Origin of the sequence: Aromatoleum bremense (assembly GCF_017894365.1) — a bacterium.
In the GTDB taxonomy this organism is placed as follows: domain Bacteria; phylum Pseudomonadota; class Gammaproteobacteria; order Burkholderiales; family Rhodocyclaceae; genus Aromatoleum; species Aromatoleum bremense.
The window spans coordinates 115344-172302 of sequence record NZ_CP059467.1; the positions used below are offsets into that span (position 1 = coordinate 115344).

At 65.8% G+C, this 56959-nt stretch carries 52 protein-coding genes, 3 tRNA genes and 2 pseudogenes (2 of these 57 only partly in view); 36 read left to right on the forward strand and 21 right to left on the reverse strand.

Annotated features, from left to right (window positions below; genetic code table 11):
* The 7 genes in view from pbN1_RS00480 to pbN1_RS00510 are tightly spaced (at most 16 nt apart) and all read left to right on the forward strand, a layout consistent with a single transcriptional unit that may run on beyond the window.
* Window positions 1-672, forward strand: partial view of a TIGR03752 family integrating conjugative element protein gene (locus tag pbN1_RS00480; RefSeq protein ID WP_169202849.1) — the final stretch only. The gene continues 801 nt to the left of window position 1, outside the view; only the last 672 of its 1473 coding nucleotides appear in the window; its start codon lies beyond the left edge, outside the window; it ends in the stop codon at window positions 670-672.
* A complete protein-coding gene (locus pbN1_RS00485) occupies window positions 659-1087 on the forward strand; it encodes a TIGR03751 family conjugal transfer lipoprotein (protein ID WP_244857077.1) in 429 nt (142 codons plus the stop codon). The genes pbN1_RS00480 and pbN1_RS00485 overlap by 14 nt, the downstream gene beginning before the upstream one ends.
* Window positions 1088-1103: 16 nt before the next feature.
* On the forward strand, window positions 1104-3968 hold the full coding sequence (locus tag pbN1_RS00490; RefSeq protein ID WP_169202847.1) for a conjugative transfer ATPase: 2865 nt from the start codon (window positions 1104-1106) through the stop codon (window positions 3966-3968).
* The gene (locus pbN1_RS00495) at window positions 3968-4483 is read left to right on the forward strand and encodes a hypothetical protein (RefSeq protein ID WP_210147612.1); all 516 of its coding nucleotides are present in this window, start codon (window positions 3968-3970) and stop codon (window positions 4481-4483) included. Before pbN1_RS00490 ends, pbN1_RS00495 begins: the two co-directional genes overlap by 1 nt.
* A gap of 2 nt (window positions 4484-4485) precedes the next feature.
* Entirely contained in the window at window positions 4486-5802 is a 1317-nt protein-coding gene (locus pbN1_RS00500) for an integrating conjugative element protein (protein ID WP_169202845.1), read from the forward strand.
* Entirely contained in the window at window positions 5799-6161 is a 363-nt protein-coding gene (locus tag pbN1_RS00505; RefSeq protein WP_169202844.1) for a hypothetical protein, read from the forward strand. The genes pbN1_RS00500 and pbN1_RS00505 overlap by 4 nt, the downstream gene beginning before the upstream one ends.
* Window positions 6162-6174: 13 nt before the next feature.
* The gene (locus tag pbN1_RS00510) at window positions 6175-7752 is read left to right on the forward strand and encodes a conjugal transfer protein TraG N-terminal domain-containing protein (RefSeq protein ID WP_169202843.1); all 1578 of its coding nucleotides are present in this window, start codon (window positions 6175-6177) and stop codon (window positions 7750-7752) included.
* 17 nt (window positions 7753-7769) lie between these two features.
* On the opposite strand, the gene pbN1_RS00515 is transcribed toward pbN1_RS00510, so the two are convergent.
* Window positions 7770-8063 (reverse strand): hypothetical protein, encoded by a 294-nt coding sequence (locus pbN1_RS00515; protein ID WP_169202842.1) that lies wholly within the window; start codon window positions 8061-8063, stop codon window positions 7770-7772.
* An 84-nt stretch (window positions 8064-8147) separates the two neighbouring features.
* Here pbN1_RS00515 and pbN1_RS00520 point away from each other — a divergent pair, with 84 nt between their 5' ends.
* The 12 genes from pbN1_RS00520 (at window position 8148) to pbN1_RS00575 (ending at window position 17366) form a co-directional block, all read left to right on the forward strand.
* Window positions 8148-8915 (forward strand): DsbC family protein, encoded by a 768-nt coding sequence (locus pbN1_RS00520; RefSeq protein WP_169202841.1) that lies wholly within the window; start codon window positions 8148-8150, stop codon window positions 8913-8915.
* Entirely contained in the window at window positions 8912-9334 is a 423-nt protein-coding gene (locus tag pbN1_RS00525) for a TIGR03757 family integrating conjugative element protein (RefSeq protein ID WP_169202840.1), read from the forward strand. The genes pbN1_RS00520 and pbN1_RS00525 overlap by 4 nt, the downstream gene beginning before the upstream one ends.
* Window positions 9335-9352: 18 nt before the next feature.
* Window positions 9353-10360 carry a TIGR03756 family integrating conjugative element protein gene (locus tag pbN1_RS00530; protein ID WP_169202839.1) on the forward strand — a complete coding sequence of 336 codons (1008 nt, stop codon included), beginning with the start codon at window positions 9353-9355 and terminating at the stop codon, window positions 10358-10360.
* A gap of 76 nt (window positions 10361-10436) precedes the next feature.
* Complete coding sequence (locus pbN1_RS00535; RefSeq protein ID WP_210147613.1) at window positions 10437-10898, forward strand: PFL_4695 family integrating conjugative element protein; 462 nt, start codon at window positions 10437-10439, stop codon at window positions 10896-10898.
* Window positions 10899-10909: 11 nt separating this feature from the next.
* A complete protein-coding gene (locus tag pbN1_RS00540; RefSeq protein WP_169202837.1) occupies window positions 10910-11467 on the forward strand; it encodes a hypothetical protein in 558 nt (185 codons plus the stop codon).
* A 9-nt stretch (window positions 11468-11476) separates the two neighbouring features.
* Window positions 11477-12418 carry a DUF3262 family protein gene (locus tag pbN1_RS00545; RefSeq protein ID WP_244857079.1) on the forward strand — a complete coding sequence of 314 codons (942 nt, stop codon included), beginning with the start codon at window positions 11477-11479 and terminating at the stop codon, window positions 12416-12418.
* Window positions 12419-12439: 21 nt separating this feature from the next.
* Window positions 12440-13072 carry a hypothetical protein gene (locus pbN1_RS00550; protein WP_169202836.1) on the forward strand — a complete coding sequence of 211 codons (633 nt, stop codon included), beginning with the start codon at window positions 12440-12442 and terminating at the stop codon, window positions 13070-13072.
* Between the two features lie 462 nt (window positions 13073-13534).
* Window positions 13535-13804 (forward strand): hypothetical protein, encoded by a 270-nt coding sequence (locus pbN1_RS00555; protein WP_169202835.1) that lies wholly within the window; start codon window positions 13535-13537, stop codon window positions 13802-13804.
* A 319-nt stretch (window positions 13805-14123) separates the two neighbouring features.
* Window positions 14124-14711 (forward strand): JAB domain-containing protein, encoded by a 588-nt coding sequence (locus pbN1_RS00560; protein ID WP_244857080.1) that lies wholly within the window; start codon window positions 14124-14126, stop codon window positions 14709-14711.
* A gap of 331 nt (window positions 14712-15042) precedes the next feature.
* Window positions 15043-15627 (forward strand): hypothetical protein, encoded by a 585-nt coding sequence (locus pbN1_RS00565; RefSeq protein WP_169202834.1) that lies wholly within the window; start codon window positions 15043-15045, stop codon window positions 15625-15627.
* Window positions 15628-16006: 379 nt separating this feature from the next.
* The gene (locus tag pbN1_RS00570; RefSeq protein WP_210147615.1) at window positions 16007-16234 is read left to right on the forward strand and encodes a DUF4224 domain-containing protein; all 228 of its coding nucleotides are present in this window, start codon (window positions 16007-16009) and stop codon (window positions 16232-16234) included.
* Window positions 16235-16310: 76 nt separating this feature from the next.
* Window positions 16311-17366 carry a tyrosine-type recombinase/integrase gene (locus pbN1_RS00575; RefSeq protein WP_210147616.1) on the forward strand — a complete coding sequence of 352 codons (1056 nt, stop codon included), beginning with the start codon at window positions 16311-16313 and terminating at the stop codon, window positions 17364-17366.
* A gap of 84 nt (window positions 17367-17450) precedes the next feature.
* On the opposite strand, the gene pbN1_RS00580 is transcribed toward pbN1_RS00575, so the two are convergent.
* From pbN1_RS00580 to pbN1_RS00590, 3 genes are all read right to left on the reverse strand, one after another.
* Window positions 17451-17526: transfer RNA gene (locus pbN1_RS00580), tRNA-His, on the reverse strand.
* A gap of 40 nt (window positions 17527-17566) precedes the next feature.
* Window positions 17567-17643 (reverse strand) — tRNA-Arg (locus pbN1_RS00585).
* A gap of 27 nt (window positions 17644-17670) precedes the next feature.
* Window positions 17671-17747, reverse strand: a tRNA-Pro gene (locus tag pbN1_RS00590).
* A gap of 183 nt (window positions 17748-17930) precedes the next feature.
* Between pbN1_RS00590 and dksA the strand changes: the two genes are divergently transcribed.
* On the forward strand, window positions 17931-18356 hold the full coding sequence (gene dksA / locus pbN1_RS00595) for an RNA polymerase-binding protein DksA (RefSeq protein ID WP_169119060.1): 426 nt from the start codon (window positions 17931-17933) through the stop codon (window positions 18354-18356).
* Between the two features lie 98 nt (window positions 18357-18454).
* Here dksA and pnp read toward each other — a convergent pair whose 3' ends face one another.
* The 7 genes from pnp to rimP all read right to left on the reverse strand — a co-directional run bounded on the left by pnp (window position 18455) and on the right by rimP (window position 27162).
* Complete coding sequence (gene pnp / locus pbN1_RS00600; protein WP_169202832.1) at window positions 18455-20554, reverse strand: polyribonucleotide nucleotidyltransferase; 2100 nt, start codon at window positions 20552-20554, stop codon at window positions 18455-18457.
* A 161-nt stretch (window positions 20555-20715) separates the two neighbouring features.
* Window positions 20716-20985: a 30S ribosomal protein S15 gene (gene rpsO / locus pbN1_RS00605; protein ID WP_011239109.1), complete on the reverse strand. Its 270-nt coding sequence runs from the start codon at window positions 20983-20985 to the stop codon at window positions 20716-20718.
* 78 nt (window positions 20986-21063) lie between these two features.
* On the reverse strand, window positions 21064-21990 hold the full coding sequence (gene truB / locus pbN1_RS00610; protein ID WP_169202831.1) for a tRNA pseudouridine(55) synthase TruB: 927 nt from the start codon (window positions 21988-21990) through the stop codon (window positions 21064-21066).
* Window positions 21991-21996: 6 nt separating this feature from the next.
* Window positions 21997-22380, reverse strand: a complete 384-nt coding sequence (gene rbfA / locus pbN1_RS00615; protein ID WP_169119057.1) for a 30S ribosome-binding factor RbfA — start codon at window positions 22378-22380, stop codon at window positions 21997-21999.
* Between the two features lie 3 nt (window positions 22381-22383).
* Window positions 22384-25218, reverse strand: a complete 2835-nt coding sequence (gene infB / locus pbN1_RS00620) for a translation initiation factor IF-2 (RefSeq protein ID WP_169202830.1) — start codon at window positions 25216-25218, stop codon at window positions 22384-22386.
* Between the two features lie 13 nt (window positions 25219-25231).
* On the reverse strand, window positions 25232-26707 hold the full coding sequence (gene nusA, locus pbN1_RS00625) for a transcription termination factor NusA (RefSeq protein ID WP_169202829.1): 1476 nt from the start codon (window positions 26705-26707) through the stop codon (window positions 25232-25234).
* 26 nt (window positions 26708-26733) lie between these two features.
* Window positions 26734-27162, reverse strand: a complete 429-nt coding sequence (gene rimP, locus pbN1_RS00630; protein ID WP_210147617.1) for a ribosome maturation factor RimP — start codon at window positions 27160-27162, stop codon at window positions 26734-26736.
* Between the two features lie 283 nt (window positions 27163-27445).
* Here rimP and pbN1_RS00635 point away from each other — a divergent pair, with 283 nt between their 5' ends.
* Window positions 27446-29506 (forward strand): NADPH-dependent 2,4-dienoyl-CoA reductase, encoded by a 2061-nt coding sequence (locus tag pbN1_RS00635; RefSeq protein WP_169202828.1) that lies wholly within the window; start codon window positions 27446-27448, stop codon window positions 29504-29506.
* A 94-nt stretch (window positions 29507-29600) separates the two neighbouring features.
* On the opposite strand, the gene pbN1_RS00640 is transcribed toward pbN1_RS00635, so the two are convergent.
* From pbN1_RS00640 to ppsA, 3 genes are all read right to left on the reverse strand, one after another.
* Window positions 29601-30389, reverse strand: coding sequence for a 3-hydroxybutyrate dehydrogenase (locus pbN1_RS00640; protein ID WP_169202827.1), 789 nt, complete (start codon window positions 30387-30389; stop codon window positions 29601-29603).
* 126 nt (window positions 30390-30515) lie between these two features.
* Window positions 30516-30899 (reverse strand): pyridoxamine 5'-phosphate oxidase family protein, encoded by a 384-nt coding sequence (locus tag pbN1_RS00645; RefSeq protein WP_169202826.1) that lies wholly within the window; start codon window positions 30897-30899, stop codon window positions 30516-30518.
* A gap of 81 nt (window positions 30900-30980) precedes the next feature.
* Window positions 30981-33347, reverse strand: a complete 2367-nt coding sequence (gene ppsA / locus pbN1_RS00650; RefSeq protein ID WP_169202825.1) for a phosphoenolpyruvate synthase — start codon at window positions 33345-33347, stop codon at window positions 30981-30983.
* Window positions 33348-33455: 108 nt separating this feature from the next.
* Between ppsA and ppsR the strand changes: the two genes are divergently transcribed.
* From ppsR to pbN1_RS20625, 7 genes and pseudogenes are all read left to right on the forward strand, one after another.
* Window positions 33456-34289, forward strand: a complete 834-nt coding sequence (ppsR, locus tag pbN1_RS00655) for a posphoenolpyruvate synthetase regulatory kinase/phosphorylase PpsR (RefSeq protein ID WP_169202824.1) — start codon at window positions 33456-33458, stop codon at window positions 34287-34289.
* A gap of 119 nt (window positions 34290-34408) precedes the next feature.
* Entirely contained in the window at window positions 34409-35578 is a 1170-nt protein-coding gene (locus tag pbN1_RS00660; protein WP_169202823.1) for a DUF2863 family protein, read from the forward strand.
* A gap of 40 nt (window positions 35579-35618) precedes the next feature.
* Complete coding sequence (gene msrB, locus pbN1_RS00665; RefSeq protein ID WP_169119047.1) at window positions 35619-36059, forward strand: peptide-methionine (R)-S-oxide reductase MsrB; 441 nt, start codon at window positions 35619-35621, stop codon at window positions 36057-36059.
* Window positions 36060-36115: 56 nt separating this feature from the next.
* Window positions 36116-37474 carry an IS1182-like element ISAzo1 family transposase gene (locus pbN1_RS00670; RefSeq protein ID WP_169204312.1) on the forward strand — a complete coding sequence of 453 codons (1359 nt, stop codon included), beginning with the start codon at window positions 36116-36118 and terminating at the stop codon, window positions 37472-37474.
* 208 nt (window positions 37475-37682) lie between these two features.
* Window positions 37683-38783, forward strand: a pseudogene (locus tag pbN1_RS00675) (IS701 family transposase); the annotation flags it as partial.
* A 144-nt stretch (window positions 38784-38927) separates the two neighbouring features.
* Entirely contained in the window at window positions 38928-40046 is a 1119-nt protein-coding gene (locus tag pbN1_RS00680; RefSeq protein ID WP_169204320.1) for an ISAs1 family transposase, read from the forward strand.
* Between the two features lie 17 nt (window positions 40047-40063).
* Window positions 40064-40285, forward strand: a pseudogene (locus pbN1_RS20625) (IS701 family transposase); the annotation flags it as partial.
* A gap of 169 nt (window positions 40286-40454) precedes the next feature.
* Here pbN1_RS20625 and pbN1_RS00685 read toward each other — a convergent pair.
* Genes pbN1_RS00685 through pbN1_RS00695 form a run of 3 tightly spaced genes read right to left on the reverse strand, consistent with a single transcriptional unit; the run spans window position 40455 to window position 44491 of the window.
* Window positions 40455-41156: a DUF599 domain-containing protein gene (locus tag pbN1_RS00685; protein ID WP_169204005.1), complete on the reverse strand. Its 702-nt coding sequence runs from the start codon at window positions 41154-41156 to the stop codon at window positions 40455-40457.
* Window positions 41153-42082 carry an alpha/beta fold hydrolase gene (locus pbN1_RS00690; RefSeq protein ID WP_169204004.1) on the reverse strand — a complete coding sequence of 310 codons (930 nt, stop codon included), beginning with the start codon at window positions 42080-42082 and terminating at the stop codon, window positions 41153-41155. The genes pbN1_RS00685 and pbN1_RS00690 overlap by 4 nt, the downstream gene beginning before the upstream one ends.
* Before the next feature lie 48 nt (window positions 42083-42130).
* Entirely contained in the window at window positions 42131-44491 is a 2361-nt protein-coding gene (locus tag pbN1_RS00695; protein ID WP_169204003.1) for a DNA internalization-related competence protein ComEC/Rec2, read from the reverse strand.
* A gap of 104 nt (window positions 44492-44595) precedes the next feature.
* On the opposite strand from pbN1_RS00695, the gene pbN1_RS00700 reads away from it, so the two are divergent.
* Window positions 44596-45141 carry a DUF2062 domain-containing protein gene (locus pbN1_RS00700; protein ID WP_169204002.1) on the forward strand — a complete coding sequence of 182 codons (546 nt, stop codon included), beginning with the start codon at window positions 44596-44598 and terminating at the stop codon, window positions 45139-45141.
* 12 nt (window positions 45142-45153) lie between these two features.
* Here pbN1_RS00700 and lolD read toward each other — a convergent pair whose 3' ends face one another.
* Together lolD and pbN1_RS00710 are read right to left on the reverse strand one after the other, a co-directional pair.
* A complete protein-coding gene (gene lolD / locus pbN1_RS00705) occupies window positions 45154-45840 on the reverse strand; it encodes a lipoprotein-releasing ABC transporter ATP-binding protein LolD (RefSeq protein WP_169119042.1) in 687 nt (228 codons plus the stop codon).
* Window positions 45833-47086 (reverse strand): lipoprotein-releasing ABC transporter permease subunit, encoded by a 1254-nt coding sequence (locus pbN1_RS00710; protein WP_169204001.1) that lies wholly within the window; start codon window positions 47084-47086, stop codon window positions 45833-45835. The genes lolD and pbN1_RS00710 overlap by 8 nt, the downstream gene beginning before the upstream one ends.
* A gap of 230 nt (window positions 47087-47316) precedes the next feature.
* Here pbN1_RS00710 and pbN1_RS00715 point away from each other — a divergent pair, with 230 nt between their 5' ends.
* The 7 genes from pbN1_RS00715 (at window position 47317) to pbN1_RS00745 (ending at window position 54724) form a co-directional block, all read left to right on the forward strand.
* Entirely contained in the window at window positions 47317-48405 is a 1089-nt protein-coding gene (locus pbN1_RS00715) for a hypothetical protein (RefSeq protein WP_169204000.1), read from the forward strand.
* Window positions 48402-50093 carry a single-stranded-DNA-specific exonuclease RecJ gene (gene recJ, locus pbN1_RS00720; protein WP_169203999.1) on the forward strand — a complete coding sequence of 564 codons (1692 nt, stop codon included), beginning with the start codon at window positions 48402-48404 and terminating at the stop codon, window positions 50091-50093. The genes pbN1_RS00715 and recJ overlap by 4 nt, the downstream gene beginning before the upstream one ends.
* 145 nt (window positions 50094-50238) lie before the next feature.
* Window positions 50239-50907: an OmpW/AlkL family protein gene (locus pbN1_RS00725; RefSeq protein WP_169203998.1), complete on the forward strand. Its 669-nt coding sequence runs from the start codon at window positions 50239-50241 to the stop codon at window positions 50905-50907.
* A 170-nt stretch (window positions 50908-51077) separates the two neighbouring features.
* A protein-coding gene (gene prfB / locus pbN1_RS00730; RefSeq protein ID WP_169119037.1) for a peptide chain release factor 2 occupies window positions 51078-52182 on the forward strand; the annotation gives its coding sequence in 2 pieces (ribosomal slippage) (window positions 51078-51158 and window positions 51160-52182; 1104 coding nt in all).
* Window positions 52183-52526: 344 nt separating this feature from the next.
* Window positions 52527-53144, forward strand: coding sequence for a LemA family protein (locus pbN1_RS00735; protein WP_169203997.1), 618 nt, complete (start codon window positions 52527-52529; stop codon window positions 53142-53144).
* 43 nt (window positions 53145-53187) lie between these two features.
* On the forward strand, window positions 53188-54150 hold the full coding sequence (locus pbN1_RS00740) for a TPM domain-containing protein (RefSeq protein WP_244857082.1): 963 nt from the start codon (window positions 53188-53190) through the stop codon (window positions 54148-54150).
* A 28-nt stretch (window positions 54151-54178) separates the two neighbouring features.
* Window positions 54179-54724 (forward strand): TPM domain-containing protein, encoded by a 546-nt coding sequence (locus pbN1_RS00745; protein ID WP_169204036.1) that lies wholly within the window; start codon window positions 54179-54181, stop codon window positions 54722-54724.
* Window positions 54725-54781: 57 nt separating this feature from the next.
* Here pbN1_RS00745 and pbN1_RS00750 read toward each other — a convergent pair whose 3' ends face one another.
* Both pbN1_RS00750 and pbN1_RS00755 read right to left on the reverse strand, forming a co-directional pair.
* Window positions 54782-55681 (reverse strand): LOG family protein, encoded by a 900-nt coding sequence (locus tag pbN1_RS00750; RefSeq protein ID WP_011239081.1) that lies wholly within the window; start codon window positions 55679-55681, stop codon window positions 54782-54784.
* 199 nt (window positions 55682-55880) lie between these two features.
* Window positions 55881-56959: the 3' portion of a bifunctional diguanylate cyclase/phosphodiesterase gene (locus tag pbN1_RS00755; protein WP_169204037.1), read on the reverse strand. 517 nt of this gene lie beyond the right edge of the window; 1079 of the gene's 1596 nt are visible here — the last part of the coding sequence; the start codon falls outside the window, past its right edge; the stop codon is at window positions 55881-55883.

Here is a 56959-nt window from a genome sequence, read left to right on the forward strand (position 1 = left end):
CTGGCTGCGAATGGACACTATCTTCCACGCAACCTGACTGGCGTGGTGGTATCGGGTATTGCGATCGGCGACATGACGCTCTCGTGCGCAGAGGGGCTCGTCCAGTCGCTGACCTTCGTCTTCAACGACGGCAACATTCACACGGTGAGCCGGCGCAACAACGGCACGACGCCGCTCTTCGGTGCGAGCGGGAGCCCGAGCGGTAACTCTCCCTCGCTGGCGGCCGCGCCGAAGCTGGGCTGGATCTCGGACCGCTATGGCAATCCCTGCATTCCCGGCAGGTTCGTCACCAACGCTCCGGCGTACCTCACGGACGCGGTCGGGCTCAGAACCCTTTCGATCGCAGCGGAGGCTGCCGCGGCAGCCCAAACGACCCAGACCGACAACATCTTCGGCACAACCACCAGCCGGGTAACTGGCGATCGCGGCACCTACATTCTCGGTCGGTCGCTGGGCGGCGGCGTCGATGAAGTCACAAGCTGGATCATGCGCCGCCTCAACAACTCTTTCGACGCCGTCGTGGTGCCCGCCGGCGGCGAAGTTGTCGTCCACATCGACATCGAGATCCCCATCGACAAGTCGTCCGACGGCCGCAAGCTCGACTACGGCCGGCTCGACGACGCCCCGGCAACGCACGCCGACATGCGAGGTAATTACTATGGGCTGGACTGATTCGGCACCCGCCATACGAAGGGCTTCCGCACCGTTGGCCGCCGTGGCGCTCCTCACCGCCTGCAGTGTCGCGGGGCCGCGTAGTTCGCCCCTTCCGAAAGAGGGACCGACGATGGAGCAGATCTACCGCGAGCGGGCCGGCGAGGCCGATCGCGAACGGGCCCGCGAAGCGCTTCCGCTGCGACCGTCGTCGGAAGAGTCACCGGGTCCGGTGCGCGAAGCGGCGATGCGCCAGATCGAGCGCCGCTTCGCCCGCCTCGCGAATCCCGACCTGCTCATGGTCGTGTTTCCCCACCTCGCCCAAGGCAAGTACCCCGTCCCCGGTTACGTGACCGCATTCCCGATGTACGAGCGTGTCGAGTACCTCCTCCCCGGCGAAGAGGACGCGCCGCGGCCGGCGACCGCACGACCCTGAGTATGGATGGACGACCATGTTCGGCTTGATTCGCATGCTCACATTGGCCCCGCCCGAGGAGCCGTCAGCCAGCCGGCGGGACCGCCCGGGCGGCGTGTCCAGTATTAACCCCACGCTGCGCCGGGGGCCGTTCCGCGTCCGAGACCGGCGCCAGCAGGCTTCACGCCCGCCGAGCTTCACCGACCAGTTACCGTGGATGGACTTCGAGCCCGAAACGCAAACCTTCGTCCTCGAGGACGGGATCTCACGCGCGCTCCTGTTCGAACTCGATCCGCTACCGAGCGAGGCCCGCACCGACCATTACCTGCAGGCGCGCTGTGCGGAAATCCAGTCCGCCCTTCAGGCCCTGCCCGAGTACGACGAGGCGCCGTGGGTGGTGCAGTTCTTCTGCAACGACGACACCGATCTCTCATGGGAAATCGGGCGCATGCGCGACTACATTCTCGCCGTGCATGCGAAATCGCCCGACCGCGGTCGGCAGATTCTCGAGAGCGACTTCACGCGACACTTTCTCGCCGAGATGGCCGAGCACCTGGCGGCGGCTTCCAGACCAGAGGGGCTGTTTACGGACGAAGGGGTATCGGGAAATCGTTGGAGGGGCCAACTGCGCCGCATCCGTTGCGCAATCTATCGGCGCTTTCCACCCGGATTCGATTTCTCCCGGGAGATGCTCAATCCCGTCGAGAAGCTGCAGCAAACCGCCCGCGGGCTGATCTCGGGGCTGGCACAGGCAGGCGTCAAGGGGCGGCCAATGAACGCAGCCGACTTCTACGCCTGGCTTCTGCCGTTCTTCAATCCGAAACCCGAATTCGCCGATACGGTCGGGGACCTGCTGCGCTTGTGTACCTATCCGGGTGACGACAACGCGGCAGTCGGCATCGACCTGGGCGAGTTGCTGTTGCTGTCGCCCCCGCGCTCGGATGCAAAGGCCGGCCTGTGGTTCTTCAATGACCGTCCGGTACGCGCATTGGCACTGCAGTCCCTGCGCCAGACGCCCGAGATCGGCCACTTCACGGCCGAGCGCCATCATGCGGACAAGCAGTTCGCCCGCTTCGACCGCCTTCCCGATGGAACGATGCTCTCGGCGACGGTAGTGATCCACCCGCAGGACACGATGCGCCGCCGCGTCGAGGCGATCAAGAGCGCTTCGCGCGCCAACACCATTGATGCGATCCACACCTTCGAGGAAGCGACCCAGGTCCTCGACAACCTGCGCGCCGACAAGCTCTACCCGTTCTATCTGACACTCTTCGTGTGGGGCGAGGACACCAATCAGCTGGGACGTTCGGTCGCCGAGGTCACGGCGGCCATGCACTCGTCCGGCCTCAAGTTCATTCAGCCGATCGACGAACTTCAGGGCTGCGACGTGTTCCTGCGCGCGCTGCCGATGTGCTTCGATCCTCACTTCGACGCGACCCACCTGCGACGCAGCCGGCTCACCTTCGCCTCCCAGATCGCTGCCCTGCTACCGTTTTATGGGCGGGCACGTGGATCCGGGAATCCGGGGTTCTGGCTGTGGAACCGCGGCGGCGAACCGCTTCTTCTCGATCCGCTCAATCCGGCCGACCGGAACAAGAACGCCCATCTCCTGATGTTGGGTCCCACCGGGGCGGGGAAGTCGGCGAAGCTCAATTATCTCGCAATGCTCATGATGGCCATCTACCGGCCCCGCTTGGTCATCGTCGAAGTCGGGAAGTCCTTCGGTTTGCTGGGCGAGCATATGCGTGCGCGCGGGCTGAGTGTGCACCAGGTGGATCTGACGCCCGACGCCGATGTCAGCCTGCCGCCGTTTGCGATGGCGGCCCGCCTCGTCAGTCACGGGGAGCAGGCCATGGCGCGGGCCCTGCAGTCGCCGGATCTCGATCCCGAACCCGGCGCACCTCGCGAAGATATCCATGACACGCACGACGAGGACGGGGACGAAGACGGGGCCGACCCGAACAAGCGCGACATCCTCGGCGAGATGATCATCGCTGCGACCCTCATGATCAGCGGCGGCGAAGAAATCGAGATACGCAAGATGAGTCGGGCGGACCGCTATCTGATTGCCCGCGCGATCCTGGGCGCCGCCGGTCGTGCACGCGACCAGCAGCAGCGTCATCCTCGGGCCGAGGACGTCGCCCGGGCCCTCATGGACATGCGCAATGACGAAAGTCTCGGGGGTGCCCGCCGTGATCGTGCCGAGGAAATGGGCCAGGCGATGATGGTCTTCTGCGACGGATTGCGCGGGAAGCTCTTCAATCGCTATGGCACGACATGGCCCGATGCCGACGTCACGATCGTCGAGATGGGAACCCTGGCGCAGGAGGGCTACGAGGACGCGCTGGCCGTCGCCTACACCTCGCTGGTGAATCACGTTCAGGCACTGGCCGAGGCGACCCAGCACGATCACCGCCCGATCATCTTCCTCACCGATGAGGGACACATCGTAACCACGAACCCGCTGCTCAACCTCTACGTGGTCAAGATCACCAAGATGTGGCGCAAGCTCGGCGCCTGGTTCTGGCTGGCGACCCAGAACATGAAGGACTTTCCCGATACCGCCTCGCGCATGCTCAACATGTGCGAGCACTGGATCCTGCTGACGATGGACCGCGACGAGATCGAGCAGGTCGCACGCTTCCGGACCCTGACGCCCGAGCAGCGCGCGCTGATCGAATCGGCGCGCAAGGAACCGCCCAAATACACTGAGGGCGTGTTCCTCGGCACGAAGCTGCAGGCGCTCTTCCGCAACGTCCCGCCGCCGCTGGCGATCGCACTCGCGATGACCGAGAAGCACGAGAAGGCGTGGCGCCAGGACATCATGGCCAGGACCGGGTGCACCGAGCTGGAGGCCGCCTACGCCGTCGCGCACGAACTTGCCCGAGGGAGGGCAGCGTGATGGCGGCGAACGACTTCGACACGGACGGGCGGACCCTGTGTGCACAGCTCGACCGCCTCGTCGCGCAAGGCCTGGGCGCGCAGGGCCTGGGCGCGCAGGGCCTGCGCCTCATCCTCGTCGAGAAACTCCCCGACGCCGCCTTCGCGCCGTGGGCGCGGGCCAAGGCGGCCCGCGAGCCCGACGAGGTCGCCTGGCTCGACCTCCTGGGCGACGGACCGAACCTCGTCACCGGGTGCATCGTCGGCCTCGATGTCGCGGGCGACGACCTGGACGAGGCGCTCAACGTCGTCCTGACCGGCCGATCCGTGGTCCTCGTGACCGGCCTCGACCGGTCGCGCGCGCCTCTCGGCGAGCGGCTCTTCCGCTGGCTCGACTGGAGCGCGACCCACGTGCCGCTGACCGTCGCCAATACCCGCGACGCCGCCGCGTTTCTCGTGCGCCTGCGCCACCACCACGTCGCCGTCGACCAGATCGTCGCCGGCCGCGTCATCCAGTCATTGCACCGGGACCCGTGACCATGCGCAAGGCTTGTCTGACGCTGCTCCTCGTCGTCGCCTGCGTGGTGCCCGCCTCCCACGCCGGCGACATTCCCAGCTCGCGGTCGAACCTGTACTACCGCCTGGGCGGGGGCGATCCGGTCGCGCGCGCACCGAACCCGGGCGGTGTGCCCTACAAATTGGGCCTGTCCGGCGTGGCCAGGCTCAATTACTCCTGCGGCGCCTACGATTTCGAACTGTCGTTCCAGACGCTCATGAACCAGTTCGCGCAGCTCGGCACCCAGCTAACCCAGGCCGTCCAGGCCGGCATCGCCGCGCTGCCGATGTACCTCTTCCAGCGTGCCTCCCCCGGCTTGTACGAGCTCTTCCAGACCTACGCGAAGAAGGCCGAGATCGCCATCCAGCTCGCGACCAGGACCTGCGAGGAGATGGAGGCGCAGATCAAGCACGGCGAGGATCCCTACGAGGATTTCATTCGCATGGCGCGCGGCGAAGCCTGGAAGCAGGAGGCCACCGCGAACAAGGATGTGGTGCAGGCGAAGGAAAACGTCGGAGTGAAGAACGGCAACGGCGGCGTCACATGGTCTGGAGGAATCAAGGCCGGTGGTGTGGGACAGCGGCCGATCCGGATCGTCTTCGACACCATCTATGGCGGATTCAACATCACCATGGGACAGGCGCCCACTACCGCGGGTTTCGCACACGCACCGGTGAAGCTGACGGAGACCTTCCCGACCGCCGACAAGGCCGCCACCTATGCGACTGACGTACTTGGCGATCTGGAGATCTATACCTGCACGGACAACAATTGCCAGCCGCCCCGGTCGAAGATGGGCCTTGGCCTCGTACAGCAGTTCGAGCTCGAGATCACGACGACGAAGACCCAGCTCGAGACCTTGTTCGCGACCGCCGTGCCGAAGGGCAGCGACCTCAAGGCCGCGTCGGCACCCGGGGTGCTCGTCACACGCGAACTCGTCGATGCTGTCCGCGAACTCCCTCCCGTCGAGCGGCGCATTGCGCAGGACCGGCTCGCGCAGGACATCGCGCTGGCACGCACGGTCGACAAGGCCCTGATCGTGCGCAATCTCCTGCTCACGGGGCGGATGATTCCCGAGGTCTACAAGACCGCCAACACCCAGATCGAATCCAAGCTCGCCGAGCTGAACCGCCATATCGACGACGTACTGTACGAGTCGAACGTTCGTAAGCGCGTCATCCCGGAAACCGCCGCCACCCTCATCGACCATTACCGGGCCACGCGCGCGGCGTCCGCCGCGAACCCGGTCCAGCAGCCGGTCGATCGCAAGCCCGTCATCGACGGCAGGGTGAAGAAATGAGCGTCAGCGAACTGCGTCCGCCACGGCGCACACGCCGTCTCGCGCGCCCGCTCGCGGTCGGCGTGGCATCGGTCGCCGCGCTGGTCGCCCTGGTGGTCGCGGCGCGCTTCGCGTTCGGAACGTATGACGAGTGGGCCACGGTACATCGCAATGTACGGCACCTGAAGCCGTATCTCGTCGCGCTTCAGGGCCTCGCCATCGCCGCCCTGTGGGTCGCGTGGCCGTGGCTCGTCGGGCGGTTGGCGCGTTGGCCGGACGACGCGCGTGCGGCCCTGCTCGCCGCACGCCACCGTATCTGCGCGGGTCTGGTCGTCATCGAACTCGTCGTCGTCCTTGGTTTCCCGTTCAGCCTCTTCTAAAAGGTGCGATGCGATGAGTGTGGATAGCTACCTCGAACTCTTCACCACGATGTACGGATGGGCGTTCGCCGGCGTGATCCGCGACGTGCTCGTCGACACCGGCCTCATCTTCCTGCCCTTCCTCGTGATCCTGATCGGCACCTGGCTGCATGCGCATCAGATGAATGGCGCCGAGGGCGCGGCTGCGGCCTGGATGGTACGCGCGATGGAGGTCGAGTTCTGGAGCGCGGTATTCGTGCTGGCGTTCTGTTTCACCCCGGTCGGCACCAGCCTGCAGAACGTGAATCTCCACTACCGGCCCCCGGCCACGACCCTCAACGCCGCGCCGGTGACGGCCACCGGCGCGAGTTCCGACAGTACGTTCGACGCTGCCTTCAACGGCGTGCCGCAGCAGCTCGCCCTGCCGCCCTGGTGGTTCGCCGTGATGAGTCTGTCGGCGGGCTTCAACGATGCGGTGAAGGGCGGCATCGCGGGTGGCCTGAGCGGCTTCCGCCAGGTCGAGGAGCTCGCGCGCACCGCCGCCATCGAAAACCCGACCATGCGCGCCGAAGTGCAGCGCTTCTACAACGAGTGCTACCTGCCGGCACGCTCCCGGTTTCTCACCGCTGAGGCGTCGCCCCAAGCGGCCGCCGCCCTCGACAGCTACGGAGAAGCCGACCCGGACTGGATCGGCAGCCATGCGTTTCAGGCCGACCCGAACCTCTACGCCGCGCTGTACGCGCGAGCGGGGGTGCCGGGGTTCGCGCTCGACGTTGGCGACGCGGATGCCGACATGGACGCGAACACGGTGCTGCCCGCGCACGGGCGGCCGACCTGCCTCGCATGGTGGACCGACACATCCAGCGGCTTGCGTACGCGCCTCGCCAACAACATCGGCATCGTCGGCACGCCGCCTGAAACGCTGCCGCAGCGCATCGCCGTGCTCTTCAGCGCCGTCGCGGCCGACAAGCGCGAGGACGGCCTCGCGCGTCTCGCGATGGGACGTTCGAATCCCACTATCGCGCCAGAGACGCTGCTCCCCGAAGACAATCGCGGCTGGTTCGAGGCCCTCGGCGGCGCCGCGGCCGATGTCGCCGGGATGGCCGGGATGGTGAACAAGGCGATCCACACCCAGGCATCACGGTTTCCGATCATCCAGTTCGCGCTCTTCGCGCAGCCCCTGATTCTCATGGGGATCTACATGTTCCTGCCGCTGATCCTCGTCTTCGGGCGTTACAGCCTCAACGTGATGTTCCTCGGCGCGCTGGCGATCTTCACGGTCAAGTCGTGGGCCTTGATGTGGTACATCGCGCTGTGGCTCGACGAGCACCTGTGGGTAGCGATGTATCCCGGTGCCGACTCGATGCTGCTGAACATCCTGCACCTGGAGTTCGACACCGCCCTCAAGCGGACAACCCTCAACACCCTGCTCATCGGGCTGTATCTGGGCCTGCCCCTGATATGGAGCGGGATGATGGGGTGGGCAGGCTTGCACGTCGTTCAGACAATCGACGCCATGCAACGAAGCGCGATCGGCCAGGGCGTGGCGGCGGGACAAACGGGCGTAGGCATAGTCGCCGGCCGCATAGGACGCGCGGTACGACGGAGATGAGTGAGATGGAACCCGGCCTAGTAATGGATGATCGGAGCCCCGGAATAGGTGCCAACTGGCTCGCCATTCTTGCCCGCGCCAACCGGTTCGCGGCCATACGCGGTATAGGCATCCCCCATCATTTCCTCACCGGCAAATGCACCGCGAGAGGTACTCGAGGTGTCCGCATCCGATATGGAATCGCGGGCATCGTCCGAATCTCTACGATCCGAACCTCCCGCCACAACGGTCCAGATGATATCCAGCACAGCGCCCAGCAAGGCGAGCCCCCACCCGGAATCCGTGCCGCTCGCGCGCGCATCTCTGTCCATAGTCCCTCCTTTACGAGGAATGATCCTATGCCAACGGCCCATCATGAAACATACGCCGCGGTGCGTGGAACGTCGACCCCACGGATGTTCCATGTTGTAAGCGTCGCCCTCCTCGCTCTCGGCCTGTCGGCAGCGCCCGGTTTCGGCGCCGGACCGGAGACGGCGGCGCAGGCCGTCAAGGCGGCGATCGCCCGTCACACGAACGGCGAGGTCACGCCGGATTCCGTGGCCACGACGCCCGTTCCGGGCATCTTTGAGGTGACGCACGGCATGGACGTGTTCTACGCGGACGTTACGGGTCGCTACGCCTTCATCGATGGCCGCCTGATCGACACGCTCGAGAAGCGCGATCTGACCGAGGCGACGCTCGCCGCGCTCGCGGCGATTCCGTTCAGCGATTTGCCGCTCGATCTGGCGATCAAGACCGTACGCGGCGACGGCTCGCGCAAGCTCGCCGTGTTCGAGGACCCGGCCTGCCCGGTGTGCCGCTCGATGCAGCCGGCGCTCGCGCGCCTCGACAACGTGACGATCCATGTCTTCACCTATCCGGTGATCTCGCCCGATTCGATCCCCGCCGCGGTCGCAACCTGGTGCAGCGCACACGCTGCGCGCGAGTCGCACTGGCAAGCCTATATGGACGGCGCACCGGTGCCGCAACGCATCGAGCCGCACTGCGAAGAGGCGATGCAGGTCGTCCGGCGCATCGTCGATTTCGGTCGCGCGCGCGGAATCCGCAACACGCCGACGCTGGTGCTCGCAGATGGTCGCCGCGTGCTTGGCGCGATGCCCGCCGCGGAACTCGAAGAGGCCCTGTCGCGCGCCGGCGCGCGACCGGCTTCCGCCAGGCCATGAAGCGCGCCGACATCATCGCCACGCGGGCGTTACCGCTGCTGGCCATGCTCGCCGCGGGGCCCGGCCACGCCCAGGAACACGTCGAGGTTTTTCAGCTTTCCACGCAACAGGTTCGCGGCGCCCACGGCGCCACCGTTCATTACGTGGATGGCATCGAACGCGTGACGAAGGCGCTGTCGGCCGGCTTGCCGGCCTCGCCGCAGCAGGCGGCCGCGCTTGCCAGGGAACGCTTCGCGGCGCTGTCCGGCGCAGACCGGCAGGGCATCGAGGCCGGCGCGCGGGCGCTGGATCTCGCCACGCGTTACCGGTTGACGAAGGTGCCGGCGATCGTCTTCGATCAACGCGCGGTGGTCTATGGCGTGCCCGACGTGGAAGCGGCACGAACGACGTACCGCGCGTGGCGTGCGCGCGGTTATTGACGGGCGAGGCGCGTCGAGATGACCTTCCATCGCTGCCCGCCAACCCCTGCCCTGCGGGCCCTCCTGGGCACTGCGGTGCTTGCCCATATGCCGCTGTCCGCCGCCATGGAAGTTACGACCACCGCGGCGCTGCTCGCGCAGGCGATCGCCAGTTACCCCGTGTGCGCGTTCTGGCATATCTCCGGCATCTGCTTCTGGCTCTTCTGTACGCCGTTCGGATGCGACATCAAGGCTTCGACCCGGTTCAGCCACTTCGCCCCCGAACTCGTGGTGAGTACCTACCACGACGTTGCGACCCATCCGTGGCCCGAGATCGGCGTCCCGCTTGCCGCGGCGACGTCGGGCACCCTCGGTGCGCTGCTCGGGAAGACCCTGTCGGACAGTGCCGGAACGCGATCGCGGGCGGACCGCACGGACAAGAACCGGCGCTTTCGCGATGCCGATGCCATCGGCCACCCGGCAACGCACATCGGCCCCTGCCTGACCGCCGTCAGCCCCTTCGTGCCCTACTTCATGTCCACGTTGGACGCGCTGGTGTGGCGCTCCTATCTCCCGGCCGAGTTGCTGTTCCCGGCCTCGTGGATCCCCGGCATGCGCGAGGTTGGCCTGTGGCCGGCCAACACCTGGGGCAACGTGTATCCGCGAATCGGCGAGGTGGTGCAGCAGCACGAGGTGAAGGGTGCGGCGGTCCTGTCGCAGCGCATCGCCGATTTCGTCACCCGGCCCGGACAACCGCACGTCTACGCGTACGTGTCGTCCGGCGCGCTGGCGGTGCGTGGCAACCAGCTCGTCTGGGATCCGCCCCCCGCGACGGAGATGAATCCGATGGGTGGCCTGTGGCAGATGAATGTCGCCATACCCACCAATTGCCTCGTCTTCGGCCTGAACGACACGGCGAGCCCGCTCTCGTACGGCGATGCCATGACGACGAATTCGGGGAGCTACGCCTTCACACTGTGGCGGCCCTATGCCTGCTGCGGAATCAGGGGCGTCTTCATCGGCGACATCCAGTTCGGACTGTGGTGATGACATGAACCCTGCCCTGTTCCTTTCCCTTGCCGTGGGTTTCGCGACCCCCGTCTGGTCGGCGGAGCCCCCCGTCATGCCGGCAACCGTCATCCATGACGGCGGCGGTGTATCGCTGGCCCCCTATCTGGCGGGTGACGAGGGGAGCGCCCGCGAGATGCCCCCCTCACAGCAGCCCGCCGCGCCACCGCAAACGCCCGCCGTACGGGCATTTCCGGTCGCCTCGACAAGGGCCGGACCCGGGCGACTGTTGCACAACCCGATGCCGGCCAGGCTGCCGGGCGGACCGGGCACGCCGTTCTTCGTCGTCGGCGACGACGCGCTGTCCCACGCGTGGTTGCAGCACAACGCCGGGCGACTCCAGGCACTCGGCGCGCGCGGCATCGTCGCCGCCGTGGCAAGCGAGGCCGATTTTGCGCGCCTGCGCGCGCTCGCCGGCGTGCACCTGGTGCCGATGTCCGCCGACGCGCTGCTGGAGGCGGCCGGCATCCGCGTCTGGCCGGTGCTGATCGGTGCCGACGGTTCCATTTCCCAGTGAGGAGACCCCACATGCAGCCGCCGAAACTGCTCCCGTACGCAACCGCGTTCGTCGCGATCCTCCACGCCGGCGTGGTGCACGCTGGCGACGAGAAATCCACGGCGCTTGCCGCCGCGCTCTTCGCGCACGTGCCGGCCGCAAGCCTGCCCGCGCCGGATCGCGTCGCGATCGCCGACCTGACGCCGCTGACGCTCAAGGGCGGCCGGGTCGTCAGCAAGTTGCCCGGCTGCGACCGCGAGCCCATGGATGCGGAGGCGCAGGTCGTGGACCTGAACGGCGACCGGCAGCCCGAAGTGTTCGTTATGGCCGGCAACACCTGCACTTCAGGCATGACCGGCATCAGCGTCCGGCTTTACGCCAGACAGCGCGATGGCACATGGATTCAGCTGCTGGACGTGATCGCGCCGGCGTACCGCGTCCTGCCGTCCACCAGCCACGGCTGGCGCGATCTCGCACTCGCCAGCCGGACCTCGTCGTGCGTGGGGGTGTGGCGGCTGGGTGACGACGGCCGCTATCGCTACACGCGATCTGAAGCCGCCGATGGCGGCCCGTGTCCAGACCGTCACTAGGAAACCGCCATGACGAGATCCCGTCTTCGCCCCGCTACCCGCGCCCTGTCTCTGCTGCTCCTCGTTGCCGGACTGGCATGGGCCGGCCTCACCTACGTCGATTTCCTGCGCGCGTTGGGCGAGCGCGAGAGCGGCATGCGGCCCGACGTCATCAACGGCTCGGGCTACGCCGGGCTGTTCCAGTTCGGCGAAGCCGCGCTGCAGGACGTGGGCCTCTACGCGGGCGATGCCACCCCGCACAAGAACGACTGGACCGGCAGCTTCAGCGGCAAGTACGGCGTGACCTCGCTCGCCGGGTTCCTCGCGAACCCGGATGCGCAGATCCGGGCGGTCACGGCCTACCACGCCCAGGCGTGGAACACCCTCGCCGGTACCTACGGCGCCGCGGGCTACCTCGGCACGACCCTCAACGGCATCGAGATCACCCGCTCCGGGCTCGTCGCCGCGGCCCATCTGCTCGGTGCCGGAACGGTGGGAGAATGGCTCGAATCGGGCGGCACGACGAACCCCGCCGACGGCAACGGCACGCCGCTCACCGCTTACCTTTCGAAGTTCGCCGGCTACGCGTTGGGTGCCACCGCCCCGAGCTATGCCGCACTGCGCGCCGCCGATCCGGCCGGCGCCACCACCGGCGCGGGCTACGTCTACACCGATCCGCCGCTGGGTTCGTCCGGCGGCGGATCCGGCGCCGTCGCGCTGCTCACCCCGCATAACAGCCACGCCTTCACGTCCGCGGCGCAGGGCTTTCATGCCGCCACCGGCTACCCGATGGGCGAGTTGCGCGATCTGCTGGCTGGCCTCGCGGCAACGGCGGCGCTGACGTGGATGGCCTACGTCGTGATCAGCAAGTGGCACGCCTTCAACGGCGGCACGGAAACAATTCGTGAAATGACGTTTGACATTCTTCGCGCTATGGTAGTGACATCGATCGTGCTGCTCCTGATGGTCTAGGACGCGCCTGGAGGATCCCCGATGAAACCCCTGACCTGCCTCGTTGCCGCGTTCGCGGTGTGGGCGTCGCCAGTTCGGGCGGACGTGCTCGATGGCATCATCTTCGGCGTGAAGTGCATCGGGGCGGACGACCGCCAGGCGTGCGAGGACCGCTCGAAGCGCGAGGCCGACGAGACGCGCGCACGGATGCGGCAGCGGTCCGGTGCGACCGGAGTACACGCCCAGGGGAGCCCCGACGCCGGCGGAGATACGCTGGGGATGGAAATCTATCGCAACTGGCGAGAGAACGTCGTCTGCCAGGCGTTCGCGAAACGCACGTCCCGCGACGTCGACACGACCTACGCGAGTGCCATGGGCCGCTACAGTTTCGTGACGCCCAACCAGGCAAAGGGCCTGTCGGGAACCGGCGAATGGGGACTTCATATCGCCGGCTATCTGCATGAGACCATTCCGGGCGCACTGTATCGCCTGGAACAGGTGGTGCATTCACCCGACGTGGCCGATGGGCAGCGCCTGTACAAGCTGATCTTGGAGTTTGCGCGCGACGGCTCCGGTACGCGCGTAAGCGGCCAGTATTGCGTGACCACCGACGATCCCGCCGGCTGGCAGGACCTGCCCGCCAGGGTGCTCGCGAGTCTCGACACCACCTTCTGAACCCGGGGAGCCTCCTGCCATGCATGACGACGAACGTCCCTGCCCCCACTGTCGCGGCGCCGGTGAGATCCGCGTGCTGACGGACCGCGCCTGCCACGGTTGCGGCGGAAGCGGCCGCGACAGGGGCGCGTCCGGCGAGTACTGCCGGCTCTGCAACGGGCGGGGAACCGAATCGGGCCAGGAGTTCCAGCCGTGCACCGCCTGCAACGGCCATGGCCATGTCCGCGCGTAGGCGCCTCGCCGTGCGCGGGCGACGCCCGATAATGAGGCGCGGGTGCAGGTGCCGGGCCAGCAAGCCCGTTCGCGACTTGTCCACAGCGCCATCCCCAGTTTCTGTGCACAAGCGCATTTCCGCTGCACCGGCCGTGCCGCCACCCCACCACGGCGCCGTAAGCGCCGGCATGCGACATTCTTCGGGGTGTCGAGCAAGGCCATGGGTGCCGACGCTTCGGGAGGCTGATCATGCGTCATGAATGGCCGCCGGGTTGGGGAGCCGAATCCACCGCCTTGTTCAACTTCTTCTCGGTCCATGCGGTCGGCGCGGGTGACACCGTCGAGATCTATAAGGGGATAGCCAAAATTGCCGTCGTTCCCGTCGACATCGACTTCACCATGCTGCGAAAAACCCTTCCCCTATTGATCGACAGCTACGAGAGGGGGGCGAAGGACGGGCGCGCGAGCCTGGCTGCAGACTTCCGCAGTCTGCTTGACGTGACTGGCCGTCGTGATTGACACCACCCCGCGTGACCGGGCGCGCGGCCGGAGCGCAGCCCATGTATTGATTCCGGCTACCCGAACGTCCCGTCGCGGGGGAATCAGGGACACCGATCCGGACCGTGCCATCGGCATTGCAGGTGCGCCACAACCCGACTACGATAGGAAAGCAGTGCAGAAAGCAGTTCAGCCGAAAGGCTGCCAGCGTCCGGTCAGCCCCTGCAACCGGAACAGCCTTCGGGCCCGGGGTCACGTTCGTCGGTTCATGTCAATCCCATGGGGAGCTGCTCCCCATGCGGGATACGGCGCTCCCCGTTTTTCCGAGGAGATGCCGGTGATGGCCTTCCATTCTTCCCCTACTTCCCTTGCTGATGCCGCACTGCTCGAACGCTTCTTCGGCCCGGAGGCCGAGGACGTCTGGGAAAGCTGCAGCGGTTCGTGGACCCGGGTCATCGGGCTTGCCCGCGAGCCCCACACTCCCGCGTGGGCGGCGCTGGCGTGTTCGCTCGAGATCCTGCAGCGCAGTTTCGCCGAGGAGCTGGCCGCGCGCGACGTGCTCGATTCCCCGGCGCTCGTCGCACCGTTCCTTCGCACGTTCTTCGCGGGACGCCCCTACGAGATCTTCGTGGCGCTCTATCTCGATGCCCGCCATCATCTGATTCGCGCCGAGGAGGCGTTTCGCGGCACCCTGACCCAAACGAGCGTCTATCCGCGCGAGATCGTGCGGCGCGCGATCGAACTACATGCCGCGGCGGTGATCTTTGCGCATCAGCATCCGTCCGGAGCGTGCGAGCCGTCCACCGCCGACGAGGCCCTCACGCAGATCCTCAAGGCGGCACTGGCGCTGGTCGACGTGAGCGTGCTGGACCATTTCGTCGTCGCGGGCAACGCCACCGTGTCCTTTGCCGCCTCGGGCCGGCTGTAGCACGCGGGGCTCGCTCGTTGGCAAGCTTTCCGTCGGCGGGAAGCCCGTCTTCCCGCCCTTTGGCGCCCCTTTGGCGGCGCTTGTCAGGCTGCCGTCAAGGCGATAAATTCAGTGTGCCGACCAAACGGCACACTGCGGCATCCAAAGACGCGCGGATTCCTCGCTCGCTCCCCACTCGCTCCTCACTCGCTCCCGCATCACTTCCTTGCTCGTCGCGCGGCGCTACGCGCTGCGCCGACCCCTGTCCTGAATCCCCACGCGTCGCCGAGCCATGAATGCCTCATGGCCATCGGCAGGCCGGGCCCGGAAACACGAACGCAAGGAGCAGCAGATGAAACAGCATTTCCCCGCCTCACCGGGACGGCGCCGGGTCAGGGCACGCGCCGCGCCCCCGTTCCGGTCAGGCGCGTACCCTGACCGCACCGCAACGGCCGCGCCCTTCGTGCGAATCGAGGACATCGCACACGCGCTGGCCAGCACCTGCTGCCTCGCCGGCCAAACGCGAATCTTCTATTCGATCGCGCAGCACGATTACCTCGCGAGCATGATCGTGCCGCCGCAAGATGCGCTCGCGGCGCTGTTGCTCGACGTTGGCGAGGCACTCCGGCAGTTGCTCCCGGAATGCTTCGGGAGCGGGACCTACGTGCCCACCGACATCATGGCGCGGCTTGGCGTAACGACGCCCCGTTCCCCAACCGTCGCGCATGCCGATCTCGTTCTGCGGGCGACCGAACGCCGCGATCTCGGCCGGCCGCACGACGATCCGTCGCCCGGCACTGCCCAGGCGACGCCGCTCGCGCTGAAGATCCAGCCACTGCCGCCCTTCGTGGCGAAGCATCTCTTCCTCGATCGCTACTACGAGCTCCGGCCGCGGGACGATCCGCGACAATGTCCCCCTGCGGAGGGCGCGTCATGAACCACGATGCCATCACTGTCATGCCAGACACTGTGAGTAAGACACCCGCCTTCCCGACGGTCCGCGGTTTCGATGCCGGCGGCAGGGACTTCGCCCTGGGCGCCACAGGCGCCAGCGGCCGGCGCGGGAAGATGCCTCGCGCCGGCGGGAGCGAAGTCCTCAGTGCCGCACTCCGCAGCTTCGAGCGCGCCACGAACACCATGGGATGCCACAGCGAGATCGACGAACCCGCAAGGCATGACCCGCGGCCCCTGGCGGTCGCGTCGCATAGCGAGACGGTGCCGATGCGGTGCGAACCTGAGAGGAAGTGCCTGCAGGCGGCCAGGCACGTACTTGAGCATGCGACCGCCCCAATGTCTCCCGGCAGGAAGGAGATCTGATGATGCCCGAGCATCTCCCCCTATTCCTTACAGACGACGAGATCGTCGAGCTTACGGGTCGCAAGCTGCGCAGATTGCAGATCGATCAGCTCCGGCGCATGCTGGTCCCGTTCCACGTCAATGCACTTGGTCGGCCTGTCGTAACCAGGGCGGCCCTGACCGGAGCACATTCGGCCAGGAAGGAAGCGGCGCAACAGGGGTGGGCTCCGCGCGTGGTGAGCGAGTGACCAGATGGGCCGACGACCAACTGTGAATTTGCATCTCCCACCTGGAATGCGGCCCAAGAAAGGCGCTCGCGGCCAGGTGTGGTACTACCTGGACAAGGGCGTCCAACCAGACGGCTCGCGCCCATGGATACCCCTCGGCTCAAGTTTTCCGGATGCCCTCCGCGCCTATGCCGAGCTGGTTGAGACCGTCAAGGCGCCAGCCGTTACCGTCCCGGAGTTGCTCAACGACTGGAACACGAGGACGGCGGCGGAACGGAAGGCGGGCACACTGGATGACATCCGTTTCAGCTTGCCCAACCTCATGCGCTTCTTCGGAGATCCGCCGGCACGGCTCGATCAGGTGGACCCCATCCATATCCGACAGTACCTCGACTGGCGTGTCACCGAAGCGAAGAAGGCAAAGAAGGAGAGCAATGCGAAGCGGGTCGCAGCGGGCAGAAGCGCTGTGGTGATCAAGCCCAACGAGGGCGCCGTGCGGGCGAACCGTGAAATCGCATGGCTTTCTGCGGCGTGGAACTGGGCACGTGACCGTGGTATCACCAAGGCTCCAAATCCGAGCACCGGCGTCAAGCGCCACAAGGAGGGCGGCCGGGACATCTACGTTGAGGACGACGAGTTGGGGGCAATCCTGCGGTACGCGGATGAACCGCTGCGCGAGGCGATCGAGCTCGCCTATCTGATTGGACAGCGCCCGGGCGACTTGCGCGAGATCCGCGAGACCGACATCCGCGACGGCTGTATCGTCCTCGAGCAAGGCAAGACGGACGCGAAACTGCGCATCGAGATAACTGGCGCCCTCGATGAATTGGTCACCCGCATCAAGGCACGGAAGGAGAAGATTGAGGGCGTCCGGACTCTCGCGCTGGTTTGTAACGAACGTGGTCAACCACTGCTGAAGTCGGCGATGCGCTACCGCTTCGACAAAGCCCGCGATGCGGCAGCGTCGGCCGCGACCGACAAGGCGCAGGCAGAACGCCTACGGTCGATCCAGTTCCGTGATCTACGGGCGAAGGCCGCGAGCGACATGGAAGCGCTGGACAAGGCGCAAAAACTGCTCGGACACACCAGCCGGGACATGACAGAGCATTATGTGCGCAAGCGCCGAGGAGAGAAGGTGAGTCCGGTGAAGTGAAAACGGCCCGCCTTTCGGCGAGCCGTTTTGTAGAACGAATGGGGATTTGTAGATTACCCAGACTTCCCCAAGTCCTTGATTCTATGGGGCGACATACCGGGATCGAACCGGTGACAACTGGAGCCACAATCCAGTGCTCTACCAACTGAGCTAATGCCGCCACTTTCACGGTTGCAGAAACTCTGCAACCAAAAACCATTTGGCCTGCCCGACAGGGATCGAACCTGTAACCCCCGGCTTAGAAGGCCGGTGCTCTATCCAATTGAGCTACGGGCAGAAATCCCGCGGGCATTTCGGGGTTAGCTGGTCGGGGTGGAGGGATTCGAACCCCCGACATCTTGCTCCCAAAGCAAGCGCGCTACCGGACTGCGCTACACCCCGAGAGCGGCGAATAATACACACCTGGTCGGCGTGCGTCAAACATGTTTCTTCGGACATGAAGAGTTGTTGATGCGCGCCTCGCGAGCGAGCCGGATTGCTGCTCGAAACGGGTGCTTGCTTGCTCGTTACAGAAGATTCTGCTATTAGTTCGCTTCCTTCAATTACCAACCGGAAGTCGAAGTCATGCCAGACGACACACTGCAAAAGCAATTCCCGCCCTATGTTCCCGCCGAAGGCGAGGAGTACATGAGCGAGAAGCAGCTGGCTCACTTCCGCGGCATGCTCGAAACGGTCAAGCAGGAGCTGGTCGGGGATATCGAACGCACGGTGCACACGATGCAGGACGAAGCCACTGTGTTTGCCGACCCCAACGACCGGGCGAGCCAGGAATCCGATATTGCGCTCGAGTTGCGCAACCGGGATCGTGAGCGAAAACTGATCAAGAAGATCGACGAAGCCCTTGGCCGAATCAACGCGGGTGAATATGGCTATTGCGACAGCTGTGGCGTCGAAATCGGCCTGAAGCGCCTGGAGGCGCGTCCGACGGCGACGATGTGCATCGATTGCAAGACGCTGGAAGAGATGCGCGAACGTCAGGTTGCGAAGTAAACCGGCCCGCACCCGCTTTTCGGCGTCGCCGCGAGCGGGAACCGTCACACGAAAAAGGGACGCCATGGCGTCCCTTTTTCTTCAGCTCGTTTCGTCGCTTACTCGGCCGGCTGATCCAGCAGCGCCTTCATGCTCAGGCGAATCTTGCCGCGCTCGTCGGTCTCCAGCACCTTGACGCGCACCGCCTGCCCTTCCTTGACATAGTCGGCAACGTTATTGACGCGCTCGTTCGCGATCTGCGAGACGTGCAGCAGTCCATCGCGACCCGGCATGATGTTGACGATCGCGCCGAAATCCAGGAGTCGGACCACGGTCCCGTTGTAGACCTTACCGACTTCGACTTCGGCCGTGATCGCCTCGATCTTTTCCTTTGCAAGCTGCGCGCCTTCGGCGCTGACCGACGAAATCGTGACGCTGCCGTCGTCCTGCAGTTCGATAACGGTACCGGTTTCTTCCTGCAGCCCGCGGATCACCGCCCCGCCCTTGCCGATGACATCGCGGATTTTCTCCGGATTGATCTTCATCGTCAGCATGCGCGGCGCGAACTCCGACACTTCCCCGCGATGCGACGCCAGCGCCTGCTTCATCAGCGCGAGGATATGGATCCGTCCCTCCCCGGCCTGACCCAGGGCGACCTGCATGATTTCCTTCGTGATGCCCTGGATCTTGATGTCCATCTGCAGCGCGGTGATGCCGTTCTCGGTGCCCGCGACCTTGAAGTCCATGTCGCCGAGATGATCCTCGTCACCGAGGATGTCGGTCAGGACGGCGAAGCGATTGCCTTCCTTGATCAGGCCCATCGCAATGCCAGCCACGTGTGCCTTCATCGGCACCCCGGCGTCCATCATTGCCAGCGACGCCCCGCACACCGAAGCCATCGAGCTCGAACCGTTCGATTCGGTGATCTCGGATACGACGCGAACCGTATAGCTGAAGTCCTCGTCCGCCGGCAGCGCCGCGATCAGGGCGCGCTTGGCGAGGCGACCATGTCCGACCTCGCGGCGCTTCGTCACCCCCATGCGGCCGGTTTCGCCGGTGGAGAACGGCGGAAAATTGTAGTGCAGCATGAAACTTTCGCGGTACTCACCGGCGATCGCATCGATGATCTGTTCGTCGCGCCCGGTGCCGAGCGTGGCGATGACCAGCGCCTGGGTTTCGCCGCGGGTGAACAGAGCCGACCCGTGCGTACGCGGCAGCACGCCGACGCGGATGTCGATGGGTCGCACGGTACGCGTGTCGCGTCCGTCGATGCGCGGCTCGCCCGCGAGGATGCGGCTGCGAACGACACCGGCTTCGAGATCGTGGAAGATGTCCTTCAGCTCGTTGCCCGACGGCGGGACTTCGAGGCCTTCGGTCACGATGGCAATCGTCTGCTTGCGGATCTCGTTGATCCGCTGGGTGCGGGCCTGCTTGCTCGTGATGCGGAAGGCTTCTTCGAGCTGGGCGCCGGCCAGTTCCTTGATGCGGGTGATCAGCGGCTCGTTTTTCGCCGGCGGCTGCCAGTCCCACTCGGGCTTGCCTGCCACTTCGACCAGTTCGTTGATGGCGCGGATCGCGACCTGCATCTGCTGGTGGCCGAACACGACCGAACCGAGCATGATTTCTTCTGACAGTTCCCTTGCTTCCGACTCGACCATCAGCACGGCCGCCTCGGTACCGGCAACAACCAGGTTGAGTTCGCTGGTCTTGAGCTGTTCGACCGTCGGGTTCAGCAGGTACTGGCCGTCGCTGTACCCGACGCGGCATGCGCCGATTGGGCCGTCGAACGGAACGCCGGAAATCGCCAGCGCGGCCGACGCGCCAATCATCGCGGGGATGTCTGGATCGACCTCCGGGTTGAGCGACAGCACGGTGACGATGACCTGGACTTCGTTATAGAAGCCTTCCGGGAAAAGCGGGCGGATCGGACGGTCGATCAGGCGGCTGGTCAGCGTTTCCTTCTCGGTGGGACGGCCTTCGCGCTTGAAGAAGCCGCCGGGGATGCGCCCCGCGGCGTAGAACTTCTCGACGTAGTCAACGGTAAGCGGGAAGAAATCCTGTCCCGTCTTGGCCTCCTTGGCGGCGACGACCGTGGCCAACACGATCGTGTCGTCCATGTTGACGATTACGGCACCGCCGGCCTGGCGAGCGATCTCGCCGGTTTCGAGCGTTACGGTATGGGCACCGTACGCGAAGGTTTTCTTGATAGCGGTAGGCAAGGTGAAGATCCTCTCGATAAATGGTGCAGCAAACTACAACTGCGATGTTTAACAAATCCGACGCTGCAAAAACAAAGCCGGTGCGGCCCTTCGGGGCCGCACCGGCTTGCCGGCTTAAGTTGCCTTTTTCGACGCTGTCGGACTCGCCACGGCCAGCGTGATTACTTGCGCAGACCCAGACGCTCAATCAGATTGCGATAGCTGTCGGCGTTCTTGCCCTTCAGGTAGTCGAGCAACTTGCGGCGCTGGCTGACCATCTTCAGCAGGCCACGGCGCGAGTGGTGATCTTTCGCGTTGGCCTTGAAATGACCGGTCAGCCCGTTGATGCGGGCGGTGAGAAGCGCGACCTGGACTTCCGGGGAACCGGTGTCGCCTTGGGCGCGCTGGAAGTCGTTGACGATCTGCGACTTGGATGCGGTATCGAGAGCCATGTGGGTGTTTACTCTTTTCGTTCTGCCAATCAGAAGCGGACGATTATACCGAACGCTGGTTGAAAAACTCAATCGTTATCAAGATTGTTGCACTGTTGCGACCGTCGAAACGAGGCGTTTCGGCGACAATGTGCCGCTTCCGTCGCATTCCCCAAGCCCCAGGTAACGGCCTTCGCCGTAAATGCGCACCAGCCCCGCTGCGCCGCAGGGAGCCGGAAGCGCGCGTCCCTGCAGAAGCAGGCCCGCCTGGGGGGCATCGAGTTCGATGCGCGGCAGATGAACCACCAGCGCATCGACCGGCGCCAGCAGCCCGGTGCGCGACTCCGGAGGCACCGCTTCCAGCGCCGTGAGCGTAACGGCCTCGTCCACGTGGAATGGTCCGATCCTTGTCCGCCGCAGTTCAGTGAGATGTCCGCCGCAACCGAGCAAGCGCCCCAGATCGGTAGCCAGCGTGCGGATATACGTTCCCTTGCTGCAATCGGCGCGGATCCGCAACGAATCACCCTCAACGCCGAGCAGTTCGAGCGAATGGATCGTCACGGGGCGCGCGGCGCGCTCGACCTCGATCCCCGCGCGAGCGTATTCGTACAGGGGCTTGCCGTCGCGCTTGAGCGCCGAATACATCGGCGGAACCTGCTCGATTTCACCGGTCAGCGCCATCAGCGCCTGGCGGATCGAATCCTCCGTCACGTGCACGGGAGCTGTTGCGATCGGCGCGCCCTCCGCGTCGCCGGTGTCCGTTTCGATGCCGAGCCGCACGGTGGCCTCGTAGGCCTTGTCGGCATCGAGCAGCATCTGCGAGAACTTGGTTGCCTCGCCCAGCGTCAGCGGCAGCAATCCGGTCGCCATCGGGTCCAGCGTTCCGGTGTGCCCTGCCTTCGCCGCATTCAGGAGCCGGCGCGCCGTCTGCAGTGCGGCGTTCGACGTCAGGCCCCGGGGCTTGTCGAGCAGCAGGACGCCGTCGACGATCCGACGTTGATGCCGGAATTGTTTCGATGCTTTCAAATCTGCTCAGCTCTCCGGATCGTCCTTGTGGCGGGCGTCATCATCCCGGACCACCTGGTCGATGAGCTGCGACATGCGACTGCCGCGTTCGACCGAGCTGTCGTAATGAAAATGCAGCTCGGGCAGTGTGTGGATGCGCACCCGTTTGCCGAGCTCGCGACGCAGGAAGCCGCTCGCGCGACGCAGCCCCGTCAGGATCTCGTCAAGCCCTTCCTCGCCCTTCATCGACGTAAAAAAGACTTTCGCGTGCGCGTAATCGGGCGTGATCTCGACATCGGTCAAAGTGATGAACCCCACGCGGGGGTCCTTCACTTCGAGCCGGATCAGCTCGGCCAGTTCGCGGCGGATCTGCTCTGCCACGCGCTGGCTTCTGGAAAACTCCTTGGGCATGATTTACAGGGTCCGGGCGATTTCCTGGATCTCGAACACCTCGAGCTGGTCACCTTCCTGGACGTCATTGAAGTTCCGGATCGAAAGGCCGCATTCGAAACCGAACTTGACCTCCTTGACGTCGTCCTTGAAGCGCTTGAGCGACTCGAGCTCGCCGGTGTGGATGACGACGTGGTTGCGAAGAACCCGCACCTGCGACCCACGCTTGACCACGCCTTCGAGCACATAACAGCCCGCGACGGTTCCGACCTTCGGCACCTTGAACACCTGGCGCACCTCGACCAGGCCGATGACGTTCTCGCGGCGTTCCGGCGCCAGCATCCCGGACAACGCGGCCTTCACCTCGTCGACCGCGTCGTAGATGATGTTGTAGTAGCGGATATCGATGCCGAATGTTTCGGCCAACTTGCGTGCGCCCGCATCGGCACGGGTGTTGAAGCCGATGATGACCGCTCCCGAAGCCTGTGCGAGGTTGACGTCCGATTCCGAGATCGCGCCTACCGCGGAGTGGATCGCGTTGACCCGGACTTCGTCGGTCGACAGCTTGTTCAACGCCTGCACCAGGGCTTCCTGCGAACCCTGCACGTCCGCCTTGATGATCAGCGGCAACGTCTTGACCTCGCCTTCCGCCATCTGTTCGAACATGCTTTCGAGCTTCGCCGCCTGCTGCTTCGCGAGTTTGACCTCGCGGTACTTGCCCTGGCGGAACAGCGCAATTTCGCGCGCCTTCTTCTCGTCGGCCAGCGCGATCGCCTCATCGCCTGCGGCCGGCACGTCCGACAGGCCGAGAATTTCGACCGGAATCGACGGACCGGCGTGGTCGATCGCCTTGCCGTTCTCGTCGAGCATCGCGCGAATGCGGCCGAACGTCGCCCCGACGAGCATGACGTCGCCCTTGCGCAGCGTGCCGGACTGCACGAGCAGCGACGCGACCGGTCCGCGACCCTTGTCGAGCCGCGCCTCGATGATCAAGCCCTTCGCGGGTGAATCGACCGGCGCCGTCAATTCGAGCACTTCGGCTTGCAGCAGCACGGCTTCGAGCAGCGAGTCGATGCCCGCACCGGTCTTCGCCGACACGTTGATGAACATCACGTCGCCGCCGTACTCCTCGGGCAGCACGCCCTCGGCGACGAGTTCCTGCTTGACGCGATCCGGGTTGGCGTCGGGCTTGTCGATCTTGTTGACCGCGACGACCAGCGGCACGTTGGCCGCCTTCGCGTGGTGAATCGCTTCGCGCGTTTGCGGCATCACGCCGTCGTCGGCCGCGACAACCAGGATGACGATGTCGGTCGCCTTCGCGCCGCGGGCACGCATCGCGGTGAACGCCTCGTGGCCCGGCGTATCGAGGAAAGTGAGCATGCCGCGCGGCGTCTCGACGTGGTACGCGCCGATATGCTGCGTGATGCCGCCCGCCTCACCGGAAGCGACTTTCGCTCGCCGGATGTAGTCGAGCAGCGACGTCTTGCCGTGGTCGACGTGACCCATGACCGTGACGACCGGCGCCCGCGGCTCGACCGTCGCGTCGTGATGCGCTTCGGCGCTCTCGAGGTAGGTATCCGGGTCGTCGAGCTTCGCGGCGAACGCCTTGTGCCCCATTTCCTCGACCAGAATCATGGCCGTTTCTTGGTCCAGCACCTGGTTGATCGTCACCATCGATCCCATCTTCATGAGAATCTTGATGACCTCGGCCGCCTTGACCGACATCTTGTGCGCGAGGTCGGCGACGGAAATGGTTTCCGGCACGTGAATTTCGCGCACGACAGGTTCGGTCGGAGCCTGGAAGCTCTTGTGCTCGTCCTGCGCACCGCGCCTGCCACCTCCGCGCGCTCCGCGCCAGGATCCGGTGGTGGCACCGACTTCTCCGCGCGTCTTCAGGCCGCGGCGCTTCGCGCTTTCGCCAGCCGTCTCGCCACGTGCGGTTCGCTTCGCGTCCTTGCCGGCGGGTTTTTCCTCGGTCTTGGCGGGGCGATGCAGCGTGCCAGCGGGCGCCTTGGGGACCTCCTTGACCTGCGGCTTGGCTGCTTCGGCACGCCGCTCAGCCTCGGCACGCACCCGTGCCTCTTCTTCGGCACGGCGTGCTTCAGCGGCCGCACGTGCGGCCGCTTCACGATCCTGCTTTGCCTTCAGGTCCGCAGCTTGGCGCGCACGCAGCTCTTCGTGCCGTCGCGCTTCACGTTCGCGGGCAGCCCGCTCTTCGTCGCTCAGGATCGACACTCGCAGCGGCGGCCGGGACGGCGCCCGGACGGGAGCCTCGGTTTTCGCCGCGGGTGCGGCAGCTTCCACCGTTGCGGGCTCTGATTCCGGCTCAGACTCGGGTTCCGGCTGAGGCTCGGGTTCGGAGTGAGGCTCCGGTTCCGGCTCGGGTTCGACGACGGGTTCCGGTTCGGGCTCGCGCACAGGTTCCGGCTCGGGAATGGTCTCCGCGACGGGCTCGACAATGTTTTCGGGTTCGGTCACCGGCTCGATTTCGCCCATCGGCAAGCCGGCAGCTTCCTCTTCGATTTGCGCGCTCTCGAGCGTACCAGTCTCGGAGCTCACCTCATCGCGTTTCATGAAGACGCGCTTCTTGCGCACCTCGACCTGGACGGTGCGGGCGCGGCCCGACGAATCGGTCGCACGAATTTCCGACGTTTGCTTGCGGGTCAGGGTGATCTTGCCTTTCGGCTGGCTCTGGCCGTGAGACCGGCGCAGGTATTCGAGCAGTCTGGCCTTGTCCTGTTCAGTCAGCAGTTGATCGGCACCGGTCTTCTCGACTCCGGCCTTCTGCAACTGCTCGAGCAGCACCGAGGCCGGCATCTTAAGTTCGCCGGCGAACTGGGTTACGCTCATCTGTTCCATCAATGCCCTCCCGTCATTCTTCGAACCAGTGCGCCCGCGCGACCGAAATCAACGCACTTGCCCGTTCTTGTTCGATCCCGGCGATCTCGACCAGCTCATCCACAGCCAGGTCGGCCAGATCATCCCGGGTCAGGACACCGTGCCGGGCCAGCGTGGCGGCAAGCGGCTTGTCCATTCCTTCCAGGTTGATCAGGTCGTCGGAAACATTCTCCAGATGCTCTTCCGTGACGATCGCCTCGGTAAGGAGCACATTTCGAGCCCGATTGCGCAGCTCGTTGACCGTACCTTCGTCGAAAGCCTCGATCTCGAGCATTTCCGCGAGCGGCACGTATGCGATTTCCTCGAGCGACGAGAAACCTTCGTCGATCAGGATGTCCGCGAGTTCATCATCCACATCGAGCTTTTCCATGAACAGCTCGCGCAGCCCTTCGCGTTCCTGGCCGGTCTTCTGCGCCGACTCCTCCTCGCTCATCAGATTGATTGTCCAGCCCGTGAGTTCGGAAGCGAGTTTGACGTTCTGCCCGTTGCGCCCGATCGCGATCGCCAGGTTGTTCTCGTCGACCACGACATCCATGGCGTGGCTTTCCTCGTCGACGACGATGGAAACCACTTCGGCCGGCTGCAAGGCTGCGATCACGAACTGCGCCGGATCGGCCGACCAGACGATGATATCGATCTGCTCGCCCGCAATTTCGTTGCGCACCGCCGTGACGCGCGAACCGCGCAGGCCGACGCAGGTGCCGATCGGGTCGATGCGCGGATCGTTCGACTGGACCGCGATCTTCGCCCGCAGGCCGGGATCGCGTGCGCAGGCCTTGATCTCTAGCAGCCCGTCCTCGATTTCCGGGACTTCGAGTTCGAAGAGCTTGCCGACGAATTCCGGCGCGGTGCGTGACAGGATCAGCTGCGGACCCCGCGCGCCCCGATCGATGCGCAGCAGGAACGCCTTGACCCGGTCGCCGACGCGCAGGTTTTCCCGCGGAATCATCTGGTCGCGCGGGATCACGGCTTCGAGCCGGCCGATCTCGATGATCGCGTTGCCCCGCTCCATGCGCTTGATCGAGCCCGAAACCAGGTGTTCCTTGCGTTCGAGGAAGTCGTTCAGAATCTGCTCGCGCTCGGCGTCGCGGATGCGCTGCAGGATGACCTGCTTGGCTGCCTGGGCGCCGATGCGGCCGAAATCGATCGGCTCGAGTGGCTCCTCGATGTATTCCCCCAGCTCGATACCCGGGACCATCTCGCGGGCATCGATGATGCCCATCTCGGCCTCGTCGTTGACGACCTCCTCGTCAGGCATCACGACCCAGCGGCGGAAAGACTCGTAGTCCCCGGTGTCGCGATCGATCGTTACACGCACGTCGGCTTCATCGTTGATGCGTTTCTTGGTTGCGGAGGCGAGCGCACTCTCCAGTGCGCCGAAGACGATGTCCTTGGCCACATTCTTTTCGCGCGCCAGCGCATCCACAAGCAGCAATATCTCGCGGCTCATTAATCAAAACCTCCACATCCGAAAGCTCAAAACTTGGGTACCAGGCGTGCTTTCTCGATTTCATCGAAAGGAAAGGCGACGTCGCCTTTGTCGGTGTGCAAACGCACCACGCCTTCGCTCAGTCCCTCGAGCACCCCGATGAAATTTCGCTGATTGCCGATCGGCATGCGCAGCCGGACCTGCACTTCGTCGCCCGCGAAGCGTTCGAAGTCGGCGGTTTTTTTCAGCGGCCGATCCAGGCCTGGCGAGGACACTTCGAGCCGGTCGTAGTCGACGTTCTCGACTTCGAACACGCGGGTGAGCTGATTGCTGACCGTGGCACAATCGTCCACCGTCACACCCCGCTCGCTATCGATGAAGACACGCATCAGCCGCCCCTTCGGGGAAGTCTCGAAATCGACCAGCTCGAAGCCGAGCCCGCTGACCACCTGTTCAACCAGACCTTCGACGTCCATTTCCACGCCCACAAATAAAAAATGGGCTAACGCCCATCCCTGTTGATTCCAACCGAAAACTGGAGGACCGAAAATTAGACCCGCCAAAGCCTTAAAATTATAACTGCTATATCGACAACAGGCAATTCACACAACCCTGTTCCCACCCTGTTCGCCGGCACTCCCATCCCGCGCGACGGCTGTCCCGCTGGTCCTCTTCCGGGTCTCGCTCTATCATCGGCGCGATGGCTTCAATACGCCCCCGTACGTCCGCCCCATGCAAAACCTCACCCAGGAGACCGTAATGACGCACCCCCTTTCGGCGCCGCGACCGACTCCCGCCACGCCCGGCGGCGCCTATCCGCACCTGCTCGAGCCTCTCGATCTGGGCTTCTGCACGCTGAAAAACCGCGTGCTGATGGGGTCGATGCATACCGGTCTGGAAGAATCCGGCAACGGGTTCGAGAAACTCGCAGCGTTTTACGCGCGACGCGCGCGCGGCGGGGTCGGGCTGATCGTCACCGGAGGCATCGCGCCCAACGCGGACGGCGCGATCTTTCCCGGTGCGTCGGTGCTGACGAGCGAGGACGAGGTCGCGCACCATCGCCCGATCGCCGCGGCGGTGCACGCCGAGGGCGGGAAGATCTGCATGCAGATCCTGCACACGGGCCGCTACGCCTATCACCGCGGCTCGGTCGCACCGTCGGCGCTGAAGGCGCCGATCTCGCCGGCGACGCCGCGCGAGATGAGCGAAGCCGACATCGAGCGCACGATCGAGGACTATGCCCGCTGCGCGGCGCTGGCCAAAAGCGCCGGCTACGACGGCGTCGAGGTGATGGGGTCGGAAGGTTACCTGATCAACGAATTCACCGTCCCGCACACCAACCACCGCACCGATCGCTGGGGCGGCAGCGTCGGGAACCGGCATCGCTTTCCGATCGAGATCGTGAGGCGCGTGCGCGAGCGCGTCGGCGCCGAATTCATCATCATCTACAGGCTGTCGATGCTCGACCTCGTCGAGGGCGGCGCGCCGTGGGAAGAAATCGTCGCGCTGGCGAAAGCCGTCGAAGCGGCGGGCGCGACGCTGATCAACACCGGCGTCGGCTGGCACGAAGCGCGCATCCCGACGATCGCGACGATGGTGCCGCGCGCGGCGTTCAGTTGGGTGACGCGGCGCATGAAAGGCGAAGTCGGCATCCCGCTGATCACGTCGAACCGCATCAACACCCCGGAGGTCGCCGAGGAGGTGCTCGCACGCGGCGACGCCGACATGGTGTCGATGGCGCGGCCGTTCCTCGCCGACCCCGACTTCGTCGTCAAGGCCGCAGCAGGCCGGGCGGCGGAAATCAACACCTGCATCGCCTGCAACCAAGCCTGCCTCGACCACATCTTCGAAGCGAAGCCCTGCACCTGCCTGGTGAACCCGATCGCGTGCCGCGAGCTCGAGTTCGTCATCGCGCCGGCGCCGGCGAAAAAGCGCGTCGCGGTGGTCGGCGCCGGCCCGGCCGGCATGGCCGCGGCCGCGACGGCCGCCGAACGAGGCCACAGCGTCACGCTGTTCGACAGCGCCGCCGAAATCGGCGGACAGTTCAACCTCGCGAAGCACATTCCCGGCAAGGAGGAATTCGCCGAGACGCTGCGTTACTTCCGCCATCGGCTCGACAAGGCCGGCGTCGACGTGAAACTCGAGCGGCGCGTCGGCGCGGGCGATCTCATTGGCCGTTTCGATACCGTGCTGCTCGCGACCGGCATCTCGCCGCGCACACCGGACATTCCCGGTATCGATCACTCGAAGGTCGCGAGCTACGTGGACGTGATCACCCGCCGAAAGGCGGTTGGCCGGACGGTCGCGGTCATCGGGGCGGGCGGCATCGGCTTCGACGTCAGCGAATTCCTGACTCATGCCGACCTCGCCGACGACCCGATCGAGCACTACCGGCGCGAGTGGGGCATCGACGCGACCTATGCGCGGCGCGGCGGACTCGGGACGGCGTCGGAAGAAGAGCCGCCGCGACAACTGTGGCTGCTGCAGCGCAAGCCGACGAAGGTCGGCGAAGGCCTGGCGAAAACCACGGGCTGGATCCGGCGCACGCTGCTCGCCCGCCGCGGCGTGAAGATGCTCGCCGGCGTCAGCTACGAGAAGATCGACGACGCCGGCCTGCACCTGCGCATAGGCGACGAAAGGAAGATCCTGCCGGTCGACACGGTCGTCGTCTGCGCCGGCCAGGACCCGCTGCGCGACCTCGAGGCGCCGCTGCACGCGGCAGGCATGCCGGTGATCCGCATCGGCGGCGCGGACGTCGCGGCCGAACTCGATGCGAAGCGCGCCATCGACCAGGGCACGCGCGTCGCGGCGGCGCTCTGAGGTTCTCCGCCCGGATCGCTCACGAACCGGGCGGCGCGTGCAGGGCGTGCGTGACGAAGCTCCCGATGGCAGGCGCGAACGACGCGTCGCCCGCTCAGTGCATATACCAGCCGTGACTCACCATGAACGACTGGCCGGTGAAGGCGGCGCCGGGGAACGCGGCGAGGAACAGCGCGGTGCGGGCGATCTCGTCGACCGTCGCGAACTCCCCATCGACGGTATCGCCGAGCATCACCTTGCTGACGACCTCCTCTTCGCTGATCCCCAGCTCCCTCGCCTGCTCGGGGATCTGTTTGTCCACCAGCGGAGTGCGCACGAAACCCGGGCAGACGACGTGCGAGCGCACCCCGTGCGCCGCCCCTTCCTTCGCCAGCACCCGTGCCAGCCCGAGCAGGCCATGCTTGGCCGTCACGTACCCCGACTTCAACGGCGACGCCAAGTGGGAATGGACCGAGCCGATGTAGATCACGACGCCGCCGCGGTTGTCGGCGTACATGTGGCGCAGCGCCGCGCGCGTCGTGAGAAACGCGCCGTCGAGGTGGACGGCCAGCAGCTTCTTCCAGTCAGCGAACGAAAAAGCCACGATCGGGTTGACGATCTGGATGCCGGCATTCGAGACTAGCACATCGACGCTGCCATGCTTTGCCACCACCTCGTCGATGCCGCGATCGACCGCCGCTTCATCGGTCACGTCCATCGCGAGCCCGCTCGCCTGCCCGCCCGCAGCGACGATCCGGCGGGCCACTTCGTCGGCGCTCTTCAGGTCGAGGTCGGTGACCGCCACCGTCGCTCCTGCGCGTGCGAGGTGCTCGGCGATCGCCTTGCCGATGCCGCTGCCGGCGCCGGTGACGACAGCGACCTTCCCATCCAGCCGTTCGCTCATCGGAAAACTCCTTTCCTGAATGGCAGCCGTTAGAGATAGAAATCTGGGTCACGCGGACGGGGAAAGCAAGGAAGGGCCGTAAGCGCGTCTCTCCTGCCGCGTTTACTTGCCCGCCATTTCGATCGGCTAGAGCTGGGTGTCGACGCTCTCGACGGTGATCACGAGTGCGCCTCGCGCCCACGGAAAAGCCGCCTTGGCTCGCTCGGCGAGTTCGCCTTCTTCCAGGATGACGCCCGTTCCCCGAAGAACGCAGCCCTGGCCCGGACCGTGGTTCCCCTGGACGGAGCGGGACGCGACGAGGACCTGGACGCGATTGTTGCGTTGCAGGTTCTCCTCGGTCTTGCGGTAGTACCCGGCCGGCAGCACCAGCCGGTCTTCGTCGAACCCCAGCCGGCGCAGATAGTCGCCCCAGTTGCCGACGACGTGGGGGCCCTCCGGCCCTTCCGTCACGATGGTCACGAATTCGGTCTTGTCCAGAAGCTCCCGGGTCACGGCATCGATTGCGCTCATTGTTGTTCCTTTTCAGCGGGATGGCAGGGATCGAGCAGCTCCCGCAAGGGGAGCCGCTCATTGGGCAGCGGGCTCGCGGAATCAGTTCTTGACGTGCGCCGCCAGCTTCAGCCAGGTGTCGACCACCGTGTCCGGGTTCAGCGAAATCGTCTGGATGCCTTCGTCCATCAGCCATTCGGCGAAATCCGCGTGATCCGACGGGCCCTGGCCGCAGATGCCGACGTATTTGCCGAGGCGGTTCGCGGACTGGATCGCCATCGACAGCAGCTGCTTGACGGCGGGGTCGCGCTCGTCGAACGCATGCGCGACGAGGCCGGAGTCACGGTCGAGGCCGAGCGTGAGCTGCGTCAGGTCGTTCGAGCCGATCGAGAAACCGTCGAAATGCTCGAGGAACGCGTCGGCGAGCAACGCGTTCGACGGGATCTCGCACATCATGATCAGCTTGAGGTCATTGACGCCACGCTTCAGGCCGTGCTCGGCGAGGAGGTCGACGACGCCGGCAGCCTCCTCGACGTTGCGCACGAACGGAATCATGATCTGCACGTTGGTGAGGCCGAGCTCGTTCCTCACCTTTTTCATGGCGGTGCATTCGAGTTCGAAACAGTCGCGGAAGCTGTGCGCAATGTAGCGCGACGCGCCGCGAAAGCCGAGCATCGGGTTCTCTTCCTCCGGCTCGTAGATCTCGCCGCCGAGGAGCTTGCGGTATTCGTTCGACTTGAAGTCCGACATGCGCACGATGACCGGCTTCGGATAGAACGCCGCGGCGATCGTCGCCACACCTTCGACGAGCTTCTCGATGAAGAACTGCTTCGGCGTCGCATAGCCGCGCGAGCGGCGCAGGATCTCGTCGCGCAGGCTTGCCGGCACCTGGCCGAGTTCGAGGATCGCCTTCGGGTGGATGCCGATCATGTTGTTGATGACGAACTCGAGGCGCGCGAGACCGACGCCGCCGTTCGGGATCTGCGCGAACTCGAACGCGAGCTCCGGGTTGCCGACGTTCATCATGATCTTGACCGGAATTTCAGGCAGGTTGCCCATGTCGGTCGTCACGACCTCGAAGTCGAGCCGGCCGCGATACACGTAGCCGGTATCGCCTTCGGCACACGACACGGTCACCGAGTCGCCCTCGTCGAGCACTTCGGTCGCGTTGCCGCAGCCCACGATCGCCGGGATGCCGAGCTCGCGCGCGATGATCGCCGCGTGGCAGGTGCGCCCGCCGCGGTTCGTGACGATCGCCGACGCCCGCTTCATCACCGGCTCCCAGTTCGGGTCGGTCATGTCGGTAACGAGGATGTCGCCGGCCTGAACGCGGCTCATCTCGGACGCGTCGGCAACGATCCGCACCGTGCCGACGCCGATCTTCTGGCCGATCGCGCGGCCGTGCGTCAGCGACTTGCCGTACTGCTTGAGGCGGTACTTTTCCATCACGTGGCCGGACGACTGGCTCTTCACCGTCTCGGGACGCGCCTGCAGGATGTACAGCTTGCCGTCCCCGCCGTCCTTGCCCCACTCGATGTCCATCGGCCGGCCGTAATGCTTCTCGATGATCACGGCGTAACGCGCGAGTTCAAGCACGTCCTCGTTCGTCAGCGAGAATTTGACGCGATCGGCTTCGGCGACGTCGACGGTGCGAACCGACTTGCCCGCCTCCTTCTTGTCGGCGAAAACCATCTTGATCAGCTTCGAACCCAGGTTGCGGCGGATCACCGCCGGCTTGCCGAGCGCGAGCGTCGACTTGTGCACGTAGAACTCGTCCGGGTTCACCGCCCCCTGCACCACCGTCTCGCCGAGCCCGTAGGACGCGGTGATGAAGACGACGTCGTTGAAACCGGATTCGGTGTCGATCGTGAACATCACGCCCGACGCGCCGGTATCCGAGCGCACCATGCGCTGCACGCCCGCCGACAGCGCGACCTCGGCATGCGTGAAGCCCTTGTGCACGCGGTACGAGATCGCGCGGTCGTTGTACAGCGACGCGAACACTTCCTTCATCGCGTGCAGGATATGCTCGTAGCCGTGGATGTTCAGGAAAGTTTCCTGCTGGCCCGCGAACGATGCGTCGGGCAGATCCTCGGCGGTCGCCGACGAGCGCACCGCGAAGCTCCCCTCGCCTTCGGCGGTCAACGCGTTGTACGCTGCGTGAATCTCCTCTTCGAGTTTGGCCGGAAAAGGCGTATCTACGATCCACTGGCGGATCTGCGCACCGGTTTTCGCCAGCGTATCGACGTCATCCACGTCGAGGGTGTCGAGCGTCGCACGGATGCGCTCGGCCAGCCCCTGGTGGGCCAGGAATTCACGGAACGCGTCGGCGGTGGTTGCAAAACCGCCGGGAACACGAACGCTGGCAGGCAACTGGCTGATCATCTCGCCGAGCGAGGCGTTCTTGCCACCGACCTGCTCTACGTCTGACATGCGCAGTTCAGTGAAGGGAATGACGTAACGAGTCATGAATGGCCTTCCGATTTTGTGGGGGAGAAAGCAAAATGTGATTTTAGCGAAAAATGCTGCTCTGCCGCACGGCAGGTTTTCCCCAATGCCACTTTTCTGGCGCAAAACATGAGCGAGACTCCCATCCGTACCGTCTTTTTCATCTCCGACGGCACCGGCATCACCGCCGAAACGCTGGGCCACAGCCTCCTCGCCCAGTTTCCCGACGCACGCTTCCGGCAAGTCCGCGTGCCGTTCGTCGATGATCTCGACAAGGCGCTCGACTGTGCGCGCCAGATCCGCGAAACCGCAGCGATGGACGGCGTGCGCCCGATCGTCTTCAGCACGCTGGTCAACCCCGACCCGTTGAGCGGCCTGCGCGAAGTCGATGCGCTGTTCGTCGATCTGTTCGAGCAGTTCATCAATCCGCTCGAGGCCGAACTCGGGCAGCGTTCGACGCACACCGTCGGCCGCTTTCACGGTATCGCCGAGAGCAGCGACTACAAGGCGCGCATCGAGGCGATCAACTTCGCGATGGCGCACGACGACGGCGTGTCATCGGACGGCGAACTGGCCGACGCCGACGTGATCCTCGTCGGCGTTTCACGCTCGGGCAAGACACCGACGAGCCTGTATCTGGCGGTGCAGTTCGGCGTCAAGGCCGCGAACTATCCGCTGATTCCCGAGGATTTCGAACGCAACAAGCTCCCCGGAGAGCTGCATCGCCATCGCAGCAAGCTCTTCGGCCTGACAATCGCGCCGGAGCGCCTGTCGCAGATTCGCCAGGAGCGCCGCCCGAACAGCCGCTACGCGTCGATCGAAAACTGCCGCTTCGAGATCGACGCGGCGCAAAAGCTGATGCGCCGCGAAAACATCCAGTGGCTCGATTCCACCAGCAAATCCATCGAAGAGATATCGGCTACCATTCTGCAGGCCGTGCGGCTGAACCGCCCGGCGTACTGAGCGCCCCCAGGAAACGGCTTTGCCGTTTCCGCCCCCCGAGGGGGACAAGAAAACTTGGGACGGCCCAGCGTTTTCTTGGGAGTCCGGCAGCTGTAATCATCACCCAAACAGGAATTTCCATGAAACGAACACGTCAAAAGCGCCGCGGTGGTTTGGGCCGCGAAGCCGAACAGTTGATCTGGCTGGCAACGGGCCTGGCCGAATCCGGCAGCCGTGCCGAAGACCATTACTGGGACCGCCATCTGTGCGCGGCCATCGACCGCCTGCTCGCGGACAGCGACGAGGAAACCCTGAACGCTGCGCTCGACCACCTGTACAGCGCCGACTCGCCCGGCTACGACGAACTGGCCGACTTCATCGAATCGCGCGCCGAAAGCGCACCGGGCGTGTCGCCCGAGCACGACATCCTCCTGATCGCCGCGCCGGTGCTTGCGTGGTCGCGCTACCGCATCCCGGCGACGACCGTTTCGCCCGCGGTGCTCGCGAACCTGCGGGTGCATCTGCAGGCCCACGTCCTCGCCGATCGCGTCAAGCTCGCGCTGGCCGATTTCCTGTTCAGCCCCGACCAGTTGCCGCAAGGCTACAGCGCCACCGCCGAGTTCGCTGCGAAGCTGGGGCAGTCGGCGCTTTCCGGCCGCGACCTGCATATCGAGACCGAAGGCATGCCCGAGACGGCGCAGTTCCTGTCGGACACCCGTTATCTGCTCGCCGCGATCGCGGTGCCGAAAGGCGAAGCGCTGTTCGGCTGGCAGCAGGCGGGCGGATCGCGCGACCAGTCCCTCAGCCAGTGGCGCAAGCAGGGCGGCGCGTGCCTGATGCCCCTGCTGCCGGGTTGCGCAATGGAAGTCGTGTTGCCCGACGCCTATTTCGCCGCCAGCCGGCAGGCTGACAAGGACAGCCGGCCGTATGCGATCCGCGCCTCGGTGGCCTTCCTCGGCGCCGAGATGGAAGCGCCGGCCGGAAACCTGCGCGCGGTGATCGCGCCGTTCCACGAGCGCGAGCTCGAGGAATACCGCGTCGGCCTGACGTTGCGCGGCAAGGACGAGGTGGTACACGGCGTCGTCTGGCCGCTGCTCGGAGCCGAGGACGACAACGCGGACAGTCCGGCGCAGATCGAGGCCGTGCTGCGCGACTGCGGCGTCACCGAAATCGTGAACCTCGACCACCGGTTCCCGCTCGAATACTGCGATGACTGCGGCGCCCCGCTCTACCCTTCACCCGAAGGCGAGATCGTGCACGCCGAAATGCCCGAAGAACACGGCGAGCCGACGCCCCGGCACCTGCACTGAAGCACTGGGCAGCGGGTCGCTCCGACACGAGGAGTCGTCCATGAGCCGCAAGATCGAGAAATCCGAAGCTGAATGGCGCGCGCAGCTCACTCCCGCGCAATTCCAGGTCACGCGGGAAAAAGGCACCGAGCGCGCCTTCACCGGGGAATACTGGGATTGCTGGGACCAAGGTGAGTACCGCTGCATAGGCTGCGGCGCACCGCTGTTTCGTTCGGAACACAAGTTCGACGCCGGCTGCGGCTGGCCGAGTTTCTGGACCGCCGCGGTGCCCGAAAACGTCGAGACCGCAGACGACCGCAGCCACTTCATGCAACGCACCGAAGTGCTGTGCCACGAATGCGGCGCCCACCTCGGGCACGTGTTCGAGGACGGCCCGCAGCCGACGGGCTTGCGCTACTGCATCAATTCGGCATCGATCCGGCTCGAACCGGAACCGTCCGGCGAGGACGACCAGGCGCGAGGACCGCAATCGACCGGCTAGCAGCGTGTCGGACTATCCCCCTGTAAAATGCCGCGTCGCCCCTGGAACCCGAGAGCATGAGCCGCTTCCGCCCGATCGACCGCCAAACGGACTACCTGCTACCACCGTCGGTGCAGGACTGGCTGCCCGAATCGCACTTGGCGCGCTACGTGGTCGATGTGGTGGAAGGGCTGGACCTGTCGGCATTGGAGCGCGCCTACGCGGGCCGCGGTAGCGATGCCTACCACCCGGCGCTGCTGCTGTCGCTGCTGATCTACGGCTACGCGACGGGAACCCATTCGAGCCGCAAGATCGAGCGGGCCACGTACGACTCGCTGGCCTTCCGCTTCATCGCGTGCGACCAGCATCCGGACCACGACACGCTGGCGACGTTCCGCCGCCGTTTCGGCGATCAGTTCGCCGATGCCTTCGTGCAGGTGCTGCAAGTCGCCCGCGAGAACCAGCTCTCGCGCTTTGGCACCGTGAGCCTGGACGGTACCAAGATCCACGCCAACGCCAGCCGACACAGCGCGCTCTCGTATGGGCACGCCGAGAAGATCGAGGCCCAGCTCAAGGCCGAAGTGCAGGAGATGCTCGCGCTGGCCGAAGCGGCCGATCGGAGCTGCGTGCCCGAGGGCGTGGATCTGCCCGCGGAGATCCAGCGCCGAGAAGACCGGCTGGCCGCCATCGCGGCCGCCAAGGCCAAGATCGAAGCGCGCGCCAAGGAGCGCTTCGAGCGTGAACAGGCCGAGTTTGATGCCAAGCTGGCCAAGCGTCAGGCCAAGGCGGCGGCCACCGGCAAGAAGCCCGGCGGCAAGCCGCCGACCCCGCCTGCCCCCGGTCCGCGCGCGGACGACCAGCTCAATCTGACCGACGAAGACTCGCGCATCATGAAAGTGACCAGCGGCGGCTTCGAGCAGTGCTACAACGCGCAGGCGCTGGTCGATACGGAGTCGATGCTGGTGATGGTGCCCCACCTCACCCAGGCGGGCAACGACAAGGAGCAGGTCGAGCCGATGCTGGCCCGCATCGCGGCCCTGCCCGAAGGGCTCAATCAGCCCGACCAACTGCTGGCCGACACCGGTTTCTTCAGCGAGCGCAACGTCCAGGGCTGCCAGGCCGCCGGGATCGAACCGCTGATCGCGGTCGGGCGCGACGAGCACCATCCGGATTGGCGCCGCCGCTTCGAAGAGCCCGCCCCGCTCGAGCAGCCCGCCAGCCCCGTCGAACAGATGAAGCACGCCCTCAAGACCCGGGCCGGCCGCGCCGCCTACGCGCTCCGGAAACAGACCGTGGAACCGGTGTTCGGCATCATCAAGTCGGTGATGGGATTTCGCCAGTTCCTGCTGCGCGGGCTCGACAACGTGCGCGCCGAGTGGACCCTGGTGTGCTTGGCGTGGAACTTGAAGCGCATGGCCGTATTGCGTCCGCAGTGAGAAAAAAGGACAGGGGCATTGCGATTTCGGACAGGAAACCGCTGATTGGAACCTGAAATGCCGACCGTTTCTCACATTGTGAAATCAAGCCCCCGGATACAGCGCCGGCGGTGCTCAAGTCCGACAGGCTGCTAGCACTACTGTGTTGAGTGAACTTTGGACGTTCGATGGGGGTCTCTCACGGGAGTTGATGGTGAGGGTGTTCGAGATGGAACTTGCAGAGGAATTTGGACGGTATCTCGACCATATCAGTGAAGGGCTGGGTCGATCAGAGCGCAAGACGGGCTTGAGGCATTACTGCCACGGACTGATGTTGCCGTTGAAGCGCAAGAGCATGGAGCCCCTGGCGGCGGCGATTGATCCGGAGCACGTGCCCGCGCGCCACCAGTCGCTGCAACACTTCATGACCGATTCGCCGTGGTCGGACGAGGGCGTGCTCAGCCGCGTGCAAAGCTGGGTATTGCCGAAGATGCAACCTGGGCGCAAGAGTTGGATGTTCCTGATTGCCGACGATACCGGGATACCGAAGGCCGGGAGCCACTCGGTCGGCGTCGCCCGGCAGTATTGCGGGCAGTTGGGCAAGACCGACAACTGCCAGGTCGCGGTCAGTCTGTCGATCGCTACCGCGGGGGCCAGCCTGCCGATCAAGTACCGGCTGTATCTGCCGGAATCCTGGACCGACGACCGGAGCCGATGCGACGCTGCCGATGTACCCGAAGACGTGGTCTTCCGGACCAAGCCGCAGATCTCGCTGGCGCAGATCAAGGAAGCCAAGGCGGCCGGCCTTCCCGGCGATGTCGTGGCGGGCGACGCCGGCTACGGCGACGACACGGACTATCGTGAAGGCATTACCGGACTGGGTCTGCTCTACGTGCTGGGGATCAAACCGGGGACGAGCGTCTGGGCGCCGGGCAGCGGGCCGTTGCCGCCGAAGCCGTGGTCGGGCCGAGGTATCAAGCCCACGCGTTTGCGCCGCGACGAGGCGCATCAGCCGGTCACGGTGAAGGCGCTGGCGATGGCGCTGCCGCCCTCGGCCTACCGCAAGCTCACGTGGCGCGAGGGAACGAACACGAAGCTCGCGTCCCGCTTTGCCGCCGTCCGCGTCCGGGCCGCGCATCGGGACTACCTCGGCGACGTGCCGCGCGACGAGGAGTGGTTGCTGATCGAGTGGCCCAAAGGCGAGCCCGAGCCGACGAAGTACTTTCTCTCGACGCTGCCGGCGGACATTTCCCGCAAGGAGCTGGTCGCCGCCGCCAAGATCCGCTGGCGCATCGAGCGCGACTATCAGGCAGGGCTTCCGCACTCGGAAAGCATTTTCCCTGATGGCATAGCACTTTCAAAATAGTCGTTAACCTTCAACATCTTATGCATTCATCTTGTGAGCCCTGCAAAAATCACGTCTACTCTCGTCTTTTGGACGAAGAGCGTGAGTGCGACGCAAAGGGTATCCCTGATGAGCTGTCTGACCGAAATCGATGATCCGCGCAAACCGAGCAACGGCACCCTGCATGACTTCCGGGAGATCCTGGTGATCATGATCGCGGCCGTGCTCTCGGACTCCGACACCGTCGAGGACATCGCCTTCTGGGCGCGCAAGAAGGAAGCGTGGCTGCGCCGCTTCCTCGTGCTCAAGAACGGCATCCCGTCCGAGGAAACCTTCCTGCGCATCCTGCGGGCGCTCGACCCGAAGCAGTTCGAAGCGGCCTTCCGGCGCTGGGTCGGCGGCGTCGTGGGTGCGCTCAACGACGATGCGGCGCTGAGCGGCACGATCGCCATCGACGGCAAGACCGTGCGCGGGTCGGGCAGTGGCGGCGAAAGTGCGATCCATATGGTCAGCGCCTTCGCCACCGATCTGGGGCTCGTGCTCGGTCAGGAGAAGGTGGCGGCCAAGAGCAACGAACTCACCGCGATCCCCGAACTGCTCGATGCGCTGTCGATCAAGGGGCTGCTCGTCAGCATTGACGCCATGGGTTGCCAGAAAAGCATTGCCAAACAGATCGTTGCGAAAAAGGGCGACTACCTGCTGATGGTCAAGGGCAACCAGCCCAAGCTGCTTGAGGCGATCGAGACCGCCTTCATCGATCAACACGCGGTCGAGTCGGTCGACCATGAGTATCTGGTCGAGCGCTCTCATGGCCGCACCGTCGGGCAGATCGCCTCGGTGCTGCCGGCCAAGGGCATCGTCGATCCGGCCGAGTGGCCCAAATGCACGACGATCGGGCATATCGACTCCATCCGAGTCATCGGTGACAAGGAGTCCGGGCTCGAGCGTCGCTACTACATCAGCTCTCGCGCGCTCAGCGCCGAGGAGCTGGCTGCAGCGGTGCGTGCGCACTGGGGCGTGGAAAACCGGCTTCACTGGGTCCTCGACGTCAGCTTTGGCGAGGACGCCAGCACGTTGTGCAAGGACAATGCGCCGCAGAATCTCTCGCTGCTCAGGAAGATCGCGCTCAACATCATCCGCGCCGACAAGACCGACACGAGCAAGGCCAGCCTTCGCCTCAAGCGCAAAGGGGCAGCGTGGGATGACGATGTGAGGGAAAACATGCTGGGGCTTCGATCAATATGCTAGGCGAGTGCGGAGGCCCTGACTATCAGGAACTTAAACAGGAATTCGGCCTGAACAATTTCGAAGGACGCAACTGGCGCGGTTTCCATCACCACGCGACCCTGTGCATTGCAGCGTATGGCTTTGTTCTCGGCGCACGCCTGACGCACGGCGACGACATTAAAAAAAACGCCGTCATCGGCGCGTCACCTGCCCTACCCGAAAATTACACCCCTCGGGGCGCCCGTTCGACCTCAGCGTCATGTGGCCGACTCGATTCCGACGCTGCGCTGGGCCATTGCCGCCGCGCTCGCGCAACGTCTGACACGCTGCCCGTGCTGCGGAAAGGCAGCGCAGCCGGAATCCTTCCATGACACTGTATGAAATCGTCACCCGACACAGTAGTACTAGCAGCGGTCGCCATGCAGCCGCTCATCCCCCGGCGCGAGTCTGCACCAGCGAGGCGAGAACCGGCGACGAGAAGTCGCGGCGATAGAGCACGACCACGACGATCGTCGTGACCGCAATGAACAGCCACGGCTGGATGAACCAGGTGACCGCGGCGATGCCGAAATAATAGGCGCGGATGCCGCGGTTGAACTCGTCGCCGGCCAGCCAGTTCACGGTGGCGAGCCGGTTCACCGTCGCCTCGGCATCTTCGCCGCGGCGTATGTACGGGCTCGCGCCGATCAGGATCGACAGCAGGTTGAACTGGCGCAGCGACCACGTGAACTTGAAATACGCGACGACGAACACCGTCAATAGCAGCAGCAGCTTCACTTCCGATACTGCGCGCGAGGTTTCCCGCGCGAACGGCAGGTCGGCGGCAAAGCGGATCACCTGGTCGAGTGCGCCGAGCACCGCGAGCAGGCCGGCGATGATGTAGATCGTCGTACTCGCATAGAACGACACGCTCTGCATCAGATTGCCGACCAGCGCCGCATCGGTCATGCGCATCTCGCGCTGCACGAGCTGGCGCGCCCACTCCAGCCGGTAACGGTGCGTGACCCCCATCAGGCCGCCGCGTGCCCAGCGGCTGCGTTCCGAAAACCAGCCATAGCCCACCCACGCGACGAGGAACCAGCACAGCCCCGCCCAATCGGATCCCGAAATCGCCGTCGTGAATTCCTTCATCGCGGCCGTCGCTCAGGGGTACGCAGGAAGTCGCTCACGATGCGGATTTGCGATGCATCCATCAACACCGGCGCGTGACCGACGCCCGGGAACTCGGCGACCTGCGCGCGCGGCCCGGTCTGCGTCATCCGTGCGACGGTCTCCGCTTCCAGCAGGTCCGATTCCGCCCCTCGGATCACCAGCGTCGGGCAGCGGATCGCTTTGTACACCTCCCACAGATCGACATCCACGGTGATCGGCGTGTGGCGGAAGACCTCCCCGATCCCCGGGTCATAAACCATGGCGAAGCCGCCTTCGACCGGCCTGACCGAATATTCCGTGAGGTGTTGCCACTGCGCGTCGGTCAGCGGGCCGAACGGTGCGCTGACCTCGCGTATCCAGGCTTCGGCGGCGGCCATGCTGGGGAATTTGGGCGCCTTGCCGACGTATTCGCCGATCCGCCGCAGCGACACCGCGGTGATCACCGGGCCGACGTCGTTGAGCACCAGGCGCGAGATCGGCGTGTGCGGCTGGCTGGCGATCAGCATGCCGATGATGCCGCCCATCGACGTGCCGACCCAGTGCACCGTTTCGGCATCGAGCCGCGCGAGCAGCGTGATCATGTCGGCAACGTACAGCGGAAAACCGTAGTCGGTCTTGACGCCAAGCCAGTCGCTGCGCCCGCGGCCGACGACGTCGGGGCAGACGACGCGGTAGTCGTCGGCGAGCGCCTGCGCGAGGAAGTCGAAATCCCGGCCGTTGCGCGTCAGGCCATGCGCACAGACGAGCACCTTGCGGTTCGCCGGGTCGCCCCATTCCGTATAGGCCATGCGATGCAGGCCGTGGGGGCCGATGCACTGCACCGACTTCTCGCGCAGTCCGCGATACGGGCGGGTCGGCAGCGGCGCAGGTCGAAACACGCGGCGCAGGGTGTCGAGCAGGCTCATCGATTCAGGCTGTTGGATTAGGAAGCCGGAGTTTAGCAGCCCGGATGCCTAACGCCCGTGCCAGTAGCGCGGTGCGATCAGGCGTTGCGCCTCGACGCTCACGCCGCCGTCGCGCACGTCGACGCGGATCGCGCCCTGGCTGTCGGTGCGCCAGTTGCGCGCCCCGGAAGCCGACCATCTGGCCCACACCGCAGGATGCGGATGGCGGAACGGATTGAGGTAACCGACTGTGAAGATCGCGGTTTGCGCCTCGACGGCTGCGATGAACGCTGCACTCGATGACGAGCGGCTGCCATGGTGCGGTACGAGCACGACGTCGCTCGCAAGCGCGCGTGCCGAGCGCGCCAGCAGGCTGCGCTCAGCGGCGGTCTCGATGTCGCCGGCGAGCAGCACGGACCCGCCGGGCGCGGCGATCCGGAGCACGCACGACTTGTCGTTGTCGCGACGCGGGTTCTCGCCTGCGGCCGGATGCAGTACCTCGAAATCGACACCATCCCAGCGCCAGCGCTCACCGGCGACACAGGAAACGGGCGCAATGCGGCCGGCGCGTAGCCGATGCCCGGGCGGCAGGTCCGCCCGGATGTCGACGATCTCCACGCCCTCCGCGAGCGACGCGGCGCCGCCCGTGTGGTCGAGGTCGTCGTGCGAAATCACGAGGCGATCGAGCCGCCGCACCCCGACCGCGCCCAGATAGGGCAACAGCACCCGCTCGCCCGCGTCCACGTCCGGCCCGTAGGCCGGCCCGGTGTCGTACATCAGGTCGTGGCGGGCCGTCTGCAGGTGCGCCGCCATGCCATTGCCGACGTCGAGCACTGTCAGGCGAAACTCGCCCGGCGCCGGGCGCGGTGGCGACCATGCGAGCATCGGCAGCATCGCCAGCACGCCGGCGTGGCGTGCGGGAGTGCCTCGCGGCAGCAGCAGCCACAGCACGCCGGCGATCCCCGCGAGGGCGAGCAGCGGCGGCGGCGCGGCCTGCTGCCACATCGCGAATGGCATGTCCGCGAGCCATTCGAGGGCGACCATCATCAGCCCGGTCAGCCAGTGCGCCAGTTCCAGCAGCGGCGGGAACGGCAGCACGATCGCGGCCAGCACGAGCGGGGTGATCAGGAAACTCACCAGCGGAATCGCGAACGCATTGGCAAACGGCGACAGCAGCGAGAACGCGTTGAACAGCACGAGCAGCGCCGGAACGGTCGCCAGCGTGATTGCGAGCTGCGTCGTCACCGCGACACGCCAGCCCTGCACGCCGCCCGTGCGCCCGCCGACGACGTACATGATCGCCGCGACCGCACCGAACGACAGCCAGAATCCTGCCGACAGGACCGCCCACGGGTCGACCACCAGCACGCTGAACAACGCGAGGGCGATGACGCGGCTGCCTGCCGACTCGCGCCCGAGCAGCAGCGCCACTGCCACCACCGAGAGCATGAGCAGCGAGCGCTGCGTCGGAATGCCGAGACCCGCGAGCAGCGAATAGGCGGTCGCGGCGGCGAGCCCCGCGAGCGCCGCCGCCTTCCTTGCCGGGAACCTCAGCGTCAGCGGCGGGATGCGCCGCCACCCCCAACCCGCTACGCCGCCGACCACCAGCGCGATCATCGACACGTGCAATCCGGAGATGCTGACGAGGTGGGCCACGGCCGTCTTGCGGAATACCGTCCACTGCGCCTGCGTAATCGCGTTCTGGTCGCCCACGGCCAGCGCGACCAGAACGCCGGCGTATTCGGCAGCGGGGAGCGTGGCGAGAAAACGGGCGCGCACCGAATCGCGCAGGCGATGGACGAGGATCATCGGATCGGCCACCAGCGGGTCGAGCAGGATGTTTTCCCCTTTCGCCCGTACATGACCCGTTGCCCGCAGGCCACGCTCCAGCAGCCACGCTTCGTAATCGAAGCCGCCGGGATTGGCAAGGCCGTGCGGGCGCTTCAGGCGCAACGTCAGCTTCCAGCGCTCGCCCGGTCGCAGCGACGGGACTTGTCCCTCGTCGCCCGCGTCCTCGTCGGCGTCGGCGCCGGCGCCGGCGTGGGCGCGCGGACGGTACCACGACAGCAGCATCCGCTGCGGCACCGGGGCGGACGCCGATTCGACGCGCAGCACGAAGCGCACGCCGCGACCCACGGTTCGCGGCAGCTCGTCGATGATCCCGGTCACGACCACGTCGCGTCCTTCCCAGGTCATCGGTAGCTCATCGGTGAGACGCCATTGCGCCCGCGCGGCCGACCAGACGAAGCCTGCGGCGAGCGCCAGCAGGCACATGCCGGCGAGCTGCGTGCGAGCGTCGGCGCGCCATAACGCGGCCGCGACAGCCCCGCTCGCCACGAGAAGCGCGAGCAGCCAGGCGGTGCCGGGCAGCTCCGGAAGACCCTGGCAGAGCCAGACGCCCAGCGCGAAGGCGATTATTGACGTTCGCATATTCCGCCCATCATGCCTGCGGCCGGGAAGCGCTGGCAAGCTCACCGCCGGGTTTGGGTCTTGCCGGGCGAACCATTAGAATCGCCGCTCCAACCCGGACGACCATGCGCAAGATCCTCAAGCGTTTTCTGCCGAAGCACGAAACGATTCGCTCCAACCGCTGGCTGCGGCCGTTCGCGAGCACGCTGCTGCACCCACGGCTTTGGCACCTGAATCGGCATTCGGCAGCCGGCGGCTTCGCGGTCGGATTGTTCTGCGGCATGATCCCCGGGCCGCTGCAGGCGGGCGCGGCGGCGATCTGCTGCCTGGTGTTCCGCGTCAACCTGCCGCTGGCGATGATCACGACGCTGTATTCGAACCCGGTGACGATCGTCCCGCTGTATTTTCTCGCCTACGAGATCGGCAGCTGGGCGATGGGCCTCAACGGACAGGGTTTCGCGCCGCCGCCGGAACTCGGCGAGATGACGCTGATCGCCTGGGGCGGCGCGCTCGTGGACTGGATGGCCGGCTTGGGCAAGCCGCTCGGACTCGGCCTGATCCTGCTCGCGGCGACGCTGTCGCTGCTCGGCTACCTCGCCGTCAAGGCCGCGTGGCGAATCTGGCTGATCCGTACCTGGCACGCCCGCCGCACCCATCGCAACGGCCGCTGAACGTCCTGCGGGTCACGCCAGCCGGCCGTCGTCGAGCCGCAGCGTGCGCTGGGCGCGCCCGGCGAGTTGCTCGTCGTGCGTGACGATGATGAAGCTCGTCGCGAACCGCTCGTTGAGGCTCAGCATCAGGTCGAACACGCTCTCCGCAGTGCGCCGGTCGAGGTTGCCGGTGGGCTCGTCCGCGAGCACGCACGCCGGCTGCGTCACCAGCGCCCGCGCGATCGCCGCGCGCTGGCGCTCGCCCCCGGACAACTCGCCCGGCGCATGATCGAGCCGGTGCCCGAGACCGACTTCTTCGAGCATCGCGACCGCCCGTTCGTTCGCCGCCTCGCGCTCCATGCGCCGGATGTAGAGCGGCATCGCGACGTTCTCGAGCGCCGAGAACTCCGGCAGCAGGTGGTGGAACTGGTACACGAAGCCGAGCGCCTCGTTGCGCACCCGGCCGCGCTCGGCATCCGACATGCGCGAGAAATCGCGTCCGCGCAAGCGCACCGCGCCGGCGCTCGGTACGTCCAGCCCGCCGAGCAGATGCAGCAAGGTGCTCTTGCCCGAGCCCGAGGCACCGACGATCGCGATGCGTTCGCCGCGCGCGACCGCAAGCGTCACGCCGTTGAGCACCTGCAGCGCATCGGCCCCTTCGCGGAAGGTTTTCGACAGGCCCTCGCAGGCCAGCACCGGTTCGTTCGTCGCTTCACTCATAGCGCAAGGCCTCGGCCGGATTCACGCGCGACGCGCGCCAGCTCGGATACAGCGTCGCCACCAGCGTCAGCACGAAGGACAGCGATACGATCGTGATCACGTCGGCCGGCAGCACTTTCGACGGCAGCTCGCTGATGTAGTAGACCTCCTTGTTCCACAACGTCGCGCCGGTGACCTGCTCGAGCGCCGGAATCACGACGTCGAGGTTGTGCGCCAGCAACAGCCCGCCCGCGACCCCTGCGGCAAGGCCGACGAGCCCGATGATCGCGCCCTGCAGCACGAAAATCGCCATGATCGACGTGGGACTCGCGCCCAGCGTGCGCAGGATCGCGATGTCGGCATACTTCTCCTGCACCGCCATCACCAGCGTCGACACGATGTTGAACGCCGCGACGGCGACGATCAGGAACAGGATGATCGTCATCATCGTTTTCTCCAGCGCCACCGCGCGGAAGAAATTCGCGTGGCTGCGCGTCCAGTCGCTGACCATCACATCGGCTTCGATCAGGCCTGGCAGTTCGCGCGCGACGCGCGGCGCGGCGAACAGGTCGTCGAGCTTCAGCCGCACGCCGCTGACGCGCTCGTCCATGCGGTACAGCGCCTGCGCATCGCGCAGGTGGATCAGCGCGAGGCCGGAGTCGTACTCGAACATCCCCGCCTCGAAGATCCCGACGACCTCGAACTGCTTGACCCGCGGCAGCACTGCCGCTGGCGTCACCAGCCCTTGCGGGGCGATCAGCGTCACCTTGTCGCCGACCTGCGCCTGCAGCGCGAACGCGAGATCGCGCCCGAGCACGATGCCGAAGCGCCCGGGCTGCAGCGCGTCGAAGCTGCCCGAGCGCATGAAGCGCACGAAATCGGCGACGCCGTCCTCGGCCGCCGGCAGCACGCCGCGCACCAGCGTGCCGCGTACCGCCTGGTCGAACGACAGCATCCCCTGCTCCTGGATGTACGGCGCTGTGGCGACGACGTCCGGATGGCGTGCAGCCTGGTCGGCGACCTGTTGCCACGCGTCGAGCTCGCCGTCGAAACCGGAGACCTGCACGTGCGATGCAACGCCGAGGATGCGCGTGCGCAACTCTTCCTGGAAGCCGTTCATCACCGACAGCACGACGATCAGCGCGGCGACACCCAACGCGGTGCCGAGCATCGACACCAGCGAGATGAAGGAGATGAAACGGTTGCGCCCCTGCGCCCGCTTGCGCGACCGGGTGTAACGCAAACCGACCAGGATTTCGTAACGCATCGGGTGGGGGGCAGCGGCGAAAAGGCGCCATTCTGCCGCAAGGACAGATCCGGCGCGACGAACGACCGGCAGGATCGCGAAAAATCGCGACGAACCCGCTCTTTTTTACGCGCCGCGACCCGGCCCGCTCCGAGCGCAGCGTCGGCTCCCTGCCGGGCCCGATCGCGTCGTCCCGCCGGAGCCACCGGGCGCTGTGCTAGACTCGATCCGCTCCTTGTTGCGGTCGCTCCATGCAGATTCACCTCGTCATTCCCGGCCTGATCTGGCCCGGCGCTTCGCTCGTCGCCCCCGCAGCGGGCATTGAACTTCCCGCACTCGCACGACTCCTCGGCCTCGGACGGCGCGAGCACCGGGACTTCGAGCCGCTGGACCTCCAGCTTGCGCGCCTGTTCGGTCTCGGCACCGGCTCGTCCGACGGCCCGCTGCCGCTGGCCGCGCTGCGCCGCCTCGGCGAATCGGTACCGGTTGCGCCCGATCCGGACGGCGACTGGCTGTGCGCCGACCCCGTGAACCTGTCCTTCGCCCGCGAACACCTGCTGCTCAACGACTTTCCGGCCGATGAACTCGGCGACGACGACGTCTCCACGTTGATTGCCGCCCTCAACGACAATTTCGGCGATCTCGGCCGCTTCGAAGCGTGCACGCCGACGCGCTGGTACCTCCGGCTTGCCGCGCCGACCCGCGCCAGGCTCTTTCCGCTGCATGACGTCATCGGACGGCCGATCCGCCAGTTCCTGCCCGAAGGCGAGGACGCCCGCCTGTGGCAGCGCACGATGAACGAAGTGCAGGTGCTGCTGCACAACCATCCGCTCAACCAGGCGCGCGAAGCCGCCGGGCGGCGTCCCGCGAACAGCCTGTGGTTCTGGGGCGCAGGCGCGCTGGAAACCGGCGCGGTTGCGACGCTGCCGGTAGTGCAGACGGCCGAACCGCTCGCCCGCGGCATGGCGCGTGCCGCCGGAGCCGAAGCCGCGGCGCCGGACCTCGCGGCCGCGTTGCGTGAGGACACGATCATCGTCCTCGACGCGCTCCTCCACCCGGCACGACAGCTCGATCTCGACGCCTGGCGCAACAATCTCGCCGCGCTCGAACGCGACTGGATCGCACCGCTCGCCGGGGCGCTGGGCGACGGCCGCCTGCAGAAACTGACCCTCACCGCGCCTGGCGACCGCGGCACATTCGAACTCGTCGTGCGCTCCGGCGAGCGGTGGAAATTCTGGCGCAAACCGCTCGCTTTCGACACCCTTCTCAAATCGCTCACCCCGGCGGCTCCGTCTCTCCCCGCAGAGCCGGTCGCCGACCCTGACCGCCCCGACCGATGACACGCATCCAGTCCCGCAACGCCCCACCCCGCGCCGTCCAGCGCCTCATCGACGGCGGCACCCATCCGCTGCTCGCGCGCATCTATGCGGCGCGCGGGGTCTCGCAGCGCGAGGAGCTCGACTACGGCCTCAAGGCGCTGCTGCCGCCCGCGGCGCTGCGCGGCACCCATGAAGCCGCGCAACTGCTCGCCGACGCGATCGAGGCCGGCGCGCGGATGGTGATCGTCGCCGACTACGACTGCGACGGCGCCACCGCCTGCGCGGTCGGCATCCGCGCGCTGCGCGCTTTCGGCGCCGACGTCGGCTATCTCGTGCCGAACCGCTTCGAATACGGCTACGGCCTCACGCCGGCGATCGTCGAGCTGGCCACGCGGATGGAGCCCGACCTGCTGATCACCGTCGACAACGGCATCGCCAGCGTCGAAGGGATCGCCGCGGCGCGCAGCTACGGCATGGCGACGCTGGTCACCGACCATCACTTGCCCGGCGACACCCTCCCCGAAGCGGACGTCATCGTCAATCCGAACCAGCCGGGCTGCGACTTCCCGAGCAAGGCGCTCGCCGGCGTCGGCGTGATGTTCTACACGATGCTCGCGCTGCGCGCCGAACTGCGCGAGCGCGGCGCGTTCTCCGGGCGCCAGGAACCGAACCTCGGCGAGCTGCTCGACCTCGTCGCGCTCGGCACCGTCGCCGACGTCGTCAAGCTCGACCACAACAACCGCATCCTCGTCGCACAGGGGCTCGCGCGGATGCGCGCCGGGCGCATGCAGCCCGGCATCCGCGCGCTGTTCGCCGCGGCCGCCCGCGAGCCCGAGCGTGCGAACACTTTCGACCTCGGTTTCGCGCTCGGCCCGCGCCTCAATGCCGCCGGGCGGCTGTCGGACATGAGCCTCGGCATCGAATGCCTGATCAGCGACGACATGGGCCGCGCGCTGAACATCGCGCAGGAACTCGACAAGCTCAACCGCGAACGGCGCGGCATCGAACAAGGCATGCAGGAAGACGCGCTGGTGCGGCTTGCGGGTTTCGATCCCGGGCAGAGCGCGACCGTGAGCCTGTTCGAGCCCGACTGGCACCAGGGCGTCATCGGCATCGTCGCCGGGCGCATCAAGGAGAAACTGCACCGGCCCGTCGTCGCGTTCGCGCGCGGCGCGGACGGCGAACTGAAGGGATCGGGGCGCTCGATCGCGAACGTGCACCTGCGCGACGCGCTCGACCTTGTCGCCAAGCGGCATCCCGGCCTGATTCTGCGCTTCGGCGGCCACGCGATGGCGGCGGGCCTGACGATCCGCGAAACGGATTACGCGCGCTTCCAGGCGGCGTTCGAGGAGATCGTTCACTCACTCGTCGGCACCGCCGACCTGACGCGCACGCTGGAAACCGACGGCGTGCTCGAAAGCGGTTACATGACGCTCGATTCGGCGCGGCTGATCGAACAGGACATCTGGGGACAGGGCTTCGCGGCGCCGGTATTCGAGGACCGTTTCCGCGTCGACAACCAGCGTCTGCTCAAGGACAAGCACCTGAAGCTGCAGCTGTCGAAGAACGGCGTGCGCTTCGACGCGATCCGCTTCAACTTCGCCGAGGGTGCGGGGGCGAGCATCCATGCCGCCTACCGGCTCGCGCCGAACGAATACAACGGCGTCACCAGCCTGCAGCTGATGCTCGAACACTTCGACACCGTGTAACGTCCCGGGCTTCTTTCCGCCCTCCATCGCACCTCAATCAATTTCATCTATCTACTCAAAAGAAATATTATTGTGCAGTGCACATAACCATTCTCTGGAAATGGGTACAATCGACAGCGACCAACAACCGCAAGAGGACCGCACCATGAAATCTTCCCTTTTCATTTCCTCCCTGCTTGCCCTCGCTGTCGCCAGCCCGGCTGCGCTCGCGCACAAACAAGGCGACATCCTGGTGCGGGCCGGTGCGGCGATGGTGGATCCGGATGTCGGCGAGTCCAGCGTCTCGACGCCGGCCGGAAAGATTCCGGGGTCGGATGTCGAGGTGAGCGACGACACGCAGCTCGGCCTGACGCTCGGCTACATGCTCACCGACCACGTCGGCATCGAACTGCTCGCCGCAACGCCGTTCGAACACGACGTCACGCTGAAGGGCATTGGCGGTCTCAATGGCAAGCTCGCCACGATCAAGCAGCTTCCGCCGACCCTCTCGCTGCAGTATTTCCCGATGGATCCGTCGTCGAAGTGGCAGCCGTATGTCGGCGCCGGCATCAACTACACGTATTTCTTCGACGAAGAGCTGAAGGATGCACGCAAGGCCCAAGGCTTCTCGCAGCTGGACCGCGAAAGTTCGTGGGGACTCGCCGTCCAGGCAGGCATCGACTACATGTTGACCGACCGCATCATGCTGAACGCCGCCGTGTGGCGCGTCGACATCGACAGCGAAGCGACCGCGCGCCTGAACGGCGCCAAAGTGAAGGTCGATATCGACATCGATCCGTGGGTGTACATGGTCGGCGTCGGCTACCGTTTCTGAGCATCGCCTGCCCTTCCCCGCGCGCGCAAATCGGCGGCTCCATCCGGGCCGCCGATTTTTTTTGTGCAGGACACCTGCGGGCAGCACGTCGCACAGCGGAACCTCCACCGCGCGGCCCTTCGTCATCGCGGGTATACTTCGCGGTTTTCCGAATTTCCCGGAGCATCGCCATGGAAGCCGAACGCCTCAACGCCATCGCCCAGCAACTCGACGACCTCCGTTCCCGGGGTCGTGAACTTCGGAGGTATCTTTGACTACGATGAGAAATCATCGAAGCTCGAAGAAGTAACCCGCGCGCTCGAGGATCCGGCCGCCTGGGACAACGCTGCCCGCGCCCAGGAACTGGGCAAGGAAAAGCGCCAGCTCGAAGACGTGGTGCACAACCTGCGCGATATCGAGCGCCTGTCTTCGGACCTGAAGGACTTGTTCGATCTCGCCGAAGCCGAGGACGACGAAGACACGCTCGCCGCGGTCGAAGCCGATCTGGGGGAGCTCCAGGCGAAAGTGCATGCGCTCGAATTCCGCCGGATGTTCTCCAATCCGATGGACCCGAATCCCTGCTTCATCGAAATCCAGGCCGGTGCCGGCGGCACCGAAGCGCAGGACTGGGCCGGCATGCTCGAACGCATGTACCTGCGCTACTGCGAGCGCAAGGGCTTCAACGTCGAGCTGATGGAAGAATCCGAAGGCGAAGTCGCCGGCATCAAGGGCGCGACGATCAAGGTCAGCGGCGACTACGCGTACGGCTTCCTGCGCACTGAAACCGGCATCCACCGCCTGGTGCGCAAGAGCCCGTTCGACTCCAACGCGCGGCGCCACACCAGCTTCTCGTCGGTGTTCGTGTATCCGGAAGTCGATGATTCGATCCAGATCGACATCAACCCGGCCGACCTGCGCATCGACACCTATCGCGCTTCCGGCGCGGGCGGCCAGCACATCAACAAGACCGACTCGGCGGTGCGCATCACGCACGAGCCGACCGGCGTCGTCGTGCAGTGCCAGAACGATCGCTCGCAGCACAAGAACAAGGCCGAGGCGATGTCGATGCTGAAGGCGCGGCTGTACGAACTGGAACTGCGCAAGCGCCAGAGCGAGCAGCAGAAACTCGAAGACTCGAAGAGCGACATCGGCTGGGGCCACCAGATCCGCTCCTACGTGCTCGACCAGTCACGCATCAAGGATCTGCGCACGAACTTTGAGGTCGGCAACACCCAGGCCGTGCTCGACGGCGACCTCGACGACTTCATCGCGGCGAGCCTGAAACAGGGGGTCTGACACCCTTCGACGCCCGGGCGCTGCTGCCGCAATCGCGGCGTCAGCGCCAGGCGGGCATTTTCTCCCGGCGCTCACATGCGATTGCGCTCGGGCAACCGGATGGGGACGGGCACTGCGCGGACACGGCTACCTGGGCCCGCCGCGCGGGAATTCCGCGCCCGATGCGCCGCACCGCTATCGCCGACGCGAATCGTTCATGGCCGAAGGCCTGGCGAATATTCCGGACACCTATCCTGCAGGCGGCTTTATGATGGCGCCTGGCCGAGCAGCGGGCTGAAGGCTTGCCATCCGGGCCCCGACCGGGCCGCTGCCCGTCCGCAACAATCGATGGAGGGATGCACCGCATGTTCGAGAGACTTTTCCGACGCTTCTCCGTGGTTGTCGCCGCGTGCGCGCTGCTCGGCCTCGGCGGCTGCGGCTACAACGATTTCCAGCGCCTCGACGAGCAAAGCAAGGCAGCCTGGGCCGAAGTGCTGAACCAGTACCAGCGCCGCGCCGATCTCATCCCGAACCTCGTCAGCACCGTCAAGGGCGAAGCGAATTTCGAACAGGAAACCCTGACCCGCGTCATCGAAGCGCGCTCGCGGGCGACGGCGATCCAGGTCACCCCCGAGATGCTGAACGATCCGCAGGCGATGGAACGCTTCCAGCAGGCGCAAAGCCAGCTCGGCGGCGCCCTGTCGCGGTTGCTGGCGGTTGCCGAAAACTATCCGAACCTGCGGGCGAACCAGGCTTTCCAGGACTTGCGCGTGCAGCTGGAAGGGACCGAGAACCGCATCACCGTCGCGCGTAACAGCTATATCAAGACGGTCCAGGAATATAACGTGCTCGCGCGCAGCTTTCCGACGAACCTGACCGCGATGATCTTCAGCTACGAGCCGAAAGCCGGTTTTACCGTCGCGAACGAACAGGAGATTTCGCGTCCGCCGACCGTCGATTTCGGCACTTCGGGAGCGCGCTGAGTCACGGCGCGCCCCGGCGCGATCATCGCCCCGACCTGATCCGATGAGCTGCCACCCCTGTCCCGCCCCCTTCGCCGCCGGTCTGTGGGCCGTCGCGGCCACTGCCCGCCGCTGGCTGGCGAACGCTTCGATCGCATTCGTTGCATTCGTCGCGCTCGCGGCACTGCTGTGCCCGGCGTCGTCGTCCGCGCAGGATCTGCAGCCGGTCCCCGCCCTCACTGCGCGCGTCATCGACCAGACCGGCACCCTCGACGCGGGCGAACGGCAGGCGCTCGAAGCGAAGCTCGCCGCCTTCGAGGCGGAACGCGGGGCCCAGATCGTCGTGCTGATCGTGGCGACGACCGCTCCCGAGGACATCGCCGCCTACGCCTACCGCGTCGCGGCCGAGTGGAAGATCGGCCGACGCGACATCGGCGACGGCATCCTGATGGTCGTCGCGAAAGACGACCGCCGCGTGCGCATCGAAGTCGCCCGGGCGCTCGAAGGCGCGGTGCCGGATCTCGCCGCGTTCCACATCATCGACCGGGCCATCACGCCGGCTTTCCGCAGGGGTGAGTTCGCCGCCGGCCTCGACGCCGGCCTCGACGCGTTGATGGCCCGCATCCGCGGCGAAAACCTGCCGCTGCCGGAGCCGGACGTGCGCGGGCGCAGCGATGCGCCGTCGCTCGAAGACCTCGGGGCGTTCCTGTTCGTCGGCGTACCGATCGTCGGAGCGGTGCTCGTCGGCATGTTCGGACGCAAGCTCGGGGCGCTCGCCACCGGTGGCGTCGCCGGCCTGCTCGCGCAGTTGCTGCTCGGCAGCCTGCTGCTGGCGATCATCGCCGGCGTCGTCGCGTTCATCTTCGTGCTCGTGCTGGGCATCGGCGGAGGAGGCCGCGGTGGCCGCGGCGGAGGCGGCGGCTTTGGCGGCCCGATCATCTGGGGCGGGGGCGGCCGAGGCGGGGGCGGATTCAGTTCCGGAGGCGGCGGCAGTTTCGGCGGCGGCGGCGCTTCGGGACGATGGTAGCCCTACGCAACCGGACCGGGAGTCATCGATGAACATCGTGATGCGCGTGATCCGCCACCTGTGGCTCGATGCCGACGACGCGCTCCGTGCGGTCGGGGACGACACGCTGCAACGCCTCGAAGCGCGCGTGCACGACAGCGAACGGCGTCACACCGGCGAGATCTGCGTGTGCATCGAAGCGAGCCTGCCGATGAGTTACCTGTGGCGCCATTTACGCCGCCGCGTGCCGATCGAGCAGGTGGTGCGCGAGCGCGCGCTGACGGAATTCGGCAAGCTGCGCGTGTGGGACACCGAACTGAACAACGGCGTACTGATCTACCTGCAACTGGCCGAGCACCGCATCGACATCGTCACCGACCGCGGCCTCGCGCGGCACATCGATGACGCCTACTGGCGAGAGACGCTGGCCAGCATGAGCGCGGAGTTTCGTGCCGGGCGCTACGAAGAGGGCCTCGCCCGCGCGATCGACGCCGTAACGGCGGCGCTGGAGCGGCACTTTCCCGCCAGTCACGCTCCTGGCGAAACCCCGCCGCAGCGGGAGGATCAGCTCCCCAACCGTCCGGTGCTTCGCTGATCGTCATGGCGGCATAGACGACCCGCTGATCCAGCCTGCGCCGGGTACCTGGGAGGTTCAACTCCCCCTCAGCTGCCGGGCGACCAATGCAGGATTGTCTTCGTTGTAAGCGGCCTTGATCGCGTCCCAGGCTTCGTCGGCAGTCTCCACGTAGCGGAAAAGCTCGACGTCCTCCGGACTGATCACGCCGTGCTCGATCATCACGTCGAAGTCGATCAGGCGCTCCCAGAAATCGCGGCCGATCAGGATGATCGGCCGGCGACGGATCTTGCGCGTCTGCGTCAGGGTCAGCACTTCGAACAATTCGTCGAGAGTGCCGAAACCGCCGGGAAAGCTCACGACCGCGACCGCGCGCATCAGGAAATGCATCTTGCGGATCGCGAAGTAGTGGAACTGGAAACACAGCTCCGGCGTGATCCAGGGGTTCGGCGCTTCCTCGAACGGCAGGAAAATGCTCATGCCCATGCTGCGCCCGCCGGCGTCGTGGGCGCCGCGATTGCCCGCCTCCATGACGCCGGGGCCACCCCCGGTAGCGATGATGACCGGCTCGCCGAGCACGTCGGGTTCCTGCGTGACCAGCTCGGCAAAACGGCGCGCTTCAGCATAGTAACGGGCGTTCTTCACCATCTGTTCGGCGCGCCGGATCGCAACCGGATCGTCGCCCGCGCGCGCCTCGTCGAGCATCGCCGCCGCCACTTCGGGCGACTTGAAGCGCGCGCTACCGAACACCACGACAGTGGATTCGACGCCCTGCTCCTGCTGGATCAGCTCCGCTTTCAGCAGTTCGAGCTGCAGGCGCACCGGGCGAAGTTCCTCGCGCAGCAGGAATTCGCTGTCCGCGAACGCCATGCGAAAGGAGCTGCCGGGCGCGTCGTACGGCGAATGAGGCTGGGCGGCCTCGACTTCGTCCTGGGCGGACGGGAAATTGCGGGCGTGGATGTGGTGCAGTTTCTTCATGCTCGATCATGCTCCGGAAATGTAAGTCGGCTCCCATGATCGCATCTTCGGCCGCTGATTTCGGTGTCACGAGAACACCGGACGGCCCGGCACGCGAGGCGAATGCTGCGGTCGTTGCTGTACGCGGATCAGAACACCCCATCTCCCTGTCAAGAATCAGTCCCGGGAAACGACGGCAGACCCCGCTGCCGGCAAATCGCTACGCAGTGCCGCCTTGGTTATCGGGCCACGCGCCGGAACCCTGCTCTGCCGGCATGAAGGTGTAGCATCGCTTGCCGTTGGCCTTGGAGCGGTACATCGCGGCGTCCGCCTGCTGCAGCAATTTCTCACAGGTGGTTTCCACGCCGGCATATATTGCAATGCCGATGCTGGCAGAGATGCGAACGGAGATTTCTCCGATTCGGTACGGATCGGAAAGACTCTCCACCAGCTTGCGCGCCAGCGCCGCAGCCCCGTCGGCTCCCGCCGCGAACACCACGACCACGAACTCGTCACCGCCGAGCCGCGCAGCGACGTCGGAGCGACGAATTCCGCTGTTGATGCGTTGCGAGACGGCTCGTAGCAGTTCGTCGCCAATTCCATGGCCGTGGCGGTCGTTGACCGACTTGAAGCCATCGAGGTCAATGTAGAGGAGAGCAAGTTCGGTGTCGCATCGCTGTGACAAAGCCAGTTGATCGTTGACGATTTCGTTCAGCAGCGCCCGATTGGCCAAGCCCGTCAGTTCGTCGTGGAGAGCCTTGTGCCGGGTCTGCTGCAACATCCTGGATGCCTTGATCAGCGCTCCTCCAACCTCGTCGGCTTCCCGTAGCCGGAAGCTGGGAACGACGATCGCCTCGCCGGAGCCCAGGGCCACGGCCGGACCGGTCAATCCGTAGAAAGCACCGGCAATCCGGCCTCCGAGCCTCCAGGCAAGAAGCAGACTACTGCCCAGCAGAACCACCGTACCGAGGACCAGCCAACCGAGCGACTGCTGCAGCCGGTTCGTGAGCGCTTCCCGGGGAATGCTGATGACCGTCGTCCACCGGGAAACGGCGGATCGACTGAAAACGGATATGACAGGAAGGCCCGCGTCGGTAAGGATTTCGACCGATCCCTCGGCTGCTTCGGCGATCCTCTCTGTCAAGGCCTGCGAACCCTTCCGCCCGATGAACTGCTCCATTTCGCCGGTGTGGGCAGCGACAATGCCTTCGCCATCCAGTATTTCGCCGGTCCAGCCGGGGGGCAGGCGCTGCTCGTTCAGGATCCCCGACAGGCGATCCGGAAAAATGCCCATACTCA

Coding starts and splice junctions, on each gene's coding strand:
- pbN1_RS00715 (WP_169204000.1), top strand. CDS start 47,317: ATGCAGATTCACCTCGTCATTCCCGGCCTGATCTGGCCCGGCGCTTCG.
- pbN1_RS00545 (WP_244857079.1), top strand. CDS start 11,477: ATGACGAGATCCCGTCTTCGCCCCGCTACCCGCGCCCTGTCTCTGCTG.
- pbN1_RS00555 (WP_169202835.1), top strand. CDS start 13,535: ATGCGTCATGAATGGCCGCCGGGTTGGGGAGCCGAATCCACCGCCTTG.
- pbN1_RS00710 (WP_169204001.1), bottom strand. CDS start 47,086: ATGCGTTACGAAATCCTGGTCGGTTTGCGTTACACCCGGTCGCGCAAG.
- pbN1_RS00560 (WP_244857080.1), top strand. CDS start 14,124: ATGGCCTTCCATTCTTCCCCTACTTCCCTTGCTGATGCCGCACTGCTC.
- pbN1_RS00485 (WP_244857077.1), top strand. CDS start 659: ATGGGCTGGACTGATTCGGCACCCGCCATACGAAGGGCTTCCGCACCG.
- pbN1_RS00725 (WP_169203998.1), top strand. CDS start 50,239: ATGAAATCTTCCCTTTTCATTTCCTCCCTGCTTGCCCTCGCTGTCGCC.
- pbN1_RS00750 (WP_011239081.1), bottom strand. CDS start 55,681: ATGAAGAAACTGCACCACATCCACGCCCGCAATTTCCCGTCCGCCCAG.
- pbN1_RS00515 (WP_169202842.1), bottom strand. CDS start 8,063: ATGGACAGAGATGCGCGCGCGAGCGGCACGGATTCCGGGTGGGGGCTC.
- rbfA (WP_169119057.1), bottom strand. CDS start 22,380: ATGCCCAAGGAGTTTTCCAGAAGCCAGCGCGTGGCAGAGCAGATCCGC.
- ppsR (WP_169202824.1), top strand. CDS start 33,456: ATGAGCGAGACTCCCATCCGTACCGTCTTTTTCATCTCCGACGGCACC.
- pbN1_RS00695 (WP_169204003.1), bottom strand. CDS start 44,491: ATGCGAACGTCAATAATCGCCTTCGCGCTGGGCGTCTGGCTCTGCCAG.
- pbN1_RS00540 (WP_169202837.1), top strand. CDS start 10,910: ATGCAGCCGCCGAAACTGCTCCCGTACGCAACCGCGTTCGTCGCGATC.
- pbN1_RS00565 (WP_169202834.1), top strand. CDS start 15,043: ATGAAACAGCATTTCCCCGCCTCACCGGGACGGCGCCGGGTCAGGGCA.
- pbN1_RS00670 (WP_169204312.1), top strand. CDS start 36,116: ATGAGCCGCTTCCGCCCGATCGACCGCCAAACGGACTACCTGCTACCA.
- pbN1_RS00690 (WP_169204004.1), bottom strand. CDS start 42,082: ATGAGCCTGCTCGACACCCTGCGCCGCGTGTTTCGACCTGCGCCGCTG.
- dksA (WP_169119060.1), top strand. CDS start 17,931: ATGCCAGACGACACACTGCAAAAGCAATTCCCGCCCTATGTTCCCGCC.
- pbN1_RS00530 (WP_169202839.1), top strand. CDS start 9,353: ATGACCTTCCATCGCTGCCCGCCAACCCCTGCCCTGCGGGCCCTCCTG.
- pbN1_RS00685 (WP_169204005.1), bottom strand. CDS start 41,156: ATGAAGGAATTCACGACGGCGATTTCGGGATCCGATTGGGCGGGGCTG.
- pbN1_RS00495 (WP_210147612.1), top strand. CDS start 3,968: ATGGCGGCGAACGACTTCGACACGGACGGGCGGACCCTGTGTGCACAG.
- pbN1_RS00745 (WP_169204036.1), top strand. CDS start 54,179: ATGAACATCGTGATGCGCGTGATCCGCCACCTGTGGCTCGATGCCGAC.
- infB (WP_169202830.1), bottom strand. CDS start 25,218: ATGGAACAGATGAGCGTAACCCAGTTCGCCGGCGAACTTAAGATGCCG.
- pbN1_RS00570 (WP_210147615.1), top strand. CDS start 16,007: ATGATGCCCGAGCATCTCCCCCTATTCCTTACAGACGACGAGATCGTC.
- pbN1_RS00520 (WP_169202841.1), top strand. CDS start 8,148: ATGTTCCATGTTGTAAGCGTCGCCCTCCTCGCTCTCGGCCTGTCGGCA.
- recJ (WP_169203999.1), top strand. CDS start 48,402: ATGACACGCATCCAGTCCCGCAACGCCCCACCCCGCGCCGTCCAGCGC.
- pbN1_RS00535 (WP_210147613.1), top strand. CDS start 10,437: ATGCCGGCAACCGTCATCCATGACGGCGGCGGTGTATCGCTGGCCCCC.
- lolD (WP_169119042.1), bottom strand. CDS start 45,840: ATGAGTGAAGCGACGAACGAACCGGTGCTGGCCTGCGAGGGCCTGTCG.
- pbN1_RS00660 (WP_169202823.1), top strand. CDS start 34,409: ATGAAACGAACACGTCAAAAGCGCCGCGGTGGTTTGGGCCGCGAAGCC.
- pbN1_RS00510 (WP_169202843.1), top strand. CDS start 6,175: ATGAGTGTGGATAGCTACCTCGAACTCTTCACCACGATGTACGGATGG.
- ppsA (WP_169202825.1), bottom strand. CDS start 33,347: ATGACTCGTTACGTCATTCCCTTCACTGAACTGCGCATGTCAGACGTA.
- rpsO (WP_011239109.1), bottom strand. CDS start 20,985: ATGGCTCTCGATACCGCATCCAAGTCGCAGATCGTCAACGACTTCCAG.
- nusA (WP_169202829.1), bottom strand. CDS start 26,707: ATGAGCCGCGAGATATTGCTGCTTGTGGATGCGCTGGCGCGCGAAAAG.
- pbN1_RS00525 (WP_169202840.1), top strand. CDS start 8,912: ATGAAGCGCGCCGACATCATCGCCACGCGGGCGTTACCGCTGCTGGCC.
- rimP (WP_210147617.1), bottom strand. CDS start 27,162: ATGGACGTCGAAGGTCTGGTTGAACAGGTGGTCAGCGGGCTCGGCTTC.
- pbN1_RS00645 (WP_169202826.1), bottom strand. CDS start 30,899: ATGAGCGCAATCGATGCCGTGACCCGGGAGCTTCTGGACAAGACCGAA.
- pbN1_RS00680 (WP_169204320.1), top strand. CDS start 38,928: ATGAGCTGTCTGACCGAAATCGATGATCCGCGCAAACCGAGCAACGGC.
- msrB (WP_169119047.1), top strand. CDS start 35,619: ATGAGCCGCAAGATCGAGAAATCCGAAGCTGAATGGCGCGCGCAGCTC.
- pbN1_RS00740 (WP_244857082.1), top strand. CDS start 53,188: ATGAGCTGCCACCCCTGTCCCGCCCCCTTCGCCGCCGGTCTGTGGGCC.
- pbN1_RS00550 (WP_169202836.1), top strand. CDS start 12,440: ATGAAACCCCTGACCTGCCTCGTTGCCGCGTTCGCGGTGTGGGCGTCG.
- pbN1_RS00490 (WP_169202847.1), top strand. CDS start 1,104: ATGTTCGGCTTGATTCGCATGCTCACATTGGCCCCGCCCGAGGAGCCG.
- pbN1_RS00635 (WP_169202828.1), top strand. CDS start 27,446: ATGACGCACCCCCTTTCGGCGCCGCGACCGACTCCCGCCACGCCCGGC.
- pbN1_RS00735 (WP_169203997.1), top strand. CDS start 52,527: ATGTTCGAGAGACTTTTCCGACGCTTCTCCGTGGTTGTCGCCGCGTGC.
- pbN1_RS00500 (WP_169202845.1), top strand. CDS start 4,486: ATGCGCAAGGCTTGTCTGACGCTGCTCCTCGTCGTCGCCTGCGTGGTG.
- pbN1_RS00700 (WP_169204002.1), top strand. CDS start 44,596: ATGCGCAAGATCCTCAAGCGTTTTCTGCCGAAGCACGAAACGATTCGC.
- pbN1_RS00640 (WP_169202827.1), bottom strand. CDS start 30,389: ATGAGCGAACGGCTGGATGGGAAGGTCGCTGTCGTCACCGGCGCCGGC.
- pbN1_RS00505 (WP_169202844.1), top strand. CDS start 5,799: ATGAGCGTCAGCGAACTGCGTCCGCCACGGCGCACACGCCGTCTCGCG.